We start from the raw sequence: 57,376 nt of genomic DNA, 5'->3' as shown, positions 1-57,376 counted from the left end.
CCATGTAGTTCTTTGGCGTCCGCAAAGCTTCGCTCTATAGTTGAACAGCGTACTTTGTACAACTTTTTCCCTGTAACTGTTAGTTTGTTTTTTCTAGCGATATCCTTATATTTCTCCCATATATGATGAGTGATAACTTTTTGTTTTTGTTTCTTTGAAAAACATACCTCACGTAGCGGACAAACAGCGCAGTCTTCTGGGTTGGATTTATAGTGACGATATCCTTCACGATCCGTTGTCGCATACTCTAAAATACACCCCATCGGACAAGCAAATGCATTCATTTCTTCTACATATTTAAATTGGCTTTTTGGTACTTCTTTATTTCGTTTTCCAAATCGGCGATACCCCATCACCATAAATATATTTCTCTCCGATAATTTCTTACAGATATACCCTGTAAAATAGCCTGCATCAAGAGCTACAGCTTCCACTTTAAATCCGAATTTATCAATTTGAGCTTGTAGACGCGCTAAATATGGCTCGGAATCTGCCATATTTCCAGCCGTTACATAAGTATCTGTAATAATATTGTACTTCGCATCAGTCGTACGATGGTCTAAGAAATGAAAACCGTTTGGTTTTCCATCTCTCATTAAAAATCCACTATCTGGATCCGTAGTACTTATACGAGTTTTTTTAGTGGGAGTATCACTTTCCTTTCTGGGTTTTAATTCTTTTTTTCGTGTACCTCACGATCTTCAATTACCGCAGCTTCTAGTTCATCTATATAAAACTTTGCCTTTTCTTTTTTATATTTATGTACAAACTTATTTTTATTAGCATTGGCCTTAATGTGCGTAGAATCTGTCATCAGCGCACGTCCTCCCACCATCCGGTGCTCTGTCGCTTGCCTCACGATCTCATCAAAAATTTCTTCGAAAATATTTGTATGAATAAAGCGAGTACGACGATTCCAACTGATTGTAGAATGATCCGGAATAGTATCTGATAGAGAAAACCCTAAAAACCAACGGTAGGCGATATTCGTTTTAATCTCTTTTTCCAATTGACGCTCCGAACGAATACCGTAAAAATATCCAATAAACATCATTTTAAATAAAACGATAGGATGGATTGAAGGACGTCCATTGTTTTCACAGTAATAAGGGCGTAACTTCTCTTCAATAAAATCAAAACTAATTGTCGCTTCGATCGCACGAAGGAAATGATCTTGTGGAACCAACTCTTCTACAGAAACAGATACACGTTCATCACGATGATTTTTTAAAGCACCCATCATAAAAAATCTCTCCTTTACCTCTTTTTATCAGTGTTGACACATAAAAAGAGGTTCAGACACAAAAACAGGCTGTGGAGAAGACTTTCTCCACAGCCTGAAAATAACACCTACAATGTAGGTGTTATTTTTTTAATCATTTAGATTTGTAAAATGTTCCGTACTTCTTCTATGCGTAAATTTGTAAACTTTGCAATATCTTCAATTGGCATTCCATTTTTATGCATTCCACGAATTAATTGGATTTTCCCTTCTTCAATTCCCTCTTGACGCCCTTCTTTCTTTCCTTCATTACGAGCATGAGCGAACTTCGCGGCTTCATCCATCAAAGCTTTCTCCCTTGCTTCATACGCTTGTCGGAAGGAAGAATCTTGACTCATACGTTCCCATTTATTCATCGCTTTTTGTAAAATCGGGTCTTGGTTCATCGCAATATCCTCCAATGTTTGGGTTAAGTGTTCATCCTCATTCGCTGGAAGTAATAACAACCAACGAACAAATGAATCTTCCCAGGGATTTAATTGTTCATTCCGCCATTGTTGCATGAGTTTTGGAATCTCTACGATGTGAACTTCAATATCACTACTCAATATCTTCTGTTGTTGCTGATTCCATAGGATTCCTGTTGTATGAAATGCTTCATATTCTGGAAACATCATAAAGTTTAATAAATTAATCGTAATTGTTTTATGAAGAGAACTATATGGCATTCCTTTTTGAAGTTGGGATGTGTATAGCCTTCCCCAGTAATATAAACTTCTCTTAATCATATCATGATTATTATTTAGCTGTATTTCCACATTTACCTTTGTTCCCGTATCTAACGTTGCGGAAATATCTAAAATCGATAATTTATCCTCTTCATGTTCGCGATGTAAGTGTGGATCTTCTAATTGTAACGAAACAATGGGTGATTCTAAAGAATTTTGTAACATAGCATTTAAAAAAGCAATTAGAATGTCTTCATTTCCACTTGTGCCAAATAATTGTTTAAAAGCAAAATCAATGCGTAAATTCACTAATTGTTGGTTGGACATGGGTTTTCCTCTCCCCATCTCATAAGATGTTTTTCTTTCATTGTACATAAAAGAGTAATACGTATGCAAACAAGTCCTTATGACAACATACATAAGGACTTACACTAATATTGATAAAATTACATACACAAGATATCAATTGCTTTTTATGAGTTCAACATTTTGTATCTTTTGTAAAACTTATTGATTACCTCTTCATCTCTTTTGCTTCAAGAAAATGAAATGCTGGAATTTCTAATTCTTGACTTAATTTTTCTTGATATTCATCTACCTTTACAACTTTTAATACACCATTTTCTTCTTGATACTGTACTAAATATGGTTTATCTGAATCTTCATCTTTAGAAACTATATGATACAATACATTATTTTTCTTAATTGTCATCGCTTGTGTTGTTGCAATTTTCCCTGTTTGAAAAGGGTAAGATTTAAATTTGTTTTCCGTATTCGCTTGATCCAATGACCTTTTCTCATTATCATTCATAATAGTGTATACATAGCTGCCATCTTTTTCAGATAACATAGCAAAATCTTGACTCATTACACTACCATATATCGGATCTTCAGTAACTTTCTGCACTGTCTCCTGAAGAGCATTAATGTAAAGATATAAAATGACCATTCCAACAACCATACCGATAAGAACTACAGTTAAAACGATTTTTTTAATTGACTGCACCATAAATTGTAAAATCCCCCTCTATATGTTTCTAAAAATTCACACTTATGCATTTATTCCCTATGTTTTATATTACCATAAATAGGCTTTTTGATTACTTTTAAAAATAGGTATTTCAAAACATATACAGTTTTATTGATATGTTTCAAATGTTTTTAAGTTGTACTTTTGAAACGAAAAACACTATGTTTTTTGCTATGTCATAAAGTGTACTTTTTGACACGGGATATAACGTCTAAATAGCATAAGCTTATTCCCCCTTTTCGGGGATTTGGGCAAAAACACCCAAATTAAAAAAGGTCTGTTATTAGGTGTGCACCTGTTAGTGAAAGTGACCTGATAGTAAAAGTGTACCTGATAGTAAAAGTGTACCTGATAGTGAAAGTGTACCTGATAGTGAAAGTGTACCTGATAGTGAAAGTGTACCTGATAGTGAAAGTGTACCTGATAGCAGTAATACATACTAAATGGAAAAATCCATTTCAAATTTTTTAAGAAAAACAAAAATTTAGTTTAGCTTCTCTTATATTAAAGGTAAGAATGTTACACAGTTTATTTTTTGCTGGGAGGTAACATGAAAAACTAAGCTATTTTTAAAACAAAGGAGGGACAACGTAAATGAAGATCAAATTTGAAATTGACATTGATAAGGACACATTGTTAACAATTATTACACTTATAGGGTCATGCTTTTAGTAAATCTTAAATTTATCAAGTATACTTTTAGGTGAAGAGTAACTGTAGGTCAACAGAGATAAAGCACTTGTTCAAGTGCTTTATCTCCTTATTATGATGGAGGATTAACAATGAAAGAACATGAGAAACAAAAATCATATTATATAAGAGAATACACATTACGAGATAAAAGCACCAAATCCATTAGGGTTGAACCCTGGCGCTCTTTTAAAGAGGAAATGAGGGTGCTTGGTATTACGGATAATGACATTTTTCAAATTCAACTGATAAAAAAACATATATAACTTTAGCATACAAAATTCGTAAAATGCTGGTGCCACTCCAAATAAAATTAGTCAATTGCAATTCCTAATTGATACAATGGTTCTAATAAGGGGTAAAAACTATTTATAGGAGGTCACTATGTACGATTTAACAATAGGGCTAGAATATGACAGGGCTTTAGATTTAAGTCCAAGATACCGATATGATTTTGTAGGGATTGATTATCAGAACGATTATATTTATGGATTCATTTTCGTTTTTCGTACGATGAAAAAAGGGAACGGAACAGGTAATGTATTAATTGATTTAGTTCACAACTCTAACATCAATGCTCTCCAAGCTCATATACATGGTGATTGTCATTTCCATCCCTTCAAATTCAGAATGTCTATGAGTAATGATTCAATTAAAATTACAGATCACATTTCTTTAGAGAAGGTCAAAAATACAACAAATGATGAATATTACGCACTTATAAAAGACCAAAAATATCGATTACTCAATAACGCTAGTAATCAAGAGTCTAAAAATGTATCTTTTGTTAGACATCTACTATTTACAGAATATAATCAGCACGTAGAAAATGTAGATACTCTCGAATTTGCTCCAATTTTCAGGTTACAACAAGAGCATATATGGCATAACTCTAAACATTCAGATTATATGAATGTGTCACAATTGGCTAAATTTGATGATTCTCTAAAGCACTCCAAAGAATGGCAGCAAGCCCAAAAAATTATCCTAGATAAAATGGAACATTTAGAAAAACAAAAGGACGAAATACTAACTAAACTTTTAAAATGGAACGATTTAGAGAACTCTCGTTTGATTGAATCGTAAGAAAAAACGTTTTATGATAAATGGAATAATCAATAACAGTTATTTACATAAAAGAAAAAAGTCCTGCTGTAAAAACAGGACTTTTTAATTTATTGCTTTCAGTAAGGAAGAGGGCTTACTTCTTCATTTTCATGTCGATGATCGCATTTTCTGCAAAAAAGAATCCAATTTGGGTATTCGTCATACATTGGGATCATTTCAACTTCCCTTTTTTCTCTTTTGACACATACTGGACATATCATATTCATTCCCTCCTTTTTACGCACGATGTTGATTTTCACTTTTTTAAGACTGTATATCGAACTTCTTCTGAAATACATAAACTGGCGGAGTTCACTTTTATACTACATTTTCCTAACCGCCGCTTTACTTCTGATTGTAATTTCTCACTTGCTTCCTCTAAAGATTGTGCTGGAATAATCGTAGATTGTGAGTCTGTTACTTTGCCACTGTACATCACTGAAAAGTTTAATTCATATTGATGTATCAAGATTCCTCCACTCCTTTTCCTCTTACATTTCCTCACAGATTATTCTTACTTGTTGCTTCTTCTTGTAGTTTTTGTAGAGTACGCATTTGCGGTACATACCAGCTTTTTCTTAATCGGATAATCGTAATTCCTACAATTAAAATCAAAAAGGCTTGTAGGAAAATATCTTGTGTTTCCCACAACGTGCACAAATAAAGAAGACTTCCCGAACAAAAATAATACATGGCCAATAATAGATTTATATTTGCAATTAGCATTTGTTTCTTTACAATCGCGGCTATCCCCGCTAAAACAACTGTACAAACTCCTATACTTAGCAAAATATATGCAATAACCTTAAAAAAAAGCATCTTCATACCCCCTCCTCTCTAAAAACTCATTTAAAGCACTTAAAAAGCCGAATAAAGAGTGTAATCTTATTCGATACCAAATGTATTAGCACTTTCTTTAAAATCAATTACAAGAGAATCTGAAACGTCATTTTTTCTGAAAGGGAAATTTTTTATGTTGAAAATCATATATACTTTGTTTTCCGACACATCCAATTGAAAACCCTGTAAAAAAAGTTGCGCCTATGATTTTCAATCCCCATTGCCATGTGTTTTCCTGTAAAAAGTGGTGCGAAACATAGAGACATACCCCTGTACAAATAATGATCCAGATTCCATATTCATCGTATTTTCTCTGTTCTAACTTTTGTTCCTGGAACGGATATACCTGGATAAATAAAAAGGCTATCAGCAAAACTGACAGCCCAATTCCCAATACGATCATTTTTTATCGCCCCATTTCCACTCGATTACACCTCTTTATAGCGCTTCTGTAACAATTGCTGTACACGTGCCGCATACATTTTAAAATAGGGAATGTTTTGCGCGGCAACCTTTCCAAAATCCATTGGCATTAATGTTTCTTCTAACAGTTTGAACTCAAATTCTAGGAATTTATCATGTTGTTTCTGAATCGAATACGGAATATTATGCAAGGCATCCGCAATTTCTCGCACATATGTCACACTGGATTCATCTTGGTTTGAATAGGAAAATACATTTCGAATCAATACAAACGTTTCTTGCAATATTTCATAACCGATGTGATGCAATACATTTTGATTCACCAACTCCCCTCATTCCTTTCACTATGGCCCTTCAATTCCTGTATTGATCTGGAACTCATAATTTTCTACAAACCATTTCTCACCTTCTAATAGTAAATTTAATTTCATGGTGTGTTTTTCTTGTTGTTCTGTTCCATCTATCGTTACAAGATAATCATATTTAACCGTTACATCCGCTTTATTATCAGCGGTTTTAATGTAGTACACATCTGTTATCTTTGCTTTCGTTTGAATGTGCATAGAGCCATCATCTTCTATATGGTTATGTGCATCCTCTGGCGCATTTAATAATTTGCTTCTTGCTTCTCCCGTTATCATTTCTTTGATCTTTTCAAATCCTGGCTTTTCTTTTTGCTTGTTATCATTCTGTATTAACAACTCTACGAACTGTTTTGCTACTTCTTGCCCTTTATCTTGCGTGTTTTCTGTTAAAACTGTTACGCGCTTTTCCAATGCTCGATTCTCTGTTTTTAGCTCTTTTACTTGTTCCGTCCATTTCTTTTCCGTTTGTTCAACTTTATGCTGTAAAGTGCGATTTTGATTCCATAACCATACACTGATACCCACCAGTACAAGTATGACTAAACCAACGATTCCCTGTTTCATCCCTATTCCTCCCTTTCTTTCCGCTTATTTCGGCAAATACGGTGCTGGGTCGACTTGACCAAACGTCAAAGATGTTTTGATCTCAAAGTGAAGATGCGGCCCTGTTACCTGCCCTGTTCTTCCGCAAACTCCCACCTGTTGACCAACTCCAATGTTTTGTCCTTCCTGTACAGTAATGGACGACATATGACCGTATAAACTCCAATATCCATTCCCATGATTAATGACAACTACATTTCCATAGCCGCCAAAACCCGAACCGGAAGCGCCAAATTTCGCCCACTCTACAACGCCACCTTTCGACGCGGCAATTGGGGTGACACCGTCCTGGCATGAATAATCAATACCTTTGTGAATGGTGCCCCAGCGTGGTCCAAATGGGCTTGTAATCGTTGTTTGAGCGATTGGACGAATAAACCCTTGTGAGCTTGCTGATCCCGTATCTACAACGCCGCCTGGCTTTCCCGCTTCACAATTAAAAGTAAGACCGCCCATTTGCGCTACAAACTTTGTTACTAATACAGGCCATAAACCATTTGTGCCATGCGGATCATTTGCCGCCCCTGGCGGTGCATATTTAGCACCTATTGCTTCTATGGTTGTGATCCCCATACCGATATAGTTTTTATATAAGTTTCGGGCCATAGCGTTGATTCCTTCGTCTAAAGTGGCAAATTTCATGAACCCTTTCATTTGTGAACTGCTAGGGTCCATAAGTCCGCCTGGGTTGTTATAGTTCTTTACTGCATTAGAAGTACCGTTCCCCGTTTCCAATCTCGCAATGGCCGCTAGTAAAACGGGATCGATTTGGTTTTGTGTTCCTGCATTTAAAAATGCTTGTGCTTTCCCTGTAAAAACGCCGCCCAGGTGGGGTTGTAGTTCTTCTGGCGCCACTGTTTTTCCACCTGGACGACAAACCGTCATTCCATTACTTGGTATGGTTGCTGGCGCTTCCTCTTCTTTTTTGCCAATGCCTTGCGCCAAAACGATAAATAAAATAAATCCAATACAGACGAACAATCCTATTGTGAAAGTGGAACTTCCAAAAAGAAGTGTCAGTAACCAGGATTTCTTTTTCTTCTTCTTTTTTTGTTCTTGTGCAATCTCTTCTTGTATCGTTTTGTCTACGACTTCTTTTATTTCTGGTCTCATATCATCCCTCCCCCCTTACAACATGTATCAAGATTGAATAGAATATCTTCGAACAATCAGCCCATATATAAGGGCTAAAAGAATGGGTATAATCGTAAAAACATGAAATAGTAACGTTAAAACAGTAGATTGCTGGTCTTGTATAAAATGTAGTAATCCAAAATGACCGATTCCTACAAACCACATGAAAAAGGCTAGTTTCGCTCTATCATCTATACGACAACGTAACTCATTATGGATAATTTGAAGAGTGAGAAGAATGAGTGTATACCAGATAAGTAATCCTAAACCAATCCATCCTAATAAATCTGTCGGCCATTCTCTCTGTATGAAAAGAATGATTATGTTCATCCACCCAAAACATCCGATACAAAGAAAAATACTGATACTCACCATTTTCATACACGTTAATCCCCAGTGTTTCATAGCTATATCGCTCCTTTTTTCGTAAAAAAATAGTAAAGTCCTAAAAGTCTAGGACTCTACTCATCTTTCTTTGGTGGCTCCAAATCATCTAAGTTATCTAAGTTTTGCGGATCAGTAGAAGGCATCCAGTTTTCACTTCCAGCGGCTACAGCTCCATATTGTATATCTGGTGTATCGATTGTTTCCGCTTCTCCTTGAATCGGTTCATTTTTGCTCACTTCTTTCTCATTTACTCGTGTTAAATCAGAAGAGGAAACGGATTCCGTCGGGATAAATGAGTCAGAAGAATTTGTTACTTGTACAGTTGACTCGACATCTATATCATCTTTTTTTGCAACAATTTCCCCCGCTTCATTCACTTCTGCAGGAATAGCATCTGGAATATCTGCACTTGTTGTTTCTGGTGTATGAGGTACAATGACACCTTCTTCATTTACATCTGCACGAATTGTATCTGGTATTAAAGGTTCATTTGCATCTGTTTCAATTGGTGTTGAGATTTCTTGTTGTGGAATATGTGTTGAAGTTTCCTGTTCTGATTGTATTTCTTCTCTTGAAATATCCATCGGAATTTCTTCTGTTGGGATGTCTTGTTGTGGGATATCGGATGGGATTTCTTCATATGCTTCATGATCTGTTGAAACTTCCTCTAATGGAAGTTCTTGTGTTGGTACTTCTGTTTGAATCTCTTCATATGCCTCCATATCGCTTGAAACTTCTTCTAGTGGTATTTCTTGTTCTGGTACTTCTGTCTGGATTTCTTCATATGCCTCCATACCACTTGAAACTTCTTCTAGTGGTATTTCTTGCTCTGTTACTTCTGGCTGTACCTCTTCATATACTTCTATATCAGTCGGAATGTCTTCTAATGGCACCTCTTGTTCTGGTACTTCTGGTTGAATTTCTTCATATCCCTCTATATCAGCTGGTATTTCTTCCCCTGTCGGAATTTCCTCATTCTCTAAAGATACAAGTTCTGGTTGAACATCCATTTCTGATTCTTCTACCTCTGTTCCTTCTTGTTGTCCTTCTACTTCTTGTTCTAATGCTTCTTTATCTAAGCTGATAAGGTCTTGTTGCATTGGTGCCTCTTCTTCACCTGGTGTCGTTTGTTCTTTCCCTTCCTCTTCCTGTTGTGGTAAATTCCCATCTTTATCACGATCTTGTAAGGAGATAAGATTTCCTTTCTTTTGATTCTCTTCTTTTTCTTGTTCCGTTTGATTATTTGGTAAATCATTCGGTATATTCGCTTGCACTAACGGGTTGGCTTTTGTCTTTTCGTCGTCTGTCCCTGCATTTTCTAACTGGCCGCCTGCCGCCGCTAATTCAGCCGCGCTGTTAAAATGTGCTCCCATTTTGTCTCCAATATAAGACATTGTATTTCCAGCGTACTCTTTCCCCTTATCTACAAAGTTTTCAGTCATAAGAGATATATTTGTGACCGTTTCATACACGCCACGTGCTCGACTAAAGGCCGCAACAATATTTCCTCTAAACAGGTAGCAAAGAACGAAAACAAGAATTTGGAAAATCATTGTAGACACATATCCTGCAACGCCCGCTTCTGGTAACACATATAGTAATTCTGCTATTGTAAAGATGATCACCAGCATAACAGACATAAAGATTTTTAATGCTAATGGGCGAATCCATTGTGAAGCCCAGCTTTCAATGACTCTACGATATCCTGGCAATAGAGCCACCGCCATGACGATTGGTGAGATAATACTCATGACAAGAAACCATAATTGGAATGCTACAATCAGTAAACAAAATGCAATCACTGGAACACCTGCGAATGTATTCACGACATAGTACATAACTGTAAATACAAGGCGCTCTCCTACAGACGTAACAATCATCATTTGGTTTCCTTTTTTTATTTCCTCTTGTACCTTGCTCTCCCTATCTTTTCCTGGTGCTGTCGCTAATAATTCATCTACTCGTTTAGCACCTAATTTTTCTTTTGAATCTTCACCATACTGTAAAAATAAATATGGCCGTTCAACTAGCAAATCCCAAATTTGCTTTTTCACTGAAAAGATTGCGTCTGCTTTGGAGCGTCCTGGATCACCCGCAACCGTTCCTGTTGCTTTTGCTAATACCGTTACACTAATTTCAGAACTAATCGTATTTGCACTCTTTAAAATCGCACCTGCATTTCCAATGTACGTAACAATAAAAGCAATAACCAAAACTGTTTTCACTAACTCACTTAAACCTTTTGAGGGCTGGCGCTTAATAAAGAAAATATAGCCCGCATAACAAGCCGATAACACACAAGCAATGCCGATAATTGCTGGGAATAGTCCAGAAGATGAAAAACCGCCTTTTCCAATACCAGCGATATTTTGCATAGCCGCACCTAATTTATCCGCTACGGTATCTACAATATCCAGGTTCAATGCTTGATCGACTAGAAAAATTGTTAACTGGCCAAGAATTACATTTAACTGAAACGCCATATTGGCAAGCCATTGACATGTTGTATACAACATTCTTTGCAAGTCTTTTCCTACACTATCATCACCAAATAAGTATCCACCAACTTTTTGAAACACGTTCTTATCTTCTTCCTTTGGTTGATATGTGTCGATTTCGTAATACTTATCTTTGTAAATCCCATCTGTGTACCCACTAAATAGATTTTCAGAAATTCTTGCTCCCTTTTGTTCCTGTTTTTCTTCTGTTTTTGTATCTTCCGCTAGGGCCACATGAGGCCCTAACGGTAGTAAAAAGAATACAAGAATCATACAAATAGAGAAAAGTTTTTTCATTCCTTTTGCCCCCATTTATGAACATGAACTGGTTCCATACTTCCTACAGTTGAATTTAAATTGTTCCAGTTCCATTCGTAATTTTTCCATTTCTCGTCCTTTTCGTCTTTTACCATTCTAAGATATAGCCCCATTTGGGCCTGTTCTACAGGATCATAATATTTAACTCTGTAATAATACTCATTTTTATCTTCTTTCAAATCATATCTAAACAAGTCATATCTTTCTTTCATTTCTTGGCTAATATTTGGATGCTCGACTCCTTCTTCCATAAATTTGTATTTTTTATATTGAAGATCGTTTAATTTTTTTGTATCCATTTCAATATAAGCCTTTAAATACTCAACTGCGGCTTTATCCGCTTCTTTCATATCACGCTCTTTCTGACTTTCTTTTTGATTTGCATTACTTTTCGTTTCATTTGAGCAACCCGCACCCCCCGTTACCATTAACATTCCTGCTACACATAATCCCGATAACATACGTAATTTTTTCATCGTTCCACCCTCCATATACAGATAATTTAGAATACTCTTATCTGTATTGTAATACGAATTACGCCAATTGTTGTGCGCGTTCTTCGTCTGTTTTCGTAGAGGAATCAAATGCTGTCTTTAATTCTTGGAAAACAGGATCAATTTCTACAACAGCGGTTCGCCCAAAAATGTCCTGGAATAAGGCTTCTCCGCGTCTAAGCTGGCGTAACATTAAGATATTTTCTTCTGTGACCGGTAAGTTATAGTAACGCAACATTTCTTCCGCTTCCTTATCGTATTTCAGTGCAAAACAGAACTTCATACCCACATTTGCAACCTCTTTGTTTTCTGATTGATAATCGGATGCATTTTGTGTTCCTAAATACAAGCCGATATTGTGATAACGTCCTTCTCGAATGATTTTGTCAGAAGACGCCGCACCCTCTTTATTTTTCAAAATACTTGATGCCTCATCTTGTAGGTATACTTTGAAAATACTACGATCAGAATGCATTAAGGATTTACCAAATGCCGCTAATGCAATTAAGATACTACGAGATAATTTATCTGTAACACTTTCATTCTTTTCCTCTGATTTCGGAATGCGTAAATGTTGAATTTGTAATACCTGTAATGGACGTTCTAGACTTAATACGCGGTAATCTTGACCTTGTTTACCAAATAATAAATCCCCTAGCTGGATGCCTTCTAAGGTTGCTAAACGATTTGTAAGAGCGTTTAACCGTTCTAATTCAGTTGGCAATAAGTTAGGTTCTTTCTTCATTTCCACTAGCTCTTTACGAACCAAAGTTAAACATGCGTCTTCTTTTTCCGCCACTCGTTCAATAGCTTTATATAAATAGTCATATCGGATATCCTCTAAACCTACATCCGATAGGAACGTCAAAATTTCAAGTGCTAAACTCTTCGCATCTTCTATCGTTGCACTGATTCGAAATGGGTCTAAACAGCCCGCATCTTCTTTATTCTTCCCAAGCGTCCATACTTGCAAGGTATCCTCATTGAATCCTGGCAATAATTCGGGCCATCGTGTGCGGTCCCCTTTTGGATCGATGATAAATGCTCTTCCGCCACTCATAACAATCCAGAAAGCGAGTAAGTTCATTAAGAATGATTTCCCTTTCCCTGTTTGCCCCGCAAACATAACCGATAAACTTTCAAACGCTGTTACAATGTTATCTAATGCTTTCGCCGCGAGTTCGGGACGAACAAAAACAGGTCGATTTAATTTCTTTGTCTTTCCAATGTAAAACCCTTGATTGTCACCAATTTGTGTTGTGGCCCCGAACATTCCCATTGCAAGTACACCTGGCTCCACAAACAATTTGAAGTCCGTATTATAACGTTTAGAACCTGGTAAGAACTCGTAAAAGTACGCTAACTGTTCTCCATATGGATTAACTAACTCAATTTTCATTTTGCGATATTCTGTAATGAGCGTATTTACACGTGATTTTAATGTTTTTTCATCTTCGGCATACACGCAAAACAGTACACTTAATTCATATCCAGGTGCTCCCGTTGTTTCAAATCGATCTTTTACAATTTTGACGCCTCTTGCTTTACGGTCAATTGTTAAATCTGTTGTGCGGCCGCCTACCATTGCTTGTTGGCGTTGATCGTTTAATTCTAGTTCACTATTCGAGAGCTTTTGTGTAACCATCTGGTTTTCTAAATGATACGCTCGAATACTCATTTCAACAGGAAACTTTAATGAATGTGATTGAATGCGATAAATCCACTCTCCACCAGGAAAAGCCGATATTTCAGGCATATCTTTCACCGCAAGAAAAGCAACATGAGAGGTTTCGATTTCTCCTTCTTCATTTTGTCTTTCTAGTATAAGAGAACGTCCTGGGCTTTCATCAATCACCGTATCTGTTAATTTGATCATTTCTTGTAAATCGGGACGGCGTACTTTTACCGCCTTTCCTTCTTCATTTTGCAACGTAACTGTAGAACCTACCTTCCAGTTTTGATCACGATTCAGTTCTTTCATTCCACGACTAAAGTTATGATGGAATAAAAAGCGCGTTGTAGACGGTTTCGCACGTCTTGTATTAGGAAATGCCCCTCTAACCTGGCTAAATAACACGTCTTCTACTTCTAAATAATTTTCGATTTCCTCTTCTAAAATATCTGTCACATTCATACCCGATATGTTTTGGGCTGTCTCTGCAAAACCTTCTCTTATCTTCTTCATAAACTTCCATGTTTCTACAACAGGGTTACGAATTTGTCTTTCTTTCTGTTCCATGTTCAGCTGTACTAAAACGAAAAAGCGATATTCCATGTTCTCTTTCGCAATGGCCGCATTTCGTAAGTATTCTTTTACTTTTTTAAAAAGAAAGCGTCCTGTTGGGGCCATTGGTCCTTTTAAAGTGGAAATATGTTCATCCAGAATTTCATCTGAATTTGTTGTACGAGGAATCACAAGCAAGTGGACATCATATTCTTGATGGGTAAAAAGAGCGAGTTGATTTCGATAATATACTTTTTTCGTGCTTTCGTCTTGATGATCGTATTCGAATCCGTCTACTTCATATACTGCGGATACTTTTTCGTCTGTACTAAACGCTAAATTCTTTTCAACGTGCTTTAATGGTGATCTGTTCATCATTTTCAACATCTTTCATTTCCTCCTTTTGGGGTAAAAATGTTAGGTCATAAGCGTGTATGTCCTTTTCTTCTTCTTCACTAGATGAATGTACGGTTGGTATATCTTTGACATCATATTGCACACACACATGACCACGAATCACATGTTTTTTTAATTTCGGCAAGGCCACTAATCGGCTACTTTGATGCTTACGTAAACGAAATGTGATCCAGGACCGAACAAAAGAGAAAAGCGATTTTCCATCTGTTTTATATTTATCTGCGCCCCATACCAAGAAAAGAGGAATCACACCATAATACATAAGCCAAACTTGATCGATCATATCTCCAAATATCCATTTAGAGGGAGGAAGGAAGCGGAAGGCTACAAGCCCCGCTTCTACCGCCGCAAAATAACCAAGTGCCCTCCATGTAACCGCACGCGGAAGACGATACCCCATAATTTCGTACTGTCTTCGCATATAGTTCATATAGCTTCCGAAACAATAGACAATGATAGATTTTGATTCTTTTTCCTTCATGTAGCCCTCTTCCTTTCCGTCCCTTACTTAGACGCCAAATAATCCGCCTAACCACGTTCCGATTGTTTTTAATGCATCTGGTTTGTTAATGAAGAATACAACAATCCCGCCGCCAACAATTAACGTAATCGCTTTTCCCCATGCGCGCTTTGCCGCTACGATCAAAATAACAATGATAAACGCACAATATAACGCGTATGTTCCTTGTGTCTTCATCATTTCGAAAAATCCTTCTAACCCGATTCCTAACACAAAATGATTTATATTGAACATATACATGCCCCTCTCCTATTTTGTTTTTAAATCTGTTACAATCCATTGCTTTCCATCTTGTTTTACAAACAACGTATAACCTGTTTTCATTTTCGATTCGGAATGTGGATCAATCATAGATACCTCTGTTTGTACCTCATATGTGCCTTTTGTTTTTCCTGGATAAATCTTAGAGGAAAGTACATTTTCAAATTTCATGGCTCCTTCTAACCCTTTAATATCTGTATTGGCTAAAACATACGCGAGTTCTTTTTGTGTTGCGGTGGTATAGGATTTAAAAAAGGTTGGTAAAAATTCTCGAATGTCTTCTTTTACAGTGATTTCATGAATTTCCTCTCGTTCTTTTCCTGTTTTTTCTTCTGGTACTTCTGCTTTTTCATTTACCTTGACGATTTGAGGGAATCCACTAATTACAAAAGCCTTTCCATCTGTCCGAACAGGAACCGACACTTGCTGGATCACCTCCTTATCCTCTGGCCCGCTATTATCTGCTTTCATGCGGCTTAATTTGTATTTCACTTTAAAAATTACGCTTGCTTCTTTATCTGTAACCTCATTTACTCTTAATACAGTTGCGTATAGAAAATTGGAATCCCATTGCATACTTACAAAATCTAAACCAACTTGCGGATCAAACGTTTTCGGTATATAGGGATGTAAGCGCTCTGAACGCTTCTTCTTGCCTTCATCCCCTCTTTGCCATGTAAAGTATTCCTTTGCGAATCCGCGCGCAAATTCAATTGCTTCTGGACGTGTAGAAAGGTTTTGTTTTTGCGTAACTTCCTTTGGAGTGGTGCTGGCCTTTGCTTGTGTATCTCCCTTTCCTTTTACTACGGTTGTGATGGATACAATCAGCATCCAACTAAACAGGAGCCAAAAGGCCCATTTTCCAATTAAGCGGCCTTTATAGGAAGGAAGCCTTGTGGCTTTTCTTGCCTTCCCTTGTTTACTTTCAAATGTTTTTGCAAACCACTGTTTCACCTTTTGAAACATATTCATCCCCCTTTCAATTTCGGTACTGGCGTAAAGATCGTTCGTAGCAATCACAAGCGAATGAAGCCATACCAACCGCGGTTGATTCATCTTTTATTTCATTTCTTGCATAATTGATAAAATTGTTGAGTTTGGTTTGACTGCCTGTAATATATGGGAATCTAGCATGAACCACATACCGTTTACCTGTATCCCTCCCTACTTCGAAGGACGCTCCATCTGTAGCCCGAAACTCCCTTACAAACTCTAAACCTTCCAATGTATCCATTTTCATCCCCCTTACGATCGACTATCGACCATCTTCCATATTCCCACTACGACCAGGAAGAAAAGCAAGACACCTTCCCATCCTTGCGTATAGTAAATTTCCACCACTTTACTTTTCACCGCTTCCCAGGCTTCTCGTGATCCTGGTACTCTTTCAAATAACCAATCTGAAAAGACAACTAACAGAAAAATACTGGCGCTTATCGATAAAATAAACCGAAACACATTCTTAGAACCTCACTTTCTCATTTGGATTTTGAATATTCCGATAAATATTCCCGAATGGGTCTTGCAATATATCTTGAAACAGTGTGATATAAACTGGAATTTCTGGACTGCTTACCCCTTTTAAGTAGCGAATCAATTCTTTTTCCCTACTTTCACTACCTGCAACAAATACCAGGCGCCATATTGGTATTTCATATCCCATACCAGCATGTGTCCGATAATCTGCCTTTTTTCCTTCTTGCGTCATGAAATCGTTATAACGGATGATCTTTTTTTCTAATACTTCTTTTGATCCGTAAGAACGTTCCATTTCCATGAATACACCAATGTTTTTATCAATCGCTTCTTTTAATCCAATTACCGCAACCCCGTCTGGGCGTATGACACGATTTTTTCCTTTTGCATATTGGAATGTGGCCCGCGGTTCGTTAATCCATTCCTTTAGTTCCAATCTTTCTTCTCTCTTCGATATTAATGTCATGGCACATTCAATCTTTGCTAACATTAAACTGTGATACACAAAGGATGCCGAACGTTGGGACCAACTACTTTTCCAATGTACACTCCCTCTTAATCCACAAACTGTTTCTACTCCCTTTGCCGCAAGCGTATATACGTTTTGCGGTCTTCCAGATTTACGAACCTGGTTTCTTGAAACAGGTATGGGAAGTAATTCATTTTTTAAATATTTTTCTTGTACCAAACGATTCAAACGGTAGTATACTGATTTTTTCTTATGGTTCGGATATACTTTTTCTGTTATATACTCCATATCAATATAGATGTGATTGTGTATATCCATAAGTAAGTTTTGGTCTTCTTCCAATAACAACATACTGCACATAGTCTCTACTCCTTTTCCCACATATCGAAAATGCTTTTTTCTCCTTTCATAACTGCCTCCATTTCATCCTCACCCTTTGATGTTTCGATGATTGGCGTTTCTTCTGGAAGTTCTATTTCGGATTCTTTTGTTTGTGTTTCTGGCTGTTTCACTTCTGGTTTTTCTTCTTTCACTTTTACCGCTTCGGTAGCTTGTTTTCGAAATGGGATAATTTGCGCTTGATATGCGGGTTCAACTGGCTTTGTTTCGGAAACAGGTTCTTTCACTTCTTCATTGGAAGGTGCTTTTTCTTCTAATTCGTCTAGCCCCGATGTCACAACAGGTTCTTCTTTTGTTAAATTGACTTTTTCGGCTTGTTGATACTTGCCTTTTCCATATAGAAACTCATCAATTTCCTTGTCGATTTCTAATCCTGCTTTCCCATTTTGTTGCTCTAAAGAATGAATCTTTGCTCTGGTCCATTCATTTGATGCATGAATTTCTTTTTCGTTTTTATAATTCGCCGCTTTTCCATTTGGTAGGTATCGGTCTAATGGTGGAACACGTATAGTACACCACACATTTTTTGCCTCACCTCTGATATAATCTTGCGTTTGAATCGCTACAACTAAGTTAGGAAGGTTCTGCAAATACTCTGTACGGAATTGCTTTTGCATAATGCCCTCTAACGTTTTCGCGGAATTATGACCTTGCCTACATACAAAGTAATTTCCGCCCGCCTCTGTTAACATATCTGTTAGCTCTCTGTCTAACTGTCCCGAAACTTGCTGGGTAATCACCCATAATCCAAATCCATGCTTCCGATCCTTCGCAATAATTTTCGGAAGAACGGGTACTGGCACGTCATGGGCTTCATCTATCACGCCTAAATGTAGTTTTGAACCATGCGGCCGCTGTTGGGCGATACGGTGATATTGATTACAAATGTAACCGACTGTTAGTAATGTATCTTCTTTTCCCATGCCCGCTAAATCATAAAAGATAAGGTGGCCTTCATCCATCCACTTCCGAATTTCTAAGGAAAAGCCTGTTTGCCCGTACATACGCTTTAAATACAACGTATTACGGAAGATATCTAATCGGTTTAAAATTGCCTGTGTGCTGTCTTCTAATGCGCTTCCTACTTCATATTTCCAAAAGTGAGAGTAATATTTTTGTTCTGGTCCTTGTAAATTGGCGATTACATTTGCTCGAAACAGTTCATCACTTATGAAGAGTGGGATACTTAAAATCGTATGAATTTGACTCTTATCACAAAGTAACGTCCCGATAATGGCCCTTAGTAATCGTTCTGTTTGTTGTGCTTGCCCTTGAATCATTAACTTAATCATTTCCATAATGGATTCAACCACTGTTTGGATATCTTCATTTGGAAAGCGATGAAACAAATTCAAGGCTGGTGGATGATCTGTATTTCGAAAACGGATAAAATGAACTTTACTCCAATCAACTTGTTTCCCATCCTTTTCCGCTTTTAAGAGTCTATTCATTGCTACATATGCCAAATCTTCGGTTGGATCAAATAGAGACAATCCACCCGCTTCATTCGGATTTTCTAGCCATTTATCAATGACACTTTGCATCAATCTCATGGCAATGGTGCTTTTACCAGACCCAACTTTCCCCGTAATGTAACCATGATTCTTGAAAAAGTCTTCTCGAATTTTTACTAATCGATCCTTGATATAGGGATGCATCACATGGCCAATTGAAATACCTTCGGCTAATAAATCATTCGGTATCATGTTTTCCCCTTTATCTAGATACAGGATGTTGCGCTCTGTCTTGCTATTTTTATCCCCTGTTACGTTAGGAAGATGGAACAAGTTTAATAGCTCTGATCCCGTCCATATCATTTTCCCGTATACGGGATGTGGTACAGCTGGCATACTACGTCTTAACCTTCTGTATCTAAGCTCATTCACATCTGCCATAATACTTGCTACCATATGCCCTAAATTTTTAATAACAGGTACACCAGGATAATAGTCACTTGCAAATGAAACAGATACTTGAAATGCCACTTCATTTTTTGCAAACCGTTTATTTAATGCGCGAATCTCTTCTTTTTCAAAGGCATCTAGCCCATGCTTTTTCTTCTTTCGAATGGTCTTTTCTGCTTTTCGAATCCCTTTTGTCAGCTGATATCCGTTATCTGGTGTAAAAGCAATATCAACCCATGTCTTTTCTTCCATTGCACTTCCTAACATCGGTAATACATCACGTGTATAGCGTGCTAGTGATAACGTGGCATCTAGCCGCTTTCTCTTTAATACCATCCGTCCTCCTACCGCTTTCCTTGTTGGAAATGGCATTTCTTTCTTTGGGACGGTATAAATTTCACTGTGGGTATAGGCGCTTTGTATGGCTTGCATAACCTGTTTGATTTTATCTTCTGGACCACCTACATAAAAGCGAACACGCTCGTTTTCTCCCTCTGGACGATACATCGTCATGCGGTACCAATCGCGCCCTTTTAACAGGCGTTCTAAAGGCTTTCGGCCCGAACCATGTACATGCCGAATCATTTGCCCTAGTTTATCTGGTGTGACTTCATCATCTATGTGCGGAATGAATAATACATATCGATACCGCTTCTTTTCTAGATATAAATAGATGCCATGTAAGACAATCCTTATGACAATTCCCAACAGGATCAATAAAGCAATCCCACGAAACACACCGACTACAGTTGGCACCAGCTTCATCAATTCTGTGAGGATTTTTTCTTTAGAAAACCAGACAAATGCAACAGCTCCTATACCTAAAAGCATTTTCCAGTTCTTTTCTATGAAGTTTTCAATTTCTTTGTCGAGCTTGCTGTGCGCCACTTCTTCACTTCCTTTCTATCCTTGAAATGGCCTTATGCAAGGGCTACTAATTTTTCACGATGCTTTTGTGTTCGTTCTTCAGCGGCTAGTTGAATCAGAATTTGAGGTTGCATGATCCCGTTTTGAGGTTTGTTAATTTGATCTAAGAGTGTTTTATAGTTGAAGAGTTCTTGTTTCACTTGTTCAATATCTAATTCACCATTTATCATTACTTGTTCTTTCCAGAACGTTTCCCAGCATTCTTGACGATTTTGATACGCTTGTTTTCCCATCTTGCTTCCTCCTTTTAAGTGGGGAGGATATTCAGTGAAAGAATGTCCTCCCATGAATATTATGATTTGCGCGCTTTTTTGTAAGGGTCTAGCGTGACCAAGAGAGAAGAGAAAATCATGCTTTTTCCCATTCTTCCCGCCCATTCTTCTGTACGCTTATTTGTTGAAGGTGTATGTGTTGTATGAGGAACTCGACCGATATAAAAACCACGTTTACTTCGCATATGCTTAATTGGTTTCATAAGAAATCCTCCTGTATTGTTTTATCTTTCTATATCGCTAAATAGAAATATTCTGTACATCTAAGAGGTTTCATTCATTATGAAGCTACTAAATCTAATTCTTCTAAATCTGTAGAAAGGATCGTAATTTCTTGTTGGTGCTCTTTGAACAGAACATGTTGGATATTTTTTCGCAACTGAAACCCATCTTCCACCAATGCAAGTAAATATGATTTCGTATATTTCCTATCATTGATTTGATAATGTACATCAAATATGCACATTTGATCCCGCCCTCCCTTATCAGTTGAGAGTTTTTTAAACTTCTTGATTCTTACGTTTTCTAAATGCGTAAACAGCTAGGATGCTACCAAGAACGACAAATGTAACACCGATCCATTTCCAATATGGATTTTCAGCTTTGCCGCCTGTTGTTGGTAAATGGCTTTCTGCTTTCTTAGTTTGTTCTTTCATCGGTTGTGGCTGTTTTACAATGTGTTGTGGTTTCTCTGGTGTTGGTACAGGTTTTTCAATAACCTGTGGTGTTTGTGGCTTCTCTGGTTGTGGTTTCTCTGGCTGTGGTTGCTCTGGTTGTGGCGTTTCTGGTGTTGGTGGAACTTCTTTTTTCTGATCTGCTACAACATGTTTGATGATCTCACCATCTGTTTTAATTTCAAAAGAGAATGTTTCTTCATTAATTAAATATCCTTCTGGTGCGAATGTCTCTTTATACATGTATTTACCAGCTGGTAATTTCTCAAACTTTGCAATGCCTTGTTCGTTTGTTTTTCCCTTCACGACTTCCTGGCCTTGCTCGTTATAGATTGTAAACTCTGCACCTGGTAACTTATTGTTTCCATCGGCTACATCTACTTTGGTAATTTCTAAGCTACCCTCAATCTTTTTGTTTTTTACGGTGTTTTTAATAATTTCACCATCTGTTTTAATTTCAAAGGAGAAAGTTTCTTCATGTGACACATAACCTTGTGGTGCAAGTGTTTCTTTGTATGTGTACTTCCCTGCTGGGAGTTTATCGAACTTCGCAATGCCTTGTTCGTTTGTTTTTCCCTTCACGACTTCCTGGCCTTGTTCGTTATAGATTGCAAACTCTGCACCTGGTAGCTTGTTATTTCCATCCGCTACGTCTACTTTTGTAATTTCAATTGAGCCTTTAATCTTTGTATTCTTTGCAACTAGCTCAATTGTTTTTCCATTTTCAGTAATGCTAAACGGAATCGGGTCTTTTACCAGCACATAGCCCGCTGGTGATGTTTTTTCAATGAATTGGTACTTTCCAAATGGGATATTATCAATTTTGATTAACCCGTTTTTGTCTGTCTTATGCTCACTGATTTTCTTGCCTTTTTCATCAGCTAGGATAAAAACTGCACCTTCTAATTTTGTTTTCCCATCTTCATCTACTTTTACAAGCTGTACATTTCCTTTTACTTGATTGTTTTTCACTTCGAATGTAAGTGTTTGATTATGCTCTTTTACTTCAAATGGATACCTTGTTTGATTTAATAAGTAACCTTCTAATCCTTTCGTTTCCTGGAAGTAATACTTTCCAAACGGAAGAGAATTTACTTTCGCAATCCCTTCTTGATTTGTAGTTACTTTTGTAACTGCCTTTCCTTCTGGCGTAAATACTGTAAATTCAACACCTGGGAGAATCTTGCCTGTATCACTTACTTTTTTAATTTCAATATTGCCTTTGATTTGTACATTTTTCATTTCAACAACAGCAATTTCACCTGTTTTCACTTCAAAAGGCTTTGGTGTAGCATCTAACACATATCCAACAGGTGCTTTCAATTCTTTTATAGTGTATGTGCCAAGTTCTAAGTTACCCATTTCAGCGATACCGTTTTTGTCAGCTGTAATCGTTCCCATAACTTGTTGATTGCTGTTTGCGATTTCAAATACTGCGCCCGGTAGTGGCTTTTTGTTTTCATCCACTTTCATCACTTTTAAGGCGCCATTTGCTTTCCATAATACTTGTAAGTCTGTGCTTACTTGTTCTGTACTGCGCTCTAATAATACAGTTGCATCTTGAATCGTACTTGTTCCTTTATATACGATTGCATGAACATTCGTTAGATTTGAAACGACTTTTAGAGATAGTTCACTACTCTTAGAGGATTTTGGTACTTGAATACGGAACTTTTCTCCTAGTTGGAATGTTTCTTTCACTTCACCTTGTTCTGTGACAATACGTGTGCCTTGTGGTGCATTGTTCATTTGTACTTGAAATGTACCTTTTTTTGCATTTGTTTGAACGTTGTATGTTGTTGTTTCGAAATATTCACCGTTTAATTGGGCTTCTTGTTTATCCGTTGGAATGACATTCATCCAGACATCTTGTGTATCCTGGCTTTGATTTGCCGCGTGAATAATGTGCTTTGCTGCTTTTTTAACTGCCGCATTCTTGAACTGTAATTCATCAACGGAAATCTGGCCAAGTGCATTCCAAAGAGCTAATTGCGTTGCATAGTGGGCTTCTTCCCAATTAGAAACACCTAAACTTTCTGGTGTTTTCTTTGGGTATCCATTCATTAAGACGCGATAGGATACATCATCTGTTTTGCCTGCTTCTGGTAAATCCTCTCCATTTGGGGATTTTAAACCGTATACCAGACAATACGCGATTTGACCACTGGCGTTCTTTAGTAGCTCTGTACGAACATCTTTCCCATACTGCGGACTATAGGCCCAATCCATCTGATACCTTTCACGATTGATTACCTCCGCACTAGCTTGATTCAGTGGAATCAAGAAGCTCATCACAAATAAAAGTACACTCGTAAAGAGTAGTAGTGTTTGATACGATCGTTTCAAAACCATTTTTTACAGCTCCTTTAGGATTATTCAGTTTTCAAAGGGCAGAATATTTAGAATTTTATCTTTCTAAATATAGAACAGTATACTTTAGTCATAATTATTTCGTCTTTTAGCCGAATTTCATTTACAATACACTTAGATAGATGTAATCAATAACATGAGGTTTATTCATTCTGTGATGGGTATTGCACGATAATATGTTGGTCTGAAAAGTTTCTCGATTGGAACTTCAAGGAAATCAGCTATTTTTTTAGCTTTATTGTCTTTCAGACTCCTTCTTCCAATTTCAACATCATATAATGTGCCGATTGGAATTTTAGCGCCTTTGGAAACTTCCTTAATACTTAAACCTTTGGATTCCCTGTATTCTCGTACAACGGTTTTGTTTTCATGTGACGCTAGCATTTTTTCACCCTCCCTTCCCTTAATTACATTGTATTCGGCTTAAAGCCGAAAGTCAACACGAAACGAATAATTTTTATTCAAAAACGCAATTTTATTTTAAAATCCGTGCAAAGGAGATTAATTATGACCAATACATTTCTAGGACAAAACCTTAAACATCTCAGAAACTTACAAAAGCTAACTCAAAAAGAGCTAGCTTCCAAAATTGATATCTCTTATTATGCTTATAACAATTGGGAAAATGATTTAAGGGAACCAGATTTGCTATCTTTAAAAAAGTTCTCTATTTTCTATGATCTTCTTATTGATGAATTAGTTAATACACAAATAATTTCATTAGATTCTATAGAGATACAAAATCACAAACTAAATATGATAAAAAATCTAGAAAAAAAAGATGTACTAAAACCACTTGAAGAAAACTTAAAAAGACTAAGATCATTAAAGGGACTAAGTCGCAAAAAAATCGCCGAAGAATTAAATACTCCCTATAGTACATATGCTGGCTGGGAAAATGGATTCAGAGAACCTGATATTTCCACGCTCAATAATATAGCTTCATACCATAAAGTAAGTATAAATGACTTATTGAATCCAGATGCGGCCGTTAGGGATGAAGATACATTAAAGCTCATCTCGCGCTTATCTAAGAATTTATTTGAAACATACATAAGCGTTCCAGATGAGCATAGAGCTGAATTAGAGAAAAAATTGATTGCCTATATGAATGAATTTAAATCTCAAAAAAAGATCAAATAAGTTTAGTTAAAATTATTATGTTTAAATTAGCCTGTCTTTTCTATATTTTCCCCTGTACTTTCTTGTTTACATATTTGGATTAAATCCATATATAGGTTAAAAATAGTATATACATCAGTTGTACAACAATTATTCTTAACATTTTGCTCTAACCAATGAATATTTAATTCCATGACAATGCCACGTCCTTTTCTTATATTTTAAGAATCAGCGTCAAGGTGGTGTATTTTTTTTACAGAATCAAAAATCGCACCACCCCCTAAAAAGTACGAAAGACGCTACAATAAGTAGCGTCTAATCATTTTAAAATTCAGTTTTTTAAATTTAGACTCAACCAGTCCCAGGGTCTACCATCATATAAGATGGAGTTAAAGAGGGATTATCTTGAACCTTAGCAAACTTTTCAACAGGTTCATTATGTAAAGAAGTTACTGAAATCCCTAAAACAAGTAGTATGCACATTAGATATTTAGTCAACTAAATTCACCTCGCTTTTCAATAGCGCTTGTTTCACACCTCTAGCATAAAACAAGTTTCCAGATCTTTCAAAAGATATTAATGCCTCTTTTAAACCTTGTATGTCCCCAATTACTTTTGAATAAGAATATAATTGATGTGCACTAAATCCATTTTGTTCCAAAATTTTATACATTGCAAGCCCTTTTTCTCGATCTCCATGTAAACATTCATAATGAGCGTGTTCACCGATATGAATATAATCAAAATCAATCTTATGAAGATTAAAATTATTTTCAATATAAAGATGTGCCAATGTTGTTTTAAAAGCAAAATATTTTTGAGATTTTCTAGGGACATGGATATTATCAAGAAGCTCCAATGCTGATTCCATGTGCATTTCTGCCCTCAAAGGGTCCTCATATATGTAACTCTCTCCTAAACACCCTTTTGCAACAGCCTTAATCATCGGAATTTCTAAGTCTGATTTTAAGATTGATTCACAGACTTCTCTACATTTATCAATTTTGTCACTCAACAAGTATATATAAGCAAGCCTTTCTTTATATTGCATATATAAATGATCTTTTATATATGTCTGTTTAATCTCTTTTATAGATTTTTCCGCGTCTTTTGCGAAAGGAGAAACTGCATTTGATTCGTCCTCATCATACATAGCCACAGTATAAAGCAAATTTGATAACGCTTGACACTCAGCGTTAGAAGAAAGTTTTAAATTTTTAATTTCATCAACTATTTTTTGCCCCTTAATTTCATTTTTATTTCTTCGATTAAATAAATCATAAATTAATAGGTACTGACTCACACTATCGGTATTAATATGTTTTTTTATTAATACATCTATAATCTCGTAATCACCAGAAACATGCGAATAACACAAGGATTTCCTAATGTTCAAAGGACTTTTTATTAAGAGTATAAAGGTATTAATTTTTTGACGTCTTACCTCTAAATTGTCATATAAGATGCTAACCACTTTTAAAAAGCTGTCTAATTTCATTTCATATTTGTTTTTACATTCAATTGCTCTAGTTATTTTTTCTCTACTTACCCCTGATAATTTGGCTATTTTACGTAATGTATATTTTTCGTTTATTTTTTGCGATATTTCATCCATAAGATGTTTCATTGTAGTTTCTTTTGTAATGATCTCGTTCATAGTGACAATTCCTCCTCACTAAACCCTATTAGCCCTTTACAAAATTTTAACATATCTTCATGTTTTTTATTTTAGAATATTAAGAATCTTCGCCGGCGTGGTTGAAAAAATAAATACTAAATATTCTGAAAATTATGAAAATTTTTATTGGAATTTCGAATAGGTTTTATTCATCTTTTATTGATATTTTGCGAGGAACGTTTTACAATACAAGTATAACAACAAAAAAAATAAACCCACCTCGAGCTTTTATCTGGCTGAAGTTTGGCGACGACACCAGATAAAAGCTCCCTAACAGGGTTCATTCACATAAAAAATTTATATGATTTTTTTTAGTATCATACTTGATACTGAAATTATACCATATTGTATATGTAATGTGAATATAGAACCTCTGTTTTTCCAGCATTTTTCTGTTTATTTTAGGTGGGAAAAATAGGAGGTTTTTTCATGCTACTAAATAACTTTTTGCTAAGTACAGCAAAACGAGAATTAAGTCCAAACCTTGTTCATGTTCCTACAGGTGCTATCAATAAATCTGTTAAAAAAGTAATTAAAGCTATTGATATTATTCTGTTCGAGTATGAAGGTAAAACCACTAAAGAATACTTCGAACAAACACCACGCCGCTATAAGGCATTAGAAGTTGTTTTATCTTACCTAGTACAAGAAGGCTACTCTCAAATGAGACAAAATCAAATCAGTGAAAAATCGGGTATTTCTGTCCCGATCATCAACTTTATTCTGAATTGGTTAGAGGACCTTGAAGTATGCCATCAAATCAAAACAAGACGTCATGGTAAGATTGCACCATCTATTTACATATTAAGCCTCAATACCAATTATTTAAAAATCATTGAATATTTTAAGCAAAAATGGGCGTTTTCAATTGATATTTTTTCTACATTTACAAAGTTTCTATCTAAAAAACTAAGTAAAAAACAGGAGAAATCTACAGAACAAGCCGAAAAACCAACTGTACCTACATGCCAGGGAATAGATATATTGGATTCTGTTGCTCCTATAAATGAAGAAGTAGAAGAAAAAGAGCCAGAGAATGCCCCTACTTTGGGTGAAAAGTTAGAACTACGATTCCACGAAATGGATGAATTTATGAGTGAAGATCAAAAGAAACTTTATATCTACATCTTAAGTAAAGACACAAACATTACTGAAAAAGATGCTTATACAATCGCATTGCGTATGCCAACAAACGTAGATTGGCAAGAAAGAAAGTCTTTTGAGGATTGTGTACAGATGTTTGAAGTAAACAAATCGCAAGTAAGTACACCTGCACATTTCATGAAAATTTACACACAACAGCTAACTGCAAACAGAAAGCGTAGAGAGCAACAAGCAAAAGAACGTAGAACAAACATGGCATTTGGAAAACCAATGAAGAGTCTCATACCATCAATGGATTTATTCAAAAAAATGACTGATCCAAACGCCTAAATCTCATTTTCCACAAAAAAATAATTGTTTTATAGCCTTGTTCAAAAAATTCACCCCTAACAAGGCTTTTTGTCATGCCATTCTTTATTTTAATAGATTAAACATATTATCAATCTATTATATTTTCGTAAATTAAGGGCGTTTTTCACAACAAATCCACTATGAATTTATAATCGAATTGAACCTGCTCTTAAATCAGTAATTAAATAAGAAGAATTTTCTAATCCCTTGTGAGAGTAAGGCTTAGTGAGCAAAAATAAATCCTAATGTATTTAATCATTTTAATTTTTTATAAAACAAGATTTATTATAAAAAGTATCCCATATTGGGAACTATATTTTTCTAGATTTTTAAACATAAACCCTCAAATCAAACTAAATACCAAAATAGAACTCTTCTTATCATTTAATATACAAATCTACGGAACACCGAATATCTGCAGACAGTATAAATACTAATATTCGTGATTTTCACCATAAATATATAGTACAGCACTTTAAAAACAAAGAATCATTTCTGTTCATTATGAGCATTTCAGTAAAAAGAATAACCTCAGAATTAATTCAGAATAATATGCGATAAATCTACAGAATTAGTTGCGACAACATACTTAGGTTATTCTGAACTTATTCTCATCTTAAACTCATTGATAGAACTAGGTTCCGCGGAATATTTAGAAACTTAGATTTACCTTGAAGCTCTCCTGGTAAGGGTATCTTGATTCAGCTATGAATCAGATTCCGTTGCCAGGCAGATTCTCATAAAACTACGTAGGCGGGGCGGCGGCCATTCCCATTCCTCGCATATCGTCCTCCTCAACATCGGCCCATCATTCGCCTTCCACTCATTCCTACACATCTATATATCCACCTATACCACAACCCCACGCCCTGTCTAGCCCTGCCCATATGTCTCCGTATAGCCCCGCAATGTCTTGGCCCTGGAATCCCACCAAGCCCCAAAGAAAACACTGCGACCTAGAATCCCTTATTGCTTGTTTGTGTGGTTCTCGTATATAATTGCGGTACACAATTTTTAAGACAAAGGAGTATATAAACATGACTTGGGAACTTTCTGTTGATGTTTTCCTTGCTGATCTGTTAAAACATGGCCGTAAATCTTCCACCGTTAAACAATACCGTTACGATCTCACACTTTTTACATCATGGATTCAGAGATACGTTAAATCGCCTCCAGAATCGTTTTTTTGTTCTTTTGATACAAATATATTAGACAGATACTTAGAAGCTCTTAAAAAGGAACGTGAAGCGTCGTTTTCTAATGTCAAACGTGTACGAGGCATTCTGATTAACTTTTTACGATTTCATGGTGCGGCCCAGGATTTAAAAAGTAATGTCTCCCCTCCTGAACTAACTTCTAAACACTTTGCATCGGACAAAGAAATTAAAAAGCTATTCCGCGTCATGCGTAGTTATAACGGATTAACCGACTACCAGGCGTCAGGAAGAAAGTTTATTCTGGAACGTAACCTTTTATTGGTCCATTTCATGTTAGATTATGGACTATCTATCCAGGACATTCTTACGCTTTCTATGCATGATATACACTTTGGAACGAATGCCATTACTCCAGGAGGACTACACGCTTATAAACGATCTATCACCCTTTCAAAAGAGCATGTAAAACTTGCCTTATCGTATTACAACAAGATTCCTAACCTTGTAAGACCGCGCCAACAGACGGGCGACCCTTTCTTTGTAGCGTTTGATTTCGGCCCGCAAACGTTCCGCTGGGACTATGAAAAAGATCACCCCGCCGCTTTAACTCGAATCGCTGTACAACGCATGTTACAGAAAGAAGCAAAACGCGCTGAAATCCATATAACGCCTACTATGCTACGGAACCGTTTTATATTAAATGCGCTACAGAATGGCATGAACCCTGTTGAGATTAAAGCATATTTGGGATTAAAAAGCATTGAAGCTTTGCATAGATACGTTCAATTTTGGAATAAGCGGCAATAACTAGCGTTTAAAGTAAACATGAAAAAGCCCTGGTACAATCAAAACCAGGGTCTTATCTTCAAAATCTGTATCCTTTACTTCCAAATCAGTTAAATAGGGCTTAATACCTATAAATTCAAGAGAGATTCTTCCGTTATTTCTAAATCTTTTTTCAGCTTATTGAACATCTCTGTACATTCTACAACATAAGCTTTCTTAACTTCATCATCAACAGCTTTATTATACATCTCTTCAATTTCATCTCTTCTTTTTTCAAACTTCCCTATACTTTGGTCATACACCAACTTAGAAACATAAACCCACAACGCTAACAATGACCACTTTAATTTTAAAAGTTTATAATTCTCAGCCTTATCTTGTTTCTTTTTGTTCCATTCCCTATCAAAAAAGTCTCTCTTCAATTCTTTATCCAAAGAACTTGCTAACTCATCTAATTTTTCATCTGTGATGCTAAATCTAAGCCTATGAGCATATCTATTTCTTAAAGTATTAAACTTTTCAAAAGGATTCATTTTATCTTTCGGTAGTAACCCTAACGCAACAACTAAATTTAATTTGCTATTAAACGAAGGATTTTTGTCTAAAAAAACTTTCGGTTCTACAAAATAATTCCTCAGCATTTTTTCAATTTCATACTCAATATAAAGGTGAGCGCGTAAAACTATTTGAAGCTCATCTTCTCCTTTTGTGGCATCCATGAACTCATCTATATCTTTTTCTATTTTTCGAGCACTATGAACATATAATTCATCCATCAAAGTAATCGGTCCAATCATTACATACATCTCCATTCCACATTCAATCATATCTTTTTAACCTTATTTTAACACTATTATTACTAAACACCTTAGTTGTCCTTAATCATTAAGGTAATACATCGTAATAAAAAATTCGCAGCACATCGTTTCATGCTTTTTTATAACGCTACAATTCAAAAACAATTAAATCATTCAAAAGTCAATATAAATGAATACAAGTGAATATTAATCAATACAAAAAACACTTGCATTTTAATTATTCTTATAGATTTTCACCAATAATTTTGTATTGACTTGTATTAAACTGTATTAATTTATGTGTAATTGTATTGACTTTTTAAAAGAGTTTAGCATATAATGGAATTAAGTTAACCGATAAAAAATAATCTTTAGGAGGTTTTTATATATGGCAATTCTTAAAGCTGGTGCGGATGCGGGAAACAGTGGTTTAAAATTAAATGTATTAGGTCTTGATCCTTTATTCATACCAAGTATTTATTCACATCACATTGGAGAAACAACAAACATTTTGAGTGATGAGGATATTTCTGTTGAAGATTTAGAAAACAACATTGATGTTACAATTTCATCACCTACCTTAAAAGCAAACAATCTGCGTTACATTATTGGTCAAAAAGTGATTGATGAAAACATTAAAGGTATTGAAATGGAAAAGAAATCGGATAAATCGAAAGATGATCTTGTGTTACTTGTTACATTAGCTGGTTTAGCAATTACAGCTATGAAAAAACTACCAAATAAAGATAAAATTGATGTTACTTATGATCTTTCTGTTGCATTACCTGTCGCAACAATCACACCTCAAACAGCACAGGGATTTGTAGAACGTTATATGAATCATCATACGGTGAAATTCCACCATCCAAGCGGACGTGAAGTAGTAGTTAATATCCAAATTGAATTTTGCAAGTGTTTACCGGAAGGCGCGGCGGGTTCATGGGGAATCGTTTATGATGAAAAAGGTAAAACCATTAAAAGAAAAGTAGAAGCTACAGAAGGAAAAACTACGGAAATAGACTTTGTTGACAAAACTATATTATCTTTCGATATTGGCGCTGGTACAACAGAAGAAGTTGTTTCTCATGGTGTTAGCTTTAAACATAAAATGAGTCGTGGTTTACCATATGGAGTGAAAGAAACTTTACTTGATATTATCAAGGTTTGGAACTTAAACAATAAACAAAAGACAATAGACAGCATTGCTGAATTTAATGCAATTTATCTTGATTCTGAGCATCCTCGTCATATTCGTTTAAAAGAGGCGTCACGCGGCGCATTATTAGGTTTAGCAAATCGAATTGCAACTGATATTATTAATAAAATTGATGATATGAAAGATGATCCGTATGTATTCATTTATGGTGGCGGTGCCGCAATTGTAAAAGAAAGCCTACAGCAAATTTTAGAACAAAAAGGACGTTTAACAAATGTCATTTTCTTAAAAGACCCACTTTTCGTAAATGCACGCGGATTACTTGTGTACACATGCTCTCCAAGATTTGAAGAATTAAAAGAAAAAGCGCTTGCTCCTGTCGGTGAAAAATAATGGCTCGTAAAATATACAAAGCTGGTGATAGAGCAAATGTCTATATTAAAAAAGACATTTCACCAGAAATGATCGATTTTATTAACAAACAAAGTGATCTTACAATGTTCTTTTTGTATGCGGCGCAACAACTCCATAAACAAATTGGTAATACAGATGTAGCGGAAATTTTACCACGTAAATACACATTTACATTGGATAACGAAACACAGCCTTTACCAATCAAACACAATGAAGGTTCAAAAACTGTTCATACACCTGTTTCGGATCAAACACACATCGAAACAAGTCAAGAAATAACGAATCCTGGGGAATCCCATGATGAAGAGGAAAATACATCATGGAATAAACTGAATGATTTAGAAGATGATCCATATGCATAATGCAAAGAAAGAGTTGTTCTTTTATAAGAGCAACTCTTTTTCTTTTAATTTATAATAAAAATATCAAAGAAAAGGGAGAGAAGTTCATGGCTTATAATCTCGTTACAGACAAACTTTATAGTGTTGACTTTGAAGAATTAGAAATTATGTTTAAAAGAAATAATTTACTGAATTTTGAGCATCAAGATGAATGGCTTAATAGTTGGTTAGAAATATTAAAAAAAGCGGATCAAGACACAAATATCCAAATCGAAAATAAATATAAAAACAACCTCTCTTTTGAAGGGTTTGAAATTTTTCAAAAAAAAATAATTCTTCCTTCATTTACATTTTATTTGAATTTTGTAATCACAGGTGCCCGCCTTTTCATAAAAAAAACAAACCCAAGAATCCAAAAAATCTCATTGGATAGTATACAGAATAAGTCATTTCCCTTAGATTGGACCCCTACTGACAATTGGAAGGGTTCTGTAAATAACCAAAAACCGATTATATGCACACAGTTTCCATTCGGCATGAATGAATACCTATTAATTGATGGAAACCATCGATTAACAGCGAAAATAAATACACGACAAAAATCTGTAAAATCGTATATTATTAGTGCACAAGAAATCGTAGATCATTGTATATTACCAATGTCAATTGATAAAACCATGTATCTATTTATCATGGAAACCTCAAACTTTTCGAAAGCGCTATCCGAAAATAAATACACCCATCAACAAATTTTTGATTCTTCTTTAATACACTCAACATTTAAAGAAGTTTTAAATTAATAAAAAAGAGTTGTTCTTTCCTAAGAGCAACTCTTTTTTTATTAGGATTATTTTTGTATTGATTTGAAAGCTATGAAGATTATTAAAGAAAATACTTACAAAGACTTGATTAAACAAGAAATACACTTCAAAATTGGAATTGAACGACCTTTGAGCGAGGGAGGATAAACATATGAATGATACAACATCACAAGAACGCGCTTACTGGACACATGAAGTATCTGAAAAACTACAAATATCTGATAGCACTTTAAAGCGCTGGGCGAATGAACTAGAAGTGAGCGGGTATAAATTCGCAAAAGGTGCAAATGACAGTCGTGCATTTACCGCTCAAGATATACAAGCATTAGAAAAGTATAGGTATTTGACCAAAAAACAAAAAGTAAAAAAAGAAGAGGCCGCAACAGCTGTTGTAGAAGAGTTTAAAGAAAAAACGAGCGATTGGGCGCCCCCCGCTCATCAAGAAAATGAACTAACTTTAACTAGCTCACAAGTCGCTCAAACCTTAGAAACTTTCATGAGACAACTTCAAGAGCAAGAGAAAACGAATCAACAAATTCTCCAAGAATTACAGTCTGCTAACGAGTTAAATAAAACTCTGTTATTGCAATATGAACAATTGAAACGAGATTTTGATGAAATGCGTGAATCACAAAAACTTATAGCGTCCACCCAAGAGCAAAAACAAGGATTCTGGTCTAGGTTCTTTTCAAAAAATAAAGACGTATGATGAAAAACTACATCATGCGTCTTTATTTTTGTTCCACTACACAAATTATTTTTCTTCAAAACTAAATTCTAATTTGCTGTTTGCAATTTAAATCTTTTTTTATATTTTCTTACATGTAAATGTCAATTTTTTTTTGGAAGCCGCCTTGCAAAGATTTGTTGTATGATGCGTAAGTCAAATCTTTGCATTATATGTATACCAGATTACTAGCTAAAAATTAATAGAATCGTTCGTTGGATTGTTTCATAAAAATTCTACTTTCTCCCTATATTTAAAAAAATATTAAACTCTATAGAATAGATTCCAAAAAATCTGTCCAAACTTGTAACCAAATTATACAAGTTTAGGAGAGATGAACAGTGTTTTTCAAAGATAATAAAACCATATTAAAAAAGTGGCTGGATCGTCATGGAATAGAACAACAAAAAATTGCACGTACTGCGGGTATTTCTTTACCAACAATGACAAAGGCTTGTCGTGACAAAACGTATATTCCAACACCCCTTGTAATGAAAAAACTCCTGAAAGTTATTAGAAAAATAGACCCCTATGCACAACCACATGATTTTTGGAAAATGTAAATACGCACAAGAACTATTGCCCTTGTGCCTTTACTTCATACGTTTGAGAATTCTTTTTATTTAATATGATTCGTCAATTTTATTTTTGTTTAGATTTTATAAAGTTCCAATGTGCTAAAAATAATACTCCTTGTAAATGATTAATCAGATCATCTACTTTGTGTCCTTGTTCAATATCCTCTGTTAAAAGGACACGTGGCGCTTTATAGGCATAAAATTCTTGCGCACAACAAGTTGTAGGGCTTACCAAATCGCCTGATTCATCCCATATTGGTAAACAAATCTTATCAGGGTGCGCTGACCTTTCACAATTTAACCAAGTTTGTAACAATGGCCTTACATTTCTTTCATCTTGCTTTTGTGTCAACCATGCACAACAGGACTTTACATGATTTAGTTGTTCTAAAAGATGATCATCCCTATTATCGTTATACTTAAATTTTAATTCAGATAATACAAGTGCACGTAAATTAACAACAAGGCTCATTAAACGTACAATTTGTCTAACTTTTTCCACCTTATCTTCATCATGATAATATTGAATAAGAGGTCCGTAAATTTCTTCGTTTAGATCATAAGCGATATTATTTAATAACTGTTGGTGTTCTGGTTTTGGTTCATATTCTTTAAAATTTTCTACTTGTCCCAAATATAGACCTGTTAACCTATTAATTTCCAAATCCTTGATTGCATCTATAATGGCATTACGGCTCTGAAGTATTTGATTATTAATGGCATTTATAATATCCATCGAACGTTGTTGTTCTTCTTTGGCTTTTTCTCTTTCTAAGTAAGCTTTAACACCTGCCGCAATAATTTCTATAATTTCCATATAATTTTTCACTCCCTATTTTTTTGATATTTTGCCCCACAGAAAAATACTTATTCCGATCTTATTAAACTGTTTTAGAAAGATATTAAGAAAAAGGCTGGCAATTTGCTCAACCTTTTTTATCCATATTTTCTTTGTAATTCAATCCACAATCGGCCATACATACGAGAATGCCTTTTTGTTAGAAGGCTATTATCATATTTAGGTTTTAGTGGTGATGCCATTTTGCAAATAAACGATGGTTGCATTTCTCCCCCAGCTCTTACACTGATAATCGCGTGATGTGCTGGTATTTTATATGCTTGTTCTAGTGAAATTGTATCCTCAAATCGATACTTAGATAATTCAAATGTCTTTGTATGATCGTTCATAAATAGGAATTGCTGTACGCCGCCGCCTTGTAAATTCTCTTGTAATGACGGTTTCAATTTGTTCCAATGGTGAAATGCATATATGCTTCCTAGTCTTTCTTTTCTGCCTTCTGTACCCACTCTACCCATCAATTTAGTTAATCCTTCACTTTCATATTGCTCGGGTTCATTAAAGATGATAAATGCCCCATTTTCTTGCTCTTTTTTAGTCATTAATAACCTGGTCATGAAGGTTTTTAATGTGATCCAGTGAACCAGGGTTTTTACTGCATGTTCCCCCAATCCCCTAGCATTTGGAACCCTCAAAATAATAACTTTTCCTTCTTGCATCCATTTACCAAAATCAAGTTCTTTCAATGGGTCTTGTGCAAAGATATCATACAATCTTTCATTCCCAAAAAAGCGGTTTAATCTGGTTATGATGGGATCACACTTATTCCCTAATTGTTCATTATCTCCCCACTGTATCAGCTCATTCGCAAGACGCAAATTCCCTTCATTCACTAATTCTTGAATACGATTTACCCGAAAGTCCTCATCTTCTATAATACGTTTTATATTAAATAGACTTCCTTTACTTGCTTTGGCCGCATCCGTTAAATATTTTTCACTTCGGCTTAATCCTTCAATTTGCATGAAATCAATCATTTCATCCGCAAATCTTGAAGCACCGTTCCGCCCTAGCTTTGTAATTACTTCTGTTAAATCTAGAGGTGGAATATAATCACTGTCGTTTAAATCCAGATCAATAATATTTTCTGGTGGTAATGCATCACGAATCCCGTCTGCCATACCCCGCCCACCTTCTTCTACAATTGCATCTGGTATGATAAAACTAATCTTATGTTTTGTATTTCCTTCAATAACAAAATTCTTAATTGCTGTATCTTTACCAGCCCCCTGTCCTCCTATAAAGACATAACCTCTATAAAAATTATCTGGATTATCTATTGGCATATAGATTGGTATTTTTTGATCTTTCAATTCCGAATATCCTAAAAATATTCCTTTCTCATCCCGCATAATCGCTGGTATCTCAATTTCAACTTTCTTTTTTACACTCAATGCATCGGCATATTTTCGTTGCAACTCTTTTACAGGCATTTGCAAAGCTAATTTGCTCATTTCATCGGTACTCATCAAATTTACATTCGGATCAAACTTTGTCTTGCTTGATAGTTCGAATGTATTTAATTCCTGTAATATTTCTGTTTGGCGTTTTCTCATTCTTATTTTTACACCATGTAGTTCATTCGTTTCTGATAAATCCATCATAGAAAGTGCTAAGGTTTCCCCCATTGTCTCCCTGGTTAACCGATCATGGGAATGTGAGGCCACCCGTATACGCGTTTTAAAAACAGGCTGATTTCCTTTGTCATAGCTCACACGATTTGTTCCAACTTCATCAGCGGTTGTATGTGCCTTTTTAATGATGTGCTCTTTGCTAAATTTTTTATCTGATTTAAAAAAAGCGTTCGAGAACGCCTGGAATGTATCAGTTAATAAATCATTTATTTCATTAATAACAGCCGCAACACCAATTTTAGCCCCTGTTACAAGTCGTTTGCCGCTCATATTAATCCGTTGAGGTGGTTTCCCCTTCTTTAGCTTTTCAATGGCCCAGGAAGCGTTTTTTACCCATTTCTGACGGTTTTCCGCTTCATTACAGATACTCAATCGGCAAATGTCTCCATCATAACTTAGTTCATCAATAACACTTAAAATATTACCAATAGGTGTTTTTGTATCGTTGCTATTTGTATTTAAGGAAAAGATGTCATGTTTCAAATATCGCATTTCTTGTACGATTGTATTTTCATTAGAAATTTGCAAATCTGATATTTCGGCTTCCTTAATTGTCACACTCATTTTGTTCTCTAGTTTTCTTTTGAGCTTTAATGCTTGATATTCGCTAGTTGCTACATAAAATTCAATTTTCTTCTGGCCCTTTTCCTGTTTGAAAACAACATCAAACCAGAAATAGTCCTTTTCACGATAATGAAATGTAATCCCTTTTCTTTCTACACGACTTCCCATACTTTCGTACATTTCATACATCTTATGGATCGCCCGCCATAAACGCTTTGTATTATTAGATACATCCGCATGAGGAATAATCCGATATACAACCATTTTGTTTTTTTCTACTTGTAAAAATTGTTTTAAAGAATATATCTCTTTTCTTTTAAACCAGGATTTTTTTATTTTCTTAGGTTCATATAATACTGGCAAATATTCATTTTGTGCCAAAACAGGAAGGTTTGTATTTTCTTTATCGCATATAATAAAGCCTTCTCCCTGTATCATTTTTAGGCCCCTCCTAATATACATATTGCTAAGATAAGTCCGCCTGCAAAATAGGCAAGCGGCTTCATCATTCCGCCTTTGTTTGTCATTGAACCTATCATGATAAATCCAGCTGTCACCAATGCACCATATCCCATAATATCGGGCAAATTTAGAATAAACCAATGACCTAATTCGCCTACTATATCAACCATAAATTCACCAACTGGCTTGAAAATCCATTCCATTTCCTTCCCTACAATAGCATCACTAAAATTATTTAATTGATCTAAAAAAGAACCCTCTTTTGCCTTTTCTCCAATATACCCAGCTGTATTAGCCGCAATCATTTTTCCACCTTCTAAAATGAATTTCACAAGGACCCCTCCTTTTAAATTCCCTTTAAAAAGTCTCTTATGTCAACCGCATGTCTAGCCAAGATATATCCACAACATGCACCAATTAAAATTTCTATTGCCTTTGTACGGTGACCCAATGCCCAGGCCGCGCCCGAAAAGATAATAACTAAAACTACGCCCGCATCAAACCCGTTCATAATGGCACTATGAACATTGCCAAACGTCCCGTTAACTCCCGCGGCAAATGTTACTTTTGGAAGTATTAATATTAATGAACTCCCTGTAGCTGTAAAAACCTTTTTAAATACGTTCTTACTATTTGTTTCTTTATGTGCTTTCTTTTTATAACTTTGGTCCATAAAAGAGCGAAAAGAAATCGTTTCTGTCTTAGTCATGATGCAACACCCCTCGTATAATTTTAAAAGAACTACACATACTACTTATAAATGAAAAGTAGGAGGTCTAACGATATGCATGTTGCAATTGCTGTCGCTGTAGGCGCGATTATTGGATCACTTGTTAATGTTTTTGTTGGGTAAAAATACAGGCAGTGAGCTTTTTGAAGGCTCCTGTCTTTTTGTTTGTGCCTTAATTTGTTCAATACGTGCCGCGGCACTTAATTTCTTCTTTCCTGTTACACTCTGTTCGTCTTGTCGAATTGGTGAAGGTACTTGTTTTCTATCCTCTTCGCATGTTATTTTTTTATGTTTATCGGGTATATCGTTCCAGATCAATTTCTTTACATAACCCGAAAAATTTTTACGCTTTACATGCTGTAACATAATCCGATCCTTTTCATTCTTCTTATTAAATGCTACAGGTTTACTAAACTTTGATCTTTCCATTCTGTTCACCCTCCCCGATGTGACCGATAATATCGGTATTACTAAAACGTATTCCTTTCTGTTTGTACGTTATTCACCTTTTTATACAAAAAAATTCTCTACTTTTTTATTTAATCGATATGAGCGGTAATATCACTTTTCCCATAAAAAAATGACCCTTTTAGGCCACATTTTTAATCATTAGCTATCAGCGTGCTTTACGCTATTAGCTATATGCCGACAATATGAAACTTGTGCAAGTACAACACGAAAAAGAAGCATCCTTGCAATAATTCCGAAATATAAGAATTTTAAAATCGTATTAAAGTATAAAATGTTATAATTATACTGTTCCTTTTGCATCCATGAAAAGGATTTTAAAACCGTAAGACACTTAGAGAGGGGAAACAACTATGTCACTTTTACAGCAACATTTTGAAGAAAGAAGAGATTACATTTTCAATCGTCTTAAACAACCAGAATACATAGAAAGAAGCATAGAAAAAGTTCGACAAGCTCAAAAAGAGATCAAAAATACAGTGCGAACGATTAAAGATTTGTTACTCTTAGACAAAACAACTGATTCTTGTTTACCAGAGGTTGCTCAATTTTCTCTTCAACACATTACAAATTCAGAGTCATTTGAGAATGTCAAAAACCTGGTTCCATCCTCTATAAAAAAGTTAAGTGAAGAAGAACGCGCAAAAGTATTAGATGAAACATTAAGCGTAGCAAACCAAATCATGAATTTAGAACGTACTGTTTTTATCATGATGTTTAATTCAAAAGAGAAAATCCTCATGGATTCTTATAAGAAAAAGCGTAGATCACAAACAGAACTTCATTATGATGTTGCTGACAAAGAAGGGTTCGACAAGGCTTTTTATGATGAGCGTATCGATTCATTACAAAATGATATTCGTGTACTATCTTTCAAAAAGCTATGTGAAAATGAACCCGCACCAGAAGACTTAGAACTATTCAAACAACGTTATGAAACAATTATTTTGCCAAAAGTACAAGAAATTATTTCTCTAATTGAACCAAGTTTAATAGATATAGACATATTTTTAAATCCAGTAATCGAGTATGGTGTAGGAGAAATCAATTTAGATGAAATGATTCAAAAACTACACAAAAACCTTTCTCTATTTCACGAATTATCGAAAGTTGAATATTGCCCAACGGTTGAGCTAACAGTAAAAGAATATGTATTCTTAGAAGCTATGAACCGTTCCAAAAAAGGAGAGGAGTTGCAACCGTCTAAATGATGTATACACAAGAAAAGTTTTATGAAAATCTTATAGAAGAAAAGAAAGAAGTGACAATTTTTCTAATAAACGGTGTCAGAGTACCTGGAAAAATTATCGCTGTTGATAAATTTTCGGTACTAGTTTTAAGCAACGGAAAGCAACAGTTCATTTATAAACAAGCAATTTCAACGGTTTCTTTATAAACACATCTCACTTCAAAAGTTACATACATAATGTACTCTAGATATAAGAGTTAGTTTTTTTCCTTTAGGGCAAGGCTGGTTTCAGCCTTGTTTTTTTGTTTGCAATTTTTTAGATACATTTTTTTCGAGATTCTATATATATAGGAGTTTAAAAGAAAAAGTGGATATGAGATTACTACATGACGTGATAGAAGATTGAAAAAAGAATCGAGCTATCTTGTAGGGGTATCGTCACATGCCCATCAACTTAAGTTTTTAATGTCCCCCCAAAACGATAAAAATAAACTTGGTTGCCATAAAAGACATCACGTTTTTATTCTGAAAGCATTATAAAAGTTTAACCTAATGATTATATAGAAGGTACCGATTATTAGGGAAATTATACAATAAGATGTCCGGAGATAATATAGTTGTTTAATTTACATTATCAAGACCTAAATCAAAAAAGTCATAAAAAATAAGGAGTGATACATATTAGTCATTGACTAATATGTATCACTCCTTTACTTCTTGCTCCACAATCGCACCCGATTCTGGAAAATTTAAAAAACGTTTATTTTTCTTTTAACATTGAATACTTTCGATAAGTTTTATAGAAATTGATACCCAAAAAAACAAACAGAAGTGTGGAAGACAACTTCAAAAGGACAAATGGAGTTTCAAATAAAAATGCCTTCCAAAATAATGAACCTTTCATACTCCAAAGACCTTCATGATATAATCCCGAATCCTTGTAAAACATATAAGAATAAGCTAAACACAGCATAACCAACCAAAATGAATAATTCATTAATTTTTTATAATGATTATCCTTTGATTGGCGATCCGAGAAGATTTCATTTTGATCATCATCTTCTTTTTGCCAATACCGTATTCCACTAAGCCAGGGCCCTTTTATATAGTTCCAACCGAAATCCTCATATATCCCTTTGTATTCAACCAACTTTTTCTTAGGTAAATAATCTTGATAATCAAGTCGTATAACATATCTCTTGTCAGTTTTTTCGAAAGTGTATATTCCTAATCCACTAATATTTGTACAACGATAGCCTTTTTGTAATTGCTCGTTCAGCCATTGCTCCTCTTTTTCAATATCAAAAAACATCTTACTAAATTTCTTCATTCGATTCACTTCCTTCGTACAGGGATAAAATATGCAATAACCTGTTTTGTTCCATTTTCAAAATAGCGCTTCCTTCTGCAGTTATCATATAAACTTTTCTCCGACCGGACTCTCCAACAGGTTCAATCCAACCATGCTTATTCAAGTTTTCAATCGCACCGTATAATGTACCAGCTGCTAAAATAACAGTACCGTTACTTATCTTTTCTATCTTCTGCATTACGGCATAGCCATGGAGTGGCTCACGCATGGCTAATAAAATATAATGCATGGTTTCAGACAACGGTAATAATTTATGTTTCATATACTCACCCTTTATTCAGTTTGACTATATAGTTCAACTTAATAATAACTTAATACAGTTCAACTGAATAGTCAACAACATTTTCAAAATTAGTCAAAGGAACTTAAAGTAAAAAGCTTGATAACAAGGGGGAAATCAATCGAAAAAGTCACCTCCCTTACGTAAGGGAAAGCGACTTTTTGTGTAGTCTTATTCAATTAAATGGTCGATTGTTTAATAATAAATTCCTTATAAACTAGAACTTTTTATAAACCTCTGCATAAGCAACTTTCAATTGCTTACGTAATTTTTTATTTTCTTCTTCTAACTTCTTATTCTTACGTTTAAGCGATTCAATAAGAGCTTCCTTATTGTTATCGTTCGTTTTACGTTTTATTTGTTGTTGAGTTAAGGATTGCGATTGTTGCTGACGTAATGTCTCGATTCGTTCCCTAAGGTCGGAATGGTTATATAATGTTGCCTTAGCTACACCAGCTTCACTTGCAACGCTATTAAAATTAATGTTCTCATTAGCTCTTACGAGCCTTTTAATAGCCTCATTGACCTTTATATAGGTCTTCTCTTTTCTTTCTTGATGAAGCTGTTTTAAATGCTCTTTACGGTTATAATTAACTATTCGAAACACCTTGCTTTCTTTTTATCCGATCTAATCTTCCGAAAATAATATTACCTTGTTTTAAAGTTTGATAAAGTTGATGGGCATGGGGCACCATACATGCCCATCAACTTAAGCACATTAACTACCCACTAAGTGTAAAAAAACGTTATTCTTTTTAAACAAGCTATCTTTGTGGGTTTGAAATAAAGTTACGATGTTTTTAAGATAGACGCGAAGTTTTGATTGAATTTTTTTATAAAACTAAATGTTTATTTAAAAAGTAATGCATCCATTTTGATTAGACTTTTTTCAAAATGGATTTTTTATTTTATTGAAACTATCCAATATACTTATATTTTATATAAGAAAAAAATGTTTTTGTATAATTAAACTTTACTTTTTATAAAATAGGTTTAATATAGGTATTAAGAAAGGAAGGTGTTAACTATGAAGGAAAAATATGGGGACTCCGTATTGAATAAAGTGTATGAACATAGAGTGTTAAGAAGAATGTCACAAAAAGATTTAGCTGATGCTGTTGGAGTTTCTAAGCAAACGATATTTGTTATGGAAAAGAATAATTATTCTCCTTCACTGGTGTTGGCATATCGAATAGCAAATTATTTTGAGGTTGATATAAAAGAAATATTCTCTTATGTAGGAAAGGAAGATAATAATGCTTGATCTATTAAATAACTGGATGTCAGAAAGCACAGACAATTTTAATATCATTGTAGGATTTATATCACTTCTACTTGTAGGTTCAGCAATTGTGCTTTTTATTATGATGAAAAAATTTGGTCAACCGGATGAAAGAACAAATGCTATTTATCTTAAAATTATTTCTTGTATGTTTGGTACTCAAATTGTAACGAATGCCATATTTATTTCTTTGGTGAGTAAAGATATGTATTTCCGTCAATTTTTCATATTATTTGAAGGCATTGTCTTCTTCGTTGGAGCTATTTATTCTGTTAGATTATATAGAAAAGAATTTAAATAATTTAATTGTAAAAAACAGTAGTGATTTTATACACTACTGTTTTTTTATTGCCTCGGTTGTAGGTGCTAGCTAATTGTGTGGGGACAAAACCCCTCAAACAACATCGCATAAGGGCATTTACAAAGGACAATTCGAAGTGCATTGTAGAAAATACCTAATTGGAGATATAGAAAGGATGATGTTTTTTATGAATCGTTCGATTCAAAGTGAACTACAATTATTTGCTGAAGAATTATATGAACATCTTACTCCTTCACTTTTAGAAAACCTTGCTAGAGAACTAGGGTTTGTACAACGGAAACGGAAGTTTTCAGGTCATGATTTAGTTACTATCTGTGTCTGGATTAGTCAACGGGTAGCGAGTGATTCTTTAGTACGACTGTGTAGTCAACTTCATGCTGTTACAGGGACTCTTATGAGTCCAGAAGGACTCAATAAGCATTTCAATAAAAAAGCTGTTTGCTTTTTAAAACACATTTTCTCTACATTATTAAAAAGTAAAATTTGTGAAACATCAGTAATTCCAAGTTCTTCAATCACTTATTTTCAAAGAATTCGTATTTTAGATGCAACGATTTTCCAGATACCAAAGCATTTAGCTAGTGTGTACCCTGGGTCAGGTGGCTGTGCCCAAACAGCGGGTATAAAAATTCAGTTAGAATATGATTTACATAGTGGTCAGTTTTTAAATTTCCAAGTGGAAGCAGGGAAAAATAATGATAAAACCTTTGGAACAGAGTGTTTAGCAACATTACGTCCTGGTGATCTATGTATTCGGGATTTAGGCTATTATTCACTGGATGATTTAGATCAAATGGACCGACGTGGCGTGTATTATATATCACGGCTCAAATTAAACAATAGGGTGTATATCAAAAATGAATCTCCTGAATACTTTCGAAATGGAACAATAAAAAAACAATCTCAGTACATCAAAGTTGATTTAGAGCACATTATGGATACCTTAAAACCAGGGCAAGTCTATGAAATAAAAGATGCGTATATTGGAAAGGATAAAAAACTATTCACTCGGGTGATTATGTATCGATTAACGGAAAAACAGCTTCGTGAGCGTATGAAAAAACAAGTGTATACGGAAAGTAAAAAAGGCATTACATATTCGGAAAAAAGTAAACGATTAGCTGGCATGAACCTGTATGTTACCAACACACCTTGGGAGATTGTCCCGATGGAACAAATCCATGATTTTTACTCTCTCCGCTGGCAAGTTGAAATCATCTTTAAAACTTGGAAATCCTTATTTCAAATTCATCATTGGCAAAATATTAAACAAGAGCGATTAGAATGCCATGTTTATGGAAAACTCATTACCATTTTTTTATGCTCTTCTATTATGTTTAAGATGCGACAATTAATTTTGCAAAAGAAGAAACAGGAATTAAGTGAATATAAAGCAATTGGAATGATTCAAGATCATTTATCGATTTTGTATCAAGTCATACAACAAAACACCCAAGAAATAACAAAGATTTTAATCCGCCTGTTCCACTTGCTCCAGAAGAATGGCCGGAAATCTCATCGATATGAGAAGAAAACAGTCTTTGATATTTTGGGTGTTATCTATGAATATAATGGATTGAGAAAACAAAAGAAAGCTGCATAATTTTTAAAAACGATACCTATCTAGGTTTATTTGGTATGCTCATTTTTAAAGATACCATATATTCTAAGAGTTTTTTGATTATATGAACGAAAGTTCATCCTGTTTACACTCTTAAGTTGATGGGCATGGGGTATCGTCAGCATTTTGGAAAAACCCCACGCTAGGCAAATTTGAATAAGAAAAGAGCCGAATTTTCCCCGTTAAGGGTAAATTGGCTCTTTGTTATTTAAAAGACGTAAGGAATATAAACTTATTACATGCAATCCCTCAAACTTATATTGTCCTAAGAAATCTAAATTTTAGAGAATATTCACAGCTGTAATTTTGCAAGTTGAAATTGCAAACCTAACGATTGTATCTGGACTTATAGGTAAAGTACCTAGCACTATACCAAGACCTGTTTGTTCCACATTAAAATCTGCTGCAGTAGAACCAGTACTTGCTAAAAGATTCACTGTAGAACCAATAAGCGTATCTAGTAATTCCCTAATTGGTCGTTCACGACAATCACATTCGCATCCTAAATCTACAGGTGGAAGTAATGTTATAGGTGGTCCTGGCGGTAAAAAACCTACCCCTGTTACATCAGAAATATTGACCACAAAGGATGTGGTACCATCTGTAACTGTAACTAAAAAATCACTTACGGAAGTAATAGTAAATAAAAAGAAAAGAGGGGGGACGTTTGGCGCGTCTGCAATAGTTCCAAGAAGCACAGTTTCCCCAATAAGTTGTTGTAAGACATTCTGCATAGGTAAAACACAGCAATCACACAGACAACCTTCAGTCTCTCCAGTAGGTCCCGTAACTCCAGTAAGCCCTGTAACTCCAGTAGGTCCCGTAACTCCAGTAAGCCCTGTAACTCCAGTAGGTCCTGTAACTCCAGTAGGCCCTGTAACCCCAGTAGGTCCTGTAACTCCAGTAGGTCCTGTAACTCCAGTAGGTCCTGTAACTCCAGTAGGTCCTGTAACTCCAGTAGGTCCCGTAACTCCAGTAGGCCCTGTAACTCCAGTAGGTCCCGTAACTCCAGTAGGTCCCGTAACTCCAGTAGGTCCCGTAACTCCAGTAGGTCCCGTAACTCCAGTAGGTCCGGTGGGTAATGTGAATGATGGAATTGGTGACAATGTAGGACCTACAAGGTTAGGATCAAGTGCTCCAGTAGATATGAAATCCTCTGGATTTAATTCTTTTGAATTATTTTCACTTCTATTTGACATGTATACACCTCCTTCTCTCTAAAGAATTTATTCATTGTATGGCTTGTACATACCATGAAATAGTAAATCAAAGTTAGCTTCATATGTATTTTATAAACAGTTACAAATAATGTGTGTTATCACAGAATTAGAAAGAAATTTGATTGCGGAACAGGTAAAAGAAGGATCGGATGCAAGTAAAAAGCACGAAAAAAATTAGGTAGATTTAAAAACGATCTATCATTAAACCCCTTACACGAAAAATATTGGTAAATATCCAATCTTTTTTTCATGTAAATAGGCTCTCATGCAAGAAGAGCACGAGAGCCTATTTACATTCGGGAACTGCCTTTTATTATTATAAAGAAAAAATCCATATAAAACCAATGGGTTTTTCTATATTAAGACGCTACATTTTCTATATTCTATGGTAAAATTAGTGATTGAGGGCACAATTTTTCAAGAAAAAAAGGCAAACAATATAAATACTTTCTGAAAGTGTTCAATTCAAGTTCAACAAAAAGCATTTGTTATTCTATAGCAAATGCTTTTTGACAAATGATCTCCTTTTTTATAACATAAAAAAGGAATTGAGTGTACGAGACTCAATTCCTTAGGTGAAGTCATTTGCCAACGAATACCTGGTAAAAGAATCCTTCTTTTATGATTGGATTCTTTTACTTTGTTTTGAGCATAAAGTGTAATACTGTATAGGCCATTTTTCTTGTTGAACATCCTCGTTTGAGTGCTAATTGTTGTAAGAGTTTTTGCTGAAATGGTGATAATTCAATTTCTACAAAATGTTGAAAAGCATGAGATTGCCTTACAGGTATATCCTCCATATAGATATAATCTAAGCCTTCTGTTACTAACTCCGATGCAATTTGATCTAAATTTTCGTTATACAATGCGAACTCTTCCAATCTTTCATATAAATGTGGTTCTAATGAAATTAATAATTTCTTATTATTTTTTCGGAATTTCTGTTTTTGGCCTTTCCAATAATTTTGCTCTTGCATAACTGCATGTAACATTTTAATTCCCCCTATTTATAATTTAAATTTGTATTTCTCCCTTACAATTAAATCCCTACTTATTGTTTCTTACAGTATCAACAGCGGCTAAACAGGCGGCTATCCCTAGACGTTTTTCACTATATATTTTCTTGTTCACTGTTAGGTACCAGCACCCATTTTCTTTTACGCTCAATAGATCGTCATATTGCCTCCCTAATTTTTCTAAAATAAAAGTGGATTCCTCAACGGGATTAAAATATTCAACTGGCATTCTAATAAATGGTGTGCGATTCTTACCCCAATATGTACCGCATGTTTCTAGCCCCAAAAACTCTTTCGCAATGACATAATCTAGCCTTTCTGTTGCAACAGATAAATCATGATATGGTATCCACCAATTAGAATCACTCATAGCCACAAACTCTTTTGCAATACTGTTGTATAGAATTTGACAAATACTAATCCCTTCAAAATCATCTTGTGTGACAACAAAATCAGACTGTCTTAATTTGTGCCCGTTTTTATCCGTTGTACCAATTTCAAACTCTTCACTTTTCAACAATTGGACTGTTTTCATCACATTAAGTTCCCCCTTTATTTCTTAAATGAACATGCTAAAATATTTTTGAAGGCATCTTATTTCTTGTTCCCTTCACCAATACGATCACTCATCACACTTCCCCTTTCTGTTGCTTTATAGCAATGGAAAGGGATTGTTTTGTAAAGCGGCTTTTACTCTCTTGCATAGCATTTTGAAGTAATTTCAACTTTGTTTCTTTGCAAAGAACTCTCCATACAGATACACCGATTTTCATTTTCTTGCCTCCCTTTTATAATTCTTCTCCACATTCATGACAAACCGTTATAGATTCATCTGTTCCCTTTATTTCGATTGTTTGATTATCTCCATGTGTACAAGAAATCTCTTTGTTTTCTAACTGTTTTTTTATGTGAATCACAACTTCTTCAATGCAGTAATAACATAGTCTTCCTAACGCAAATCCTTCCGCGGCACTCTCTCCGCACGCTCTACATTTGTAATCTTCCATGTGATTGCTCCTTTCTTTCTTAAAGGACTAATTCACTAAGCCGACAGCAATCAACGCACTAATTAAGATCAAACCAATAAATTGCATGGTATTTTTTAATGATTGGATCAATGCTTTCTCTCCTTTCTAGAGTAATGATTTTAAAAATAGGCGTTCTTCCATATGACTTCCCTCTAAAACCCATAGAGGATACCCGAAAATAAGTAGGTGAAAAGCATCATGAAAATTGAGGTTGCAAAGAAACCATAAAACCAAATCTGATCGGAAACATTTTCTTCAATACCAAAATAACGATTTAACTTTTTGTAATTTTCTGAAATGGATGAGTAAAATTTTTTGAGGAACTTAAATTTAAGGTGAGGTTGTGTTAAAATAGGCTCACCAGACGTAATTTTAATAAGGATTTGTTTCATAGCCATTCTTCCTTTCTTAAATTATGATTCTGTATTAGAGAAAGATGTTTTTGAGCTGGCAGGCTAGGGAACATCTTTCTTTTAAAATATTAGTTTTTTCTTTCTCCAAACCACTTTATCATTGCTTCAGAAGTAATAATCCATTCTTTTCTCTTTCCATTCGGCTTAATAAAGCATTTAATTAATCCCTGTTTAATCATTACTTCTCTTTCTTGATCCGCTTTTTTAGAAATTCCCTCTTGTAACTTGTTCCTTAAAGTTGAATCAGGTATCTTCCAATAGAATGCGGCTTCACTTGGTGTCATGTAGTTATCAATTGCTTTCATAATTGTTTTCCCTCCACAATACTTTTGCTATAATATTTGTAGAAGGATTGAAGGGAATTGACAGGCTCCCTATAATAAATCCTAAATTCATTTCAAAGCCATCTATCACATTGATAATGGCTTATTTTATTATTTATCCTCCTTCTTTAAGTTTTACTATAACCTCATTATAGGACTTATAAGTCCTATAATCAACCGCTTTTTGTTTTTTTATTTCGTATTTTTTCGACAAATAAAAAAGCCCTATGAATGTAGGACTTTTAATATATGGAAAATTGCACAAGGTTAAAATGATTCTTCGGCTTCTCTTATTCTTTTACTTCGTTCATCTGTATAAGTGACTTCTTTAATTTCCAAAAACTCTTCTTTATTAAAAACAATCACTTCTCTTTCCACATGTAAGCCTAAGGAAAAAGCATAATTATCCTCTATTACTTCTTTCATAGGACATAAATTCTCATAAAATAAAATACTTTTAATTGGAACTTCTACTGCGACTTGAACCTCTGTACAATAACGATTAGGATCAATAGTAAAAGAAGATAACATATTAGTTTTTATTTTAGATGAGTCTTTATAAAAATGATCTAGCTCGTTTCGATTTAACCCCCGATATAGTAATACATTGTTTGTTTTAAACTCTGTTTTTAGTTTTTCTTGTGTTACATTATATAGCCGAGCAATTTCCATTTTCATTTCTTGTTCAATCATTTTATAACCTGGTTTATTTTTGATTTTGTTAATAATGTGTTCTCGATAACCAAATGTTGCGTTAAATGGAGCCCCAAAAATAGAGCATACCATTTCAGTTAGTAAAAATTTTGCTTCCTGTTCATCATTACTGCCACCAACCCATGAAGATATGTTTTCGAACACCCCTTTTAATTCAGGCCAATCGCCAAACAGTAAGTAATCCAAATATTTATTGTTAATATGCAGTCTTTGATTTAATTCCATTTTGATTTCCCTCTCCTTTTATCATTTGTTTTTTATACGAAATAAGATAGCTCTTTATTAATTAATCACAGCTTGAACTTCCAGCATCACTAGAAGAAGAATCGCCACAATTACTTGATGAATTATCATGATGTGAGTGGAATGTAGATGTAGTTGCAACAGGTGATACATAAGCTGAATTATCATCTGTATAAGTAGAAGATTTTGCGGATTTCTTACGTTGTTTACTCTTAAATAGTGGTGAATCATTGTAACAAACTTCATCATATCGATTTTCAAATGCGTCTTTTCGTAATTCTCTAAGTTGAGCCTTTTTACTTTCCTGTCTTTCCTCTATTTGTTGAGCCCTTTTTTCTAAAAAACGATATGAAAGTCTTATAAGGCGCCATAACAGGAATGTAACTATAACGAAAATACAAGACAGTTTTATAATTGTCATAGCCCTATCCCCTTTATTTCACAACGATCTTCACTTTTGCACCGTCTGGTAATTTCTCCACTTTATTCCCAATATACGAACCAGCACCACGATTATCAGCTGGTTTTATATGCCTAACACTTGCACCTTTTCCTCCCTCAAAACACATGGCCATGGGATATTCATCCCGATCATATCCCTTTTTTGTTGGAACATTTGCTAATGACTGTTTTCTCCTTTCTGCGGCTCCAGCCCGATCAATTGTACAAATATCTGTCTTGCCATTTGCAATCGCATCTTTAATATGTGCCGCTGTTTCTGGATACTTATTCGATGGAAACTCTATAACTTGTGCAATATCTTGTGATCCACTTGTTTGTTTTGCGTGATTTGGATTTTGAATTGCTGAACATCCCGAAAATAATAATCCCATCACTAAAAAACTACTTACCAACCCTTTAAAATTCATCATATTCCCCCTTATGAAAATCTTAATTGAGTTCACTAAACACATAATCATAAAATGCATCTGCAACATTTTCCACAAGATGATAAGAAACATGCTTTTCCAATGACTTCATTAACATTGGTTTTTCATCTTTAAAATCAATCGCATAATCCATTAAGAAACTCCAATTCCAGGATGGAATTGCAATCAAACAACTATGTTTCATTTCATGTTCACAAAAATAAACCATTGGTGATCCACATTGCTTTAATGCTTCAAACTCCACATATTTCATCTATAATCCTCCTATTCTTTATTACTTAAATTAGAATATTTCTAATATCTTTTTTAAAATCTTTAATTTCACAAAATGTATTACGTGGATTTTATGTCATGTGATTGACAGGACCTCTGGTTTATGTTGTTTACTCATTTGCCTTACTGGCCAACTCAAATCAGCAATAAACCATAGAGTGCGAGCAACTACATTTAATTTCTTCTTATGTGCTTTCCACATCATCTCCATATCTATATCAAAATCTATCTGTGGAATATCATGTATTGTTTTCAATTGAAAAATAAATATAATTTTACTTTTATTATTCTCTAAAAAGCGATACGCATAAGTATAAGCATCCTGTTCACACCAATGTAAATCCTCTAGAGTATTCGCAGTCTCTATATAATTTAGTTGATAATCATTTTGTAAGAGTGCCCATCTTTCTTTAAAGAAATTCAACTGTTCACAATGTCTCAATTCATGAATTAGCATGAATACAATAGTCCAATGTAATTGATCCACGTCATATCTATTTACAATTAAATCTTCAAATACAATAACAGTGTCTCTATCCCATTTATTCTTTTTATTACTTTTTCCAAAAAAACCACCGTCGGCCCCAGTCTTTAAAACTGCCCGTACATCTTTTTCAAATTTTGGCGTCAAACGGTTACTTATAAAAAATTCTTCTGATTTTGCAATATAAACATCAACTCGTAATGTCCTCATTTCTATTGGCATAAGCTCAAACAATTGATTTAATTGTGAATCAGAAACATATTCCCCTTGATTGTGAAATTTCACTTTTTCATCCCCTTTAGCTCTTATAGCGTAAAATCTTCCATTGTTTTACGAATTTCATCGGCTTCTACACCGATGTATTGTAGTGTTTGTCTTTGTGTCGCATGACCAAATAACTTCATTAAATAATACACATCTTTCATTTTTTTATAATACTGATAGCCAAACGTTTTGCGCATACTATGAGTTCCCCAATGTTCTGAATCAATCCCACAAGCCTGTGCTGCTTTATGCAAAAACGTATGAGCCATTTGTCTTGTGATTGGCTTATCTCCTTGACGACTTGGAAATAACCAATCGGAATCTGCCATGTTACTTGTATATTTCGCAATTTCTTGTTGTAAAACAGTATTGAAATATACTTCTACCGTTGTATCTGTTTTTTCCATTTTAATTTTTATAACATGTTTCCCTCGAACATCTTTTACACGCAACCGTAAAATGTCACTAATGCGTAAACCTGTGTTAATTCCAAAATAAAATAAAAAGTAATTTCGATATGAGGAATTTTGCAAAAGCCAATCTTTCATTTCTTCAATTTTTTCTATTGAACGAATTGGCTCTTTTGCCCCAGGTTTTCGTCCCCCTTTCGTCATAAAACATGACCTCCTAAACCTATGTTGTAAGCTATAATATGTAAAACTTAGTTTAACTATAACTATAATTTGTTAAACTTACAATCTTTTTCTTTTCATTTTATAGCGAAAAAAACCAGTAATACCATAGAAAAACGCATGATATCACTGGTTCTTATGAGTTTAACATTTTGTATCTTTTGTAAAACTCGTTTATTGAATAAAAAAATCCCTTCACGATTTGTGAAGGGTTCAGTATACATTGAAATGGGCCTTCCATTTTAATATGTAAAAGAAAAAATTCGTATTGATAAAATTCACTTTCTTATCGTTTGAGTGCTGAACAATTAGTAACCGTAACATTTAAATACATCATATTAATGGTGTAAACACATTAAAAAACAAATATAGTCCGTCCATGCTAAAATTTAAATACATCTTATGTCAGTGTTAAACATGGTCAACATTCTTTGGAGCAAAGATTTTATACATACTTAAATACATCTTATGTTAGTATTAACCTCCGAGACGGAGCTAAAAAGTTTATCGAACTCATGAATTTAAATACATCTTATGTTAGTGTTAAACGAAAATGTCCGTGAATGACACCGTTTGACCTCATTATTTAAATACATCTTATGTTAGTGTTAAACTTTCATGGAATATTGGAATTATGGAAAAGTGTCCCATTTAAATACATCTTATGTTAGTGTTAAACCCCGATGAAATACAGATAGATACTTTAACAAATATGGAAAAAACCTGATAAGATGAATATTAAACATTATTTTACCAGCAAATAGATGTATTGTGTAACGGTTTTTGTGTTACACCCTTCAGAGCATGAAAATGCCCACGCATCAATGTTTATTTACATTTGATACTACCTTACGGAGTGTTGGCACTTGGTAAATTTCTTATGTGCTACTTCTCCATTTATGGCGTGTAAATCCACCAAATTATTTAATATGGACTCAATTATCTACATTAATCCAGGTATCCTAACTCTTCTATATACTCTTCCATACATTTTTTTGAATGCAATTTGCTTTGTACCGCTAATTGTTTATTTATAATATTTTCGATGTCATAAGTGGAAATGTTTTTCGCCGCATTATAATCAGCATGTGTTTTATATCCACACTGCTTACATTCAAACATAGCTTGTGTACAACGATTTTCTTTACAAATATATCCGCATTGACTACATCGTTGACTCGTATACGCTGGGACAACTTTAATAACTTCAATTCCATAAATCTCTGCCTGATTTTTGATTTTCTCCTGCAAATCAAAATAAGTCCAATCTTTAAGAACCTTATCATTTTTTGATATACCTTTTAAAAGTTCCATTTGAATACGCCCGCAATTATGTTTTAGACACTGTTTCACTATATAGTTTGCATATTTATGATTAGTGCTATTTCGAAACTTAGCTATTTTATTACTTAACACGTCTATGGGCTGTAATCGTTTCGTCCTACCTTTTCCAGTTCTGCTATTACTACAATATTTACTTTGTTTCAATAAGTTGATACGTCTCTGTCGAATTCTTTCATTAAACATTTTAATTTCATCACTTTTAATATTGCTACGAATAAATCCTTCATTAAATGCAAAGTAAACTGTATTTATTCCACCCATATCAATTCCCATGATTAATTCTTTATCAAATTTATTTTCTTTTATAGCATTGAATTTATAAGTAATTGATAAATACCACTTATTTTTGTATTTATGAATCATACATGCGCCTTTGCTGTATGTTTGATTGATTAATCGGTCTAAAATAACTTTCATGCTTTTTTGTTTTTGGGTACCTAACTTTACAAAAATCTTCCCTTTTGGGACATCGCCATTTTCCTTATGAAAATCTCGTGAAAAAAGAGATATACCAGCAATATAATCTCCATTCTTCTCTTTTATTATGTCTACTGAATTATTATGGAGATCAATTGGTATGCGATTTCGAAAAGAAGGAATTGACATCTCACCTTTTCTAATTTCATTTCTTCTACTCTTCCAGGTTTTTATAATTTTTTGAAGAGTGGTAGACATGTTTCCCTTATGTATATCTGGATATTTACTTTGTAATGTATGGTATATATAACCATCAATTTTCTTCTGTGTACACCCATACAAATCTTGGACAGTAGGGTATGTCCCTCTTTCTTTAAAGTAGTCAAAGGATAAAGCATCAAACTCCCATAATTGTTGAATGGTTCGATTACTTATCGTTCTGACCTGATATGTTAAGTTTCGTAAATGTTTTTCAAATATTGTCCAATCGACATTCATTGGACATAAAATTTGATATTTCATTATCTTAATTGTTACTCCCAAAAATGTCACCTCTTCATGTCCCTGATGTCACCATCCTAACCAAATCAACAAAAATTATACTATTAGGGGTCACCATACATGCCCATCAACTTAGATTTTTTTACTTCTCTTATATTAAACCCAAGAAAAAAATTATAAATTGTAGTAATACTTACTTAACTGTATCCAGGCTATTAGCATTTTCTCTATAAATCTATATATGAATACAATTTGGAATTATTTAACAATAATGTTGAATAATTGTTCCCATGTTATAAAATTAAAAAGAACTAGTTCAAAAAAAATGAAAAGGAGAAAAAATATTATGAAGAAGAAATTCAGTTTCATTTTTATTATTGCTACGTTTTTATTAACAACAGTCAATGTATTTGGAGGACAAACAGCTAAAGCAGATACGATAACCCGTTACGGTAAGATAAGTAATTACACGCCTTACAAACCAGGGTCTGACGGAAAGTGGATGACGGATAATGATTGCGCTGTTGACTCAAGTGAGGCATATATTAGAAAGGGCACCAAAATTGTAGTAACGAACTTAGATAAAGGGAAATCTAGAGTTCTTGAGAAATGGGATTATGGCGAGTTTAAAAAATTTGGTGTTATAGTGGATGTACTTCCTAATACATTTGTGGCATTAGGGGGAAAACTAAGTGATGGTCAGATTAAGAATGGTCGAACTGAAAGATCCGGTGGAATAGCGATAACCGAATAATTTTCGAAAAAATCCGGATATAATACTTTATATCTGGATTTTTTTTAGGGGGGATATAATGAAGAAAACCATAGTTTTTTCATTAATAGCTGTATCTTTGTGTATCATACTTAGTTACAAATTCCTTACATCTGGGAGCGTTGTTGTTAATAAAAATGATACACCTTCTCAAAAATTATACATAAACCTATTTGAACCTAAGCTTCTTACAAATACATTTTATGAATATGATCCAACGTTACAAGAAAATACAGTATTATTAAAGAAAAAGATACCAGATTATACTACTTTTTCTTATTCAAAACTCCATAACAAATTGTACTTTGCTGATAAATCTGAAGACGGTACAATGCAATTGTTTGTTAAGGACTTACAAAAAAATCAAATAAGGCAATTGACTAAGGAATTAGGTAATGTAGATCTTATACAAATAGATAACAAACAAACAACGGTTTTCATGAGAGTTTTATTAAAAGATGAGTATCGTAATTTTCATATTGCCACTTATAATATTGAAAAGGATAAGTTAGAAATATGGGAAAAAGACGATAAGGATAAAAGTATTTTGGATTTTGATTACAATCCCATTAATAATAAATTAGTTATAGTTTCCTTTTCTGAGGCTGAGGATAAAAAGAAGCTTGAAGAAGCAAATGAAAAACAAATCACAATGCGTCCAGCTAAATACAGTTTAGATATTTATAATGTGGATGGAAATAAAGAAAAACATGTTAGCTTAGTGGAAAAATTTATTAGCGGGGCTTCATTTGCCGATGATGAAAGTTCAGTGATATTCAGTTATGATGAAAATTTGACCAACCCTACTTCCCATATTGCAGAAATAAATTTGAATTCCAAAAAAATAAAGCCACTATTTGACGATACGGAAAAACACTTTAAAATAAGAGCGTTAAAGTATAGTGAAAAAAGTGAAGGTTTCTTTTTTTTATCAAGTCTTTATGATAGTAAAAAAGATTATAATACATTGGGGTCCCCAAAGGAAAGTGTGCTTTCTTATTATGATATTAAGAAAAAAACAGTCAAAGATATATGGCATACTGATAAAGGAGTAATCGTTAATTATTCAATGGAGATAAAATGAATGTGAAATATTAATTGAATTCTAAAACAAGTAACAAAGAAAACAATCGATTTCTTGATCCAGGAACAGGAATTTATATTCCTTCGAACATTAATTATACTCCTGGTGGCGGTGGCCATTAAAAAAATAACACCTACAATGTAGGTGTTATTTTCAGAGTGTTGGGAAACCCTTTAGGGTTCCCCACACTC

66 protein-coding genes, 2 pseudogenes and 1 CRISPR repeat array (1 of these 69 cut by a window edge) are annotated in these 57,376 nt (G+C 34.5%); of the genes and pseudogenes, 18 read left to right on the top strand and 50 right to left on the bottom strand.

Annotation, left to right across the window (positions count from 1 at the left end):
• The 3 genes and pseudogenes from N2V80_RS30270 to N2V80_RS30260 all read right to left on the bottom strand — a co-directional run.
• Positions 1–1,243: pseudogene (locus N2V80_RS30270) on the bottom strand (IS1182 family transposase); it reaches 165 nt to the left of the window's first position.
• A 137-nt stretch (positions 1,244–1,380) separates the two neighbouring features.
• Positions 1,381–2,277: an Rpn family recombination-promoting nuclease/putative transposase gene (locus tag N2V80_RS30265; RefSeq protein ID WP_061655327.1), complete on the bottom strand. Its 897-nt coding sequence runs from the start codon at positions 2,275–2,277 to the stop codon at positions 1,381–1,383.
• A 187-nt stretch (positions 2,278–2,464) separates the two neighbouring features.
• Positions 2,465–2,959, bottom strand: a complete 495-nt coding sequence (locus tag N2V80_RS30260) for a hypothetical protein (protein ID WP_061139550.1) — start codon at positions 2,957–2,959, stop codon at positions 2,465–2,467.
• 803 nt (positions 2,960–3,762) lie between these two features.
• Here N2V80_RS30260 and N2V80_RS30255 point away from each other — a divergent pair.
• Together N2V80_RS30255 and N2V80_RS30250 are read left to right on the top strand one after the other, a co-directional pair.
• Complete coding sequence (locus tag N2V80_RS30255) at positions 3,763–3,936, top strand: hypothetical protein (protein ID WP_000658054.1); 174 nt, start codon at positions 3,763–3,765, stop codon at positions 3,934–3,936.
• A gap of 118 nt (positions 3,937–4,054) precedes the next feature.
• On the top strand, positions 4,055–4,756 hold the full coding sequence (locus N2V80_RS30250) for a hypothetical protein (RefSeq protein ID WP_061139551.1): 702 nt from the start codon (positions 4,055–4,057) through the stop codon (positions 4,754–4,756).
• 277 nt (positions 4,757–5,033) lie between these two features.
• Here the strand turns inward: N2V80_RS30250 and N2V80_RS30245 are convergent, their stop codons facing one another.
• The 22 genes from N2V80_RS30245 to N2V80_RS30140 form a co-directional block, all read right to left on the bottom strand.
• A complete protein-coding gene (locus N2V80_RS30245; protein ID WP_061139552.1) occupies positions 5,034–5,246 on the bottom strand; it encodes a hypothetical protein in 213 nt (70 codons plus the stop codon).
• Between the two features lie 32 nt (positions 5,247–5,278).
• Positions 5,279–5,596: a hypothetical protein gene (locus N2V80_RS30240; RefSeq protein ID WP_061655326.1), complete on the bottom strand. Its 318-nt coding sequence runs from the start codon at positions 5,594–5,596 to the stop codon at positions 5,279–5,281.
• A 127-nt stretch (positions 5,597–5,723) separates the two neighbouring features.
• Positions 5,724–6,020, bottom strand: a complete 297-nt coding sequence (locus N2V80_RS30235; RefSeq protein WP_000636253.1) for a hypothetical protein — start codon at positions 6,018–6,020, stop codon at positions 5,724–5,726.
• Between the two features lie 25 nt (positions 6,021–6,045).
• The gene (locus tag N2V80_RS30230; protein ID WP_061655325.1) at positions 6,046–6,363 is read right to left on the bottom strand and encodes a hypothetical protein; all 318 of its coding nucleotides are present in this window, start codon (positions 6,361–6,363) and stop codon (positions 6,046–6,048) included.
• Between the two features lie 21 nt (positions 6,364–6,384).
• The gene (locus N2V80_RS30225; protein ID WP_061655324.1) at positions 6,385–6,969 is read right to left on the bottom strand and encodes a hypothetical protein; all 585 of its coding nucleotides are present in this window, start codon (positions 6,967–6,969) and stop codon (positions 6,385–6,387) included.
• 24 nt (positions 6,970–6,993) lie between these two features.
• Positions 6,994–8,121, bottom strand: a complete 1,128-nt coding sequence (locus N2V80_RS30220; protein WP_061655323.1) for a peptidoglycan DD-metalloendopeptidase family protein — start codon at positions 8,119–8,121, stop codon at positions 6,994–6,996.
• Positions 8,122–8,148: 27 nt separating this feature from the next.
• Entirely contained in the window at positions 8,149–8,547 is a 399-nt protein-coding gene (locus N2V80_RS30215; RefSeq protein WP_061655322.1) for a hypothetical protein, read from the bottom strand.
• 56 nt (positions 8,548–8,603) lie between these two features.
• On the bottom strand, positions 8,604–11,324 hold the full coding sequence (locus tag N2V80_RS30210) for a CD3337/EF1877 family mobilome membrane protein (RefSeq protein WP_061655321.1): 2,721 nt from the start codon (positions 11,322–11,324) through the stop codon (positions 8,604–8,606).
• Positions 11,321–11,821 (bottom strand): hypothetical protein, encoded by a 501-nt coding sequence (locus N2V80_RS30205; protein WP_061655320.1) that lies wholly within the window; start codon positions 11,819–11,821, stop codon positions 11,321–11,323. The genes N2V80_RS30210 and N2V80_RS30205 overlap by 4 nt, the downstream gene beginning before the upstream one ends.
• A gap of 58 nt (positions 11,822–11,879) precedes the next feature.
• Positions 11,880–14,450, bottom strand: a complete 2,571-nt coding sequence (locus N2V80_RS30200; RefSeq protein WP_061655319.1) for an ATP-binding protein — start codon at positions 14,448–14,450, stop codon at positions 11,880–11,882.
• Positions 14,410–14,961 (bottom strand): TcpE family conjugal transfer membrane protein, encoded by a 552-nt coding sequence (locus N2V80_RS30195; protein WP_061655318.1) that lies wholly within the window; start codon positions 14,959–14,961, stop codon positions 14,410–14,412. Before N2V80_RS30195 ends, N2V80_RS30200 begins: the two co-directional genes overlap by 41 nt.
• 27 nt (positions 14,962–14,988) lie before the next feature.
• Positions 14,989–15,240: a TcpD family membrane protein gene (locus N2V80_RS30190; RefSeq protein WP_000281809.1), complete on the bottom strand. Its 252-nt coding sequence runs from the start codon at positions 15,238–15,240 to the stop codon at positions 14,989–14,991.
• A 9-nt stretch (positions 15,241–15,249) separates the two neighbouring features.
• On the bottom strand, positions 15,250–16,227 hold the full coding sequence (locus N2V80_RS30185; RefSeq protein WP_061655317.1) for a conjugal transfer protein: 978 nt from the start codon (positions 16,225–16,227) through the stop codon (positions 15,250–15,252).
• Between the two features lie 13 nt (positions 16,228–16,240).
• Complete coding sequence (locus N2V80_RS30180; RefSeq protein WP_061655316.1) at positions 16,241–16,495, bottom strand: hypothetical protein; 255 nt, start codon at positions 16,493–16,495, stop codon at positions 16,241–16,243.
• Between the two features lie 11 nt (positions 16,496–16,506).
• Positions 16,507–16,719, bottom strand: coding sequence for a hypothetical protein (locus N2V80_RS30175; RefSeq protein WP_061655315.1), 213 nt, complete (start codon positions 16,717–16,719; stop codon positions 16,507–16,509).
• Positions 16,720–16,723: 4 nt separating this feature from the next.
• Entirely contained in the window at positions 16,724–17,566 is an 843-nt protein-coding gene (locus tag N2V80_RS30170; protein WP_061655314.1) for a replication-relaxation family protein, read from the bottom strand.
• A gap of 5 nt (positions 17,567–17,571) precedes the next feature.
• The gene (locus tag N2V80_RS30165; RefSeq protein WP_061655313.1) at positions 17,572–20,397 is read right to left on the bottom strand and encodes a hypothetical protein; all 2,826 of its coding nucleotides are present in this window, start codon (positions 20,395–20,397) and stop codon (positions 17,572–17,574) included.
• Between the two features lie 32 nt (positions 20,398–20,429).
• Positions 20,430–20,669 carry a hypothetical protein gene (locus N2V80_RS30160; RefSeq protein ID WP_000517899.1) on the bottom strand — a complete coding sequence of 80 codons (240 nt, stop codon included), beginning with the start codon at positions 20,667–20,669 and terminating at the stop codon, positions 20,430–20,432.
• A 59-nt stretch (positions 20,670–20,728) separates the two neighbouring features.
• Positions 20,729–20,911 (bottom strand): hypothetical protein, encoded by a 183-nt coding sequence (locus N2V80_RS30155; RefSeq protein WP_000802603.1) that lies wholly within the window; start codon positions 20,909–20,911, stop codon positions 20,729–20,731.
• Positions 20,912–20,988: 77 nt separating this feature from the next.
• Entirely contained in the window at positions 20,989–21,174 is a 186-nt protein-coding gene (locus N2V80_RS30150; RefSeq protein WP_000334852.1) for a hypothetical protein, read from the bottom strand.
• A gap of 34 nt (positions 21,175–21,208) precedes the next feature.
• Complete coding sequence (locus tag N2V80_RS30145) at positions 21,209–23,734, bottom strand: SpaA isopeptide-forming pilin-related protein (protein WP_061655312.1); 2,526 nt, start codon at positions 23,732–23,734, stop codon at positions 21,209–21,211.
• A 165-nt stretch (positions 23,735–23,899) separates the two neighbouring features.
• Positions 23,900–24,136 carry a helix-turn-helix domain-containing protein gene (locus N2V80_RS30140; RefSeq protein ID WP_000881199.1) on the bottom strand — a complete coding sequence of 79 codons (237 nt, stop codon included), beginning with the start codon at positions 24,134–24,136 and terminating at the stop codon, positions 23,900–23,902.
• Positions 24,137–24,259: 123 nt separating this feature from the next.
• Here N2V80_RS30140 and N2V80_RS30135 point away from each other — a divergent pair, with 123 nt between their 5' ends.
• A complete protein-coding gene (locus N2V80_RS30135) occupies positions 24,260–24,895 on the top strand; it encodes a helix-turn-helix domain-containing protein (RefSeq protein WP_061655311.1) in 636 nt (211 codons plus the stop codon).
• A gap of 330 nt (positions 24,896–25,225) precedes the next feature.
• Here the strand turns inward: N2V80_RS30135 and N2V80_RS30130 are convergent, their stop codons facing one another.
• Both N2V80_RS30130 and N2V80_RS30125 read right to left on the bottom strand, forming a co-directional pair.
• Positions 25,226–25,372 (bottom strand): hypothetical protein, encoded by a 147-nt coding sequence (locus tag N2V80_RS30130; protein WP_170957987.1) that lies wholly within the window; start codon positions 25,370–25,372, stop codon positions 25,226–25,228.
• Positions 25,365–26,531 (bottom strand): AimR family lysis-lysogeny pheromone receptor, encoded by a 1,167-nt coding sequence (locus N2V80_RS30125; RefSeq protein WP_061655310.1) that lies wholly within the window; start codon positions 26,529–26,531, stop codon positions 25,365–25,367. The genes N2V80_RS30130 and N2V80_RS30125 overlap by 8 nt, the downstream gene beginning before the upstream one ends.
• A gap of 450 nt (positions 26,532–26,981) precedes the next feature.
• Between N2V80_RS30125 and N2V80_RS30120 the strand changes: the two genes are divergently transcribed.
• Both N2V80_RS30120 and N2V80_RS30115 read left to right on the top strand, forming a co-directional pair.
• Entirely contained in the window at positions 26,982–27,986 is a 1,005-nt protein-coding gene (locus N2V80_RS30120) for a hypothetical protein (protein WP_061655309.1), read from the top strand.
• 1,058 nt (positions 27,987–29,044) lie between these two features.
• Positions 29,045–29,971 (top strand): tyrosine-type recombinase/integrase, encoded by a 927-nt coding sequence (locus N2V80_RS30115; protein ID WP_061655307.1) that lies wholly within the window; start codon positions 29,045–29,047, stop codon positions 29,969–29,971.
• Positions 29,972–30,078: 107 nt separating this feature from the next.
• Here the strand turns inward: N2V80_RS30115 and N2V80_RS30110 are convergent, their stop codons facing one another.
• Positions 30,079–30,747 carry a hypothetical protein gene (locus tag N2V80_RS30110; protein ID WP_061655306.1) on the bottom strand — a complete coding sequence of 223 codons (669 nt, stop codon included), beginning with the start codon at positions 30,745–30,747 and terminating at the stop codon, positions 30,079–30,081.
• Between the two features lie 388 nt (positions 30,748–31,135).
• Between N2V80_RS30110 and N2V80_RS30105 the strand changes: the two genes are divergently transcribed.
• From N2V80_RS30105 to N2V80_RS30085, 5 genes are all read left to right on the top strand, one after another.
• Positions 31,136–32,296 (top strand): ParM/StbA family protein, encoded by a 1,161-nt coding sequence (locus N2V80_RS30105; RefSeq protein WP_061655305.1) that lies wholly within the window; start codon positions 31,136–31,138, stop codon positions 32,294–32,296.
• Positions 32,296–32,679 (top strand): hypothetical protein, encoded by a 384-nt coding sequence (locus N2V80_RS30100; RefSeq protein WP_061655304.1) that lies wholly within the window; start codon positions 32,296–32,298, stop codon positions 32,677–32,679. Before N2V80_RS30105 ends, N2V80_RS30100 begins: the two co-directional genes overlap by 1 nt.
• On the top strand, positions 32,679–33,458 hold the full coding sequence (locus N2V80_RS30095; RefSeq protein ID WP_061655303.1) for a hypothetical protein: 780 nt from the start codon (positions 32,679–32,681) through the stop codon (positions 33,456–33,458). The genes N2V80_RS30100 and N2V80_RS30095 overlap by 1 nt, the downstream gene beginning before the upstream one ends.
• Positions 33,459–33,630: 172 nt before the next feature.
• Entirely contained in the window at positions 33,631–34,188 is a 558-nt protein-coding gene (locus tag N2V80_RS30090) for a MerR family transcriptional regulator (protein WP_061655302.1), read from the top strand.
• 359 nt (positions 34,189–34,547) lie between these two features.
• Entirely contained in the window at positions 34,548–34,769 is a 222-nt protein-coding gene (locus N2V80_RS30085) for a helix-turn-helix domain-containing protein (RefSeq protein ID WP_000465160.1), read from the top strand.
• Positions 34,770–34,848: 79 nt separating this feature from the next.
• Here N2V80_RS30085 and N2V80_RS30080 read toward each other — a convergent pair whose 3' ends face one another.
• The 5 genes from N2V80_RS30080 to N2V80_RS30060 form a co-directional block, all read right to left on the bottom strand.
• Complete coding sequence (locus N2V80_RS30080; protein WP_061655301.1) at positions 34,849–35,601, bottom strand: hypothetical protein; 753 nt, start codon at positions 35,599–35,601, stop codon at positions 34,849–34,851.
• Positions 35,602–35,720: 119 nt separating this feature from the next.
• The gene (locus N2V80_RS30075; RefSeq protein ID WP_061655300.1) at positions 35,721–38,279 is read right to left on the bottom strand and encodes a hypothetical protein; all 2,559 of its coding nucleotides are present in this window, start codon (positions 38,277–38,279) and stop codon (positions 35,721–35,723) included.
• Between the two features lie 2 nt (positions 38,280–38,281).
• Positions 38,282–38,635 (bottom strand): hypothetical protein, encoded by a 354-nt coding sequence (locus N2V80_RS30070; protein ID WP_030029963.1) that lies wholly within the window; start codon positions 38,633–38,635, stop codon positions 38,282–38,284.
• A gap of 14 nt (positions 38,636–38,649) precedes the next feature.
• On the bottom strand, positions 38,650–39,012 hold the full coding sequence (locus N2V80_RS30065) for a hypothetical protein (RefSeq protein ID WP_061655299.1): 363 nt from the start codon (positions 39,010–39,012) through the stop codon (positions 38,650–38,652).
• 117 nt (positions 39,013–39,129) lie between these two features.
• The gene (locus N2V80_RS30060; protein ID WP_061655298.1) at positions 39,130–39,462 is read right to left on the bottom strand and encodes a hypothetical protein; all 333 of its coding nucleotides are present in this window, start codon (positions 39,460–39,462) and stop codon (positions 39,130–39,132) included.
• 392 nt (positions 39,463–39,854) lie between these two features.
• Here N2V80_RS30060 and N2V80_RS30055 point away from each other — a divergent pair, with 392 nt between their 5' ends.
• Positions 39,855–40,712: a hypothetical protein gene (locus tag N2V80_RS30055; RefSeq protein WP_061655297.1), complete on the top strand. Its 858-nt coding sequence runs from the start codon at positions 39,855–39,857 to the stop codon at positions 40,710–40,712.
• On the top strand, positions 40,712–40,897 hold the full coding sequence (hfq, locus tag N2V80_RS30050; RefSeq protein WP_172793968.1) for an RNA chaperone Hfq: 186 nt from the start codon (positions 40,712–40,714) through the stop codon (positions 40,895–40,897). Before N2V80_RS30055 ends, hfq begins: the two co-directional genes overlap by 1 nt.
• A gap of 553 nt (positions 40,898–41,450) precedes the next feature.
• Here hfq and N2V80_RS30045 read toward each other — a convergent pair.
• From N2V80_RS30045 to N2V80_RS30035, 3 genes are all read right to left on the bottom strand, one after another.
• Positions 41,451–42,020, bottom strand: a complete 570-nt coding sequence (locus N2V80_RS30045; RefSeq protein WP_061530225.1) for a DUF2812 domain-containing protein — start codon at positions 42,018–42,020, stop codon at positions 41,451–41,453.
• Positions 42,007–42,324, bottom strand: a complete 318-nt coding sequence (locus N2V80_RS30040; RefSeq protein WP_017151361.1) for a PadR family transcriptional regulator — start codon at positions 42,322–42,324, stop codon at positions 42,007–42,009. The genes N2V80_RS30045 and N2V80_RS30040 overlap by 14 nt, the downstream gene beginning before the upstream one ends.
• 235 nt (positions 42,325–42,559) lie before the next feature.
• Positions 42,560–42,940, bottom strand: coding sequence for a DUF6262 family protein (locus tag N2V80_RS30035; protein ID WP_061655329.1), 381 nt, complete (start codon positions 42,938–42,940; stop codon positions 42,560–42,562).
• Positions 42,941–43,369: 429 nt separating this feature from the next.
• Between N2V80_RS30035 and N2V80_RS30030 the strand changes: the two genes are divergently transcribed.
• From N2V80_RS30030 to N2V80_RS30020, 3 genes are all read left to right on the top strand, one after another.
• Complete coding sequence (locus tag N2V80_RS30030; RefSeq protein WP_061655295.1) at positions 43,370–43,606, top strand: helix-turn-helix transcriptional regulator; 237 nt, start codon at positions 43,370–43,372, stop codon at positions 43,604–43,606.
• A complete protein-coding gene (locus N2V80_RS30025) occupies positions 43,599–43,925 on the top strand; it encodes a hypothetical protein (protein ID WP_061655294.1) in 327 nt (108 codons plus the stop codon). The genes N2V80_RS30030 and N2V80_RS30025 overlap by 8 nt, the downstream gene beginning before the upstream one ends.
• A 187-nt stretch (positions 43,926–44,112) precedes the next feature.
• Positions 44,113–45,549: an IS4 family transposase gene (locus tag N2V80_RS30020; protein ID WP_061655328.1), complete on the top strand. Its 1,437-nt coding sequence runs from the start codon at positions 44,113–44,115 to the stop codon at positions 45,547–45,549.
• 299 nt (positions 45,550–45,848) lie between these two features.
• On the opposite strand, the gene N2V80_RS30015 is transcribed toward N2V80_RS30020, so the two are convergent.
• Positions 45,849–46,766 (bottom strand): exosporium leader peptide-containing protein, encoded by a 918-nt coding sequence (locus N2V80_RS30015; RefSeq protein WP_340981165.1) that lies wholly within the window; start codon positions 46,764–46,766, stop codon positions 45,849–45,851.
• A 100-nt stretch (positions 46,767–46,866) separates the two neighbouring features.
• Here N2V80_RS30015 and N2V80_RS30010 point away from each other — a divergent pair.
• Positions 46,867–46,959 (top strand): annotated as a pseudogene (locus tag N2V80_RS30010) (recombinase family protein); the annotation flags it as partial.
• A gap of 463 nt (positions 46,960–47,422) precedes the next feature.
• Here N2V80_RS30010 and N2V80_RS30005 read toward each other — a convergent pair.
• The 13 genes from N2V80_RS30005 to N2V80_RS29945 all read right to left on the bottom strand — a co-directional run bounded on the left by N2V80_RS30005 (position 47,423) and on the right by N2V80_RS29945 (position 55,371).
• On the bottom strand, positions 47,423–47,779 hold the full coding sequence (locus tag N2V80_RS30005; RefSeq protein WP_061656025.1) for a hypothetical protein: 357 nt from the start codon (positions 47,777–47,779) through the stop codon (positions 47,423–47,425).
• Positions 47,780–47,834: 55 nt separating this feature from the next.
• Complete coding sequence (locus N2V80_RS30000; RefSeq protein ID WP_061656026.1) at positions 47,835–48,338, bottom strand: hypothetical protein; 504 nt, start codon at positions 48,336–48,338, stop codon at positions 47,835–47,837.
• Between the two features lie 94 nt (positions 48,339–48,432).
• Positions 48,433–48,576: a hypothetical protein gene (locus tag N2V80_RS29995; RefSeq protein ID WP_000690451.1), complete on the bottom strand. Its 144-nt coding sequence runs from the start codon at positions 48,574–48,576 to the stop codon at positions 48,433–48,435.
• A 15-nt stretch (positions 48,577–48,591) separates the two neighbouring features.
• Positions 48,592–48,810, bottom strand: a complete 219-nt coding sequence (locus N2V80_RS29990; protein WP_061656024.1) for a hypothetical protein — start codon at positions 48,808–48,810, stop codon at positions 48,592–48,594.
• A 173-nt stretch (positions 48,811–48,983) separates the two neighbouring features.
• The gene (locus N2V80_RS29985; protein WP_000809621.1) at positions 48,984–49,223 is read right to left on the bottom strand and encodes a DUF3961 domain-containing protein; all 240 of its coding nucleotides are present in this window, start codon (positions 49,221–49,223) and stop codon (positions 48,984–48,986) included.
• Between the two features lie 89 nt (positions 49,224–49,312).
• Positions 49,313–49,549, bottom strand: a complete 237-nt coding sequence (locus N2V80_RS29980) for a hypothetical protein (protein ID WP_061656023.1) — start codon at positions 49,547–49,549, stop codon at positions 49,313–49,315.
• Positions 49,550–49,834: 285 nt separating this feature from the next.
• Positions 49,835–50,506: a hypothetical protein gene (locus N2V80_RS29975; RefSeq protein WP_061656022.1), complete on the bottom strand. Its 672-nt coding sequence runs from the start codon at positions 50,504–50,506 to the stop codon at positions 49,835–49,837.
• A 61-nt stretch (positions 50,507–50,567) separates the two neighbouring features.
• Positions 50,568–50,945: a hypothetical protein gene (locus N2V80_RS29970; protein WP_061656021.1), complete on the bottom strand. Its 378-nt coding sequence runs from the start codon at positions 50,943–50,945 to the stop codon at positions 50,568–50,570.
• A 13-nt stretch (positions 50,946–50,958) separates the two neighbouring features.
• On the bottom strand, positions 50,959–51,393 hold the full coding sequence (locus N2V80_RS29965) for a NucA/NucB deoxyribonuclease domain-containing protein (RefSeq protein WP_061656020.1): 435 nt from the start codon (positions 51,391–51,393) through the stop codon (positions 50,959–50,961).
• Positions 51,394–51,415: 22 nt separating this feature from the next.
• The gene (locus N2V80_RS29960) at positions 51,416–51,667 is read right to left on the bottom strand and encodes a YueH family protein (protein WP_061656019.1); all 252 of its coding nucleotides are present in this window, start codon (positions 51,665–51,667) and stop codon (positions 51,416–51,418) included.
• Between the two features lie 96 nt (positions 51,668–51,763).
• Positions 51,764–52,456, bottom strand: a complete 693-nt coding sequence (locus N2V80_RS29955; RefSeq protein WP_061656018.1) for a hypothetical protein — start codon at positions 52,454–52,456, stop codon at positions 51,764–51,766.
• 20 nt (positions 52,457–52,476) lie between these two features.
• A complete protein-coding gene (locus tag N2V80_RS29950) occupies positions 52,477–53,049 on the bottom strand; it encodes a tyrosine-type recombinase/integrase (protein WP_016123529.1) in 573 nt (190 codons plus the stop codon).
• 405 nt (positions 53,050–53,454) lie between these two features.
• Positions 53,455–53,746: direct repeats of the CRISPR family, unit length 30 nt; unit sequence ATTTAAATACATCTTATGTTAGTGTTAAAC.
• A 269-nt stretch (positions 53,747–54,015) separates the two neighbouring features.
• Positions 54,016–55,371, bottom strand: a complete 1,356-nt coding sequence (locus N2V80_RS29945) for an RNA-guided endonuclease TnpB family protein (RefSeq protein ID WP_061656017.1) — start codon at positions 55,369–55,371, stop codon at positions 54,016–54,018.
• A 304-nt stretch (positions 55,372–55,675) separates the two neighbouring features.
• Between N2V80_RS29945 and N2V80_RS29940 the strand changes: the two genes are divergently transcribed.
• Together N2V80_RS29940 and N2V80_RS29935 are read left to right on the top strand one after the other, a co-directional pair.
• Positions 55,676–56,083, top strand: coding sequence for a hypothetical protein (locus tag N2V80_RS29940; protein ID WP_061656016.1), 408 nt, complete (start codon positions 55,676–55,678; stop codon positions 56,081–56,083).
• A 58-nt stretch (positions 56,084–56,141) separates the two neighbouring features.
• Positions 56,142–57,185, top strand: coding sequence for a hypothetical protein (locus N2V80_RS29935; RefSeq protein WP_061656015.1), 1,044 nt, complete (start codon positions 56,142–56,144; stop codon positions 57,183–57,185).
• Positions 57,186–57,376 lie beyond the last annotated feature (191 nt).

Origin of the sequence: Bacillus sp. FSL W8-0640 (assembly GCF_038007725.1) — a bacterium.
Lineage (GTDB): Bacteria > Bacillota > Bacilli > Bacillales > Bacillaceae_G > Bacillus_A > Bacillus_A cereus.
Note: the sequence above shows the minus strand (reverse complement) of the source record. Positions and strands in the feature narration are given on the sequence as shown.

Excerpts from the sequence above, each read along its gene's own strand:
- N2V80_RS30265 (WP_061655327.1), bottom strand. The coding sequence starts at position 2,277 with ATGTCCAACCAACAATTAGTGAATTTACGCATTGATTTTGCTTTTAAA.
- N2V80_RS30260 (WP_061139550.1), bottom strand. The coding sequence starts at position 2,959 with ATGGTGCAGTCAATTAAAAAAATCGTTTTAACTGTAGTTCTTATCGGT.
- N2V80_RS30255 (WP_000658054.1), top strand. The coding sequence starts at position 3,763 with ATGAAAGAACATGAGAAACAAAAATCATATTATATAAGAGAATACACA.
- N2V80_RS30250 (WP_061139551.1), top strand. The coding sequence starts at position 4,055 with ATGTACGATTTAACAATAGGGCTAGAATATGACAGGGCTTTAGATTTA.
- N2V80_RS30240 (WP_061655326.1), bottom strand. The coding sequence starts at position 5,596 with ATGCTTTTTTTTAAGGTTATTGCATATATTTTGCTAAGTATAGGAGTT.
- N2V80_RS30235 (WP_000636253.1), bottom strand. The coding sequence starts at position 6,020 with ATGATCGTATTGGGAATTGGGCTGTCAGTTTTGCTGATAGCCTTTTTA.
- N2V80_RS30225 (WP_061655324.1), bottom strand. The coding sequence starts at position 6,969 with ATGAAACAGGGAATCGTTGGTTTAGTCATACTTGTACTGGTGGGTATC.
- N2V80_RS30220 (WP_061655323.1), bottom strand. The coding sequence starts at position 8,121 with ATGAGACCAGAAATAAAAGAAGTCGTAGACAAAACGATACAAGAAGAG.
- N2V80_RS30215 (WP_061655322.1), bottom strand. The coding sequence starts at position 8,547 with ATGAAACACTGGGGATTAACGTGTATGAAAATGGTGAGTATCAGTATT.
- N2V80_RS30210 (WP_061655321.1), bottom strand. The coding sequence starts at position 11,324 with ATGAAAAAACTTTTCTCTATTTGTATGATTCTTGTATTCTTTTTACTA.
- N2V80_RS30205 (WP_061655320.1), bottom strand. The coding sequence starts at position 11,821 with ATGAAAAAATTACGTATGTTATCGGGATTATGTGTAGCAGGAATGTTA.
- N2V80_RS30200 (WP_061655319.1), bottom strand. The coding sequence starts at position 14,450 with ATGTTGAAAATGATGAACAGATCACCATTAAAGCACGTTGAAAAGAAT.
- N2V80_RS30195 (WP_061655318.1), bottom strand. The coding sequence starts at position 14,961 with ATGAAGGAAAAAGAATCAAAATCTATCATTGTCTATTGTTTCGGAAGC.
- N2V80_RS30190 (WP_000281809.1), bottom strand. The coding sequence starts at position 15,240 with ATGTATATGTTCAATATAAATCATTTTGTGTTAGGAATCGGGTTAGAA.
- N2V80_RS30185 (WP_061655317.1), bottom strand. The coding sequence starts at position 16,227 with ATGTTTCAAAAGGTGAAACAGTGGTTTGCAAAAACATTTGAAAGTAAA.
- N2V80_RS30180 (WP_061655316.1), bottom strand. The coding sequence starts at position 16,495 with ATGGATACATTGGAAGGTTTAGAGTTTGTAAGGGAGTTTCGGGCTACA.
- N2V80_RS30170 (WP_061655314.1), bottom strand. The coding sequence starts at position 17,566 with ATGTGCAGTATGTTGTTATTGGAAGAAGACCAAAACTTACTTATGGAT.
- N2V80_RS30160 (WP_000517899.1), bottom strand. The coding sequence starts at position 20,669 with ATGGGAAAACAAGCGTATCAAAATCGTCAAGAATGCTGGGAAACGTTC.
- N2V80_RS30155 (WP_000802603.1), bottom strand. The coding sequence starts at position 20,911 with ATGAAACCAATTAAGCATATGCGAAGTAAACGTGGTTTTTATATCGGT.
- N2V80_RS30150 (WP_000334852.1), bottom strand. The coding sequence starts at position 21,174 with ATGTGCATATTTGATGTACATTATCAAATCAATGATAGGAAATATACG.
- N2V80_RS30145 (WP_061655312.1), bottom strand. The coding sequence starts at position 23,734 with ATGGTTTTGAAACGATCGTATCAAACACTACTACTCTTTACGAGTGTA.
- N2V80_RS30140 (WP_000881199.1), bottom strand. The coding sequence starts at position 24,136 with ATGCTAGCGTCACATGAAAACAAAACCGTTGTACGAGAATACAGGGAA.
- N2V80_RS30135 (WP_061655311.1), top strand. The coding sequence starts at position 24,260 with ATGACCAATACATTTCTAGGACAAAACCTTAAACATCTCAGAAACTTA.
- N2V80_RS30125 (WP_061655310.1), bottom strand. The coding sequence starts at position 26,531 with ATGAACGAGATCATTACAAAAGAAACTACAATGAAACATCTTATGGAT.
- N2V80_RS30120 (WP_061655309.1), top strand. The coding sequence starts at position 26,982 with ATGCTACTAAATAACTTTTTGCTAAGTACAGCAAAACGAGAATTAAGT.
- N2V80_RS30115 (WP_061655307.1), top strand. The coding sequence starts at position 29,045 with ATGACTTGGGAACTTTCTGTTGATGTTTTCCTTGCTGATCTGTTAAAA.
- N2V80_RS30110 (WP_061655306.1), bottom strand. The coding sequence starts at position 30,747 with ATGATTGGACCGATTACTTTGATGGATGAATTATATGTTCATAGTGCT.
- N2V80_RS30105 (WP_061655305.1), top strand. The coding sequence starts at position 31,136 with ATGGCAATTCTTAAAGCTGGTGCGGATGCGGGAAACAGTGGTTTAAAA.
- N2V80_RS30100 (WP_061655304.1), top strand. The coding sequence starts at position 32,296 with ATGGCTCGTAAAATATACAAAGCTGGTGATAGAGCAAATGTCTATATT.
- N2V80_RS30095 (WP_061655303.1), top strand. The coding sequence starts at position 32,679 with ATGCAAAGAAAGAGTTGTTCTTTTATAAGAGCAACTCTTTTTCTTTTA.
- N2V80_RS30090 (WP_061655302.1), top strand. The coding sequence starts at position 33,631 with ATGAATGATACAACATCACAAGAACGCGCTTACTGGACACATGAAGTA.
- N2V80_RS30080 (WP_061655301.1), bottom strand. The coding sequence starts at position 35,601 with ATGGAAATTATAGAAATTATTGCGGCAGGTGTTAAAGCTTACTTAGAA.
- N2V80_RS30075 (WP_061655300.1), bottom strand. The coding sequence starts at position 38,279 with ATGATACAGGGAGAAGGCTTTATTATATGCGATAAAGAAAATACAAAC.
- N2V80_RS30065 (WP_061655299.1), bottom strand. The coding sequence starts at position 39,012 with ATGACTAAGACAGAAACGATTTCTTTTCGCTCTTTTATGGACCAAAGT.
- N2V80_RS30060 (WP_061655298.1), bottom strand. The coding sequence starts at position 39,462 with ATGGAAAGATCAAAGTTTAGTAAACCTGTAGCATTTAATAAGAAGAAT.
- N2V80_RS30055 (WP_061655297.1), top strand. The coding sequence starts at position 39,855 with ATGTCACTTTTACAGCAACATTTTGAAGAAAGAAGAGATTACATTTTC.
- hfq (WP_172793968.1), top strand. The coding sequence starts at position 40,712 with ATGTATACACAAGAAAAGTTTTATGAAAATCTTATAGAAGAAAAGAAA.
- N2V80_RS30045 (WP_061530225.1), bottom strand. The coding sequence starts at position 42,020 with ATGAAGAAATTTAGTAAGATGTTTTTTGATATTGAAAAAGAGGAGCAA.
- N2V80_RS30040 (WP_017151361.1), bottom strand. The coding sequence starts at position 42,324 with ATGAAACATAAATTATTACCGTTGTCTGAAACCATGCATTATATTTTA.
- N2V80_RS30030 (WP_061655295.1), top strand. The coding sequence starts at position 43,370 with ATGAAGGAAAAATATGGGGACTCCGTATTGAATAAAGTGTATGAACAT.
- N2V80_RS30025 (WP_061655294.1), top strand. The coding sequence starts at position 43,599 with ATGCTTGATCTATTAAATAACTGGATGTCAGAAAGCACAGACAATTTT.
- N2V80_RS30020 (WP_061655328.1), top strand. The coding sequence starts at position 44,113 with ATGAATCGTTCGATTCAAAGTGAACTACAATTATTTGCTGAAGAATTA.
- N2V80_RS30015 (WP_340981165.1), bottom strand. The coding sequence starts at position 46,766 with ATGTCAAATAGAAGTGAAAATAATTCAAAAGAATTAAATCCAGAGGAT.
- N2V80_RS30005 (WP_061656025.1), bottom strand. The coding sequence starts at position 47,779 with ATGTTACATGCAGTTATGCAAGAGCAAAATTATTGGAAAGGCCAAAAA.
- N2V80_RS30000 (WP_061656026.1), bottom strand. The coding sequence starts at position 48,338 with ATGAAAACAGTCCAATTGTTGAAAAGTGAAGAGTTTGAAATTGGTACA.
- N2V80_RS29995 (WP_000690451.1), bottom strand. The coding sequence starts at position 48,576 with ATGAAAATCGGTGTATCTGTATGGAGAGTTCTTTGCAAAGAAACAAAG.
- N2V80_RS29990 (WP_061656024.1), bottom strand. The coding sequence starts at position 48,810 with ATGGAAGATTACAAATGTAGAGCGTGCGGAGAGAGTGCCGCGGAAGGA.
- N2V80_RS29985 (WP_000809621.1), bottom strand. The coding sequence starts at position 49,223 with ATGAAACAAATCCTTATTAAAATTACGTCTGGTGAGCCTATTTTAACA.
- N2V80_RS29980 (WP_061656023.1), bottom strand. The coding sequence starts at position 49,549 with ATGAAAGCAATTGATAACTACATGACACCAAGTGAAGCCGCATTCTAT.
- N2V80_RS29975 (WP_061656022.1), bottom strand. The coding sequence starts at position 50,506 with ATGGAATTAAATCAAAGACTGCATATTAACAATAAATATTTGGATTAC.
- N2V80_RS29970 (WP_061656021.1), bottom strand. The coding sequence starts at position 50,945 with ATGACAATTATAAAACTGTCTTGTATTTTCGTTATAGTTACATTCCTG.
- N2V80_RS29965 (WP_061656020.1), bottom strand. The coding sequence starts at position 51,393 with ATGAATTTTAAAGGGTTGGTAAGTAGTTTTTTAGTGATGGGATTATTA.
- N2V80_RS29960 (WP_061656019.1), bottom strand. The coding sequence starts at position 51,667 with ATGAAATATGTGGAGTTTGAAGCATTAAAGCAATGTGGATCACCAATG.
- N2V80_RS29950 (WP_016123529.1), bottom strand. The coding sequence starts at position 53,049 with ATGACGAAAGGGGGACGAAAACCTGGGGCAAAAGAGCCAATTCGTTCA.
- N2V80_RS29940 (WP_061656016.1), top strand. The coding sequence starts at position 55,676 with ATGAAGAAGAAATTCAGTTTCATTTTTATTATTGCTACGTTTTTATTA.
- N2V80_RS29935 (WP_061656015.1), top strand. The coding sequence starts at position 56,142 with ATGAAGAAAACCATAGTTTTTTCATTAATAGCTGTATCTTTGTGTATC.